The following is a 55469-nucleotide window of genomic DNA, read 5'->3' on the forward strand; positions in this document are numbered from 1 at the left end:
TGCGAAGAAACCGGGATCGACTATGAGATCCGCAGCATGGAAAAACCATCCGACCACGCACCGGTGTGGGCAAAATTCCGCGTGTAATCCATACCATCGCGTTTTCTCCAGAGCATCGCCGCTCTGGAGAGCGGATATATCCTGAGCAAAATCAATAAAATAACGGTAATACATTGTTACGTCCGGGAATTTATTATATCTTCCGCCCACTTTTCGCTTGCGAAAACGCGTCATCGCACATGGTTTACAGGAGTGCCCCTATGAAAAAGAAGTTCGCATAAGGCAGAATACAGGCTACTGATTGTCGCCGCATTATTCTGCGTTCTGACGGGAGCTGTCCATTATTACGGTCTGACTGACCTGATAACTAATTTCCATCATCTACAAGACGCCATCCGTCAGAGCGGTATCTTTGGCTACACGTTATATATCCTGCTTTTTATCGTGGCGGCGCTATGTCTGATCCCCGGCAGTATTCTGGTGATCGTCGGCGGGATCCTCTATGGCCCACTGGTTGGCACCCTTATTTCCCTGGTAGCGGCCACCGTAGCCTCGGCGTTGTCGTTTCTACTGGCCCGCTGGCTTGGCCGCGATCTGCTGCTGAAATATGCCGGTCATACCACCACCTTTCAGGCAATCGAAAAAGGCATTGCCCATAGTGGGATTGACTTTTTGATCCTCACCCGGCTCGTTCCGCTATTTCCATATAATATTCAAAATTATGCTTACGGGTTGACCGCAATCTCTTTCTGGTCGTTTACTTTTACTTCAGCAGTTACCACCTTGCCCGGTATCTTTATCTATACCCTGATGTCGCACGAGCTTGCCCAGGAAGGCATCACCCTGGCATTTATCATTAAACTCAGTGGGGCAGGCATTGCATTATTCGCCCTGGTACAGGCGGCAAAAGCCTGGGCCCGGTGTAAACGTGTCGATCCCTCTGCCCATCGTGAGCAAACAGGTAAATGATGAAGCGAAATAAAGCGTACCTCATAAAGTTTTGCCGGATCGGGCTGATTATACTGCTGCTGTTGGCGCTGATGGCGTGGGTATGGATACCTGCCGTAAGCGACTTTCTCCGGCAAAGCCTGACGGCATTTGCCACGGTTGACCAGCATGCGCTTGAGAATTTCATTCGTTCCTGGGGTACTCAGGCAGCAGTAGTTTCCTTCTTTTTGATGATCTTGCAGGCAATTATCGCCCCGCTTCCGGCCTTCCTGATCACATTTGCGAACGCATCACTGTTCGGCGCATTCTGGGGAGGCGTACTGTCCTGGACCAGTGCCATGGCGGGTGCGACGTTATGCTTTTTTATTGCCCGTATTTTAGGCCGTAGTGCGGTGGAAAAATTGACCGGAAAAACGGTGCTGAAAAATATGGATGCCTTTTTTGAGCGTTACGGCAAACATACTATTCTCGTGTGCCGCCTCCTCCCTTTCGTCCCTTTTGACCCGATAAGCTATGCCGCAGGCCTGACATCGATCCGCTTTCGCCACTTTTTCCTCGCCACCGGCATTGGTCAGTTGCCCGCTACCATCGTCTATTCATGGGCCGGGAGCCTGTTAACCGGAGGCGCATTTTGGTTTGTTACCGGGCTGTTTGTGCTTTTTGCGCTGACCGTGGTTATCCCGGTCGCGCGAAGCCTCTATCTTGAGCGGCAGAGGAAACAGTCCTGAAGCCTGCATTCACTCATTATCAAGGAAATATTATGCGTTACTGCTTATTGTGCCTTGGTTTACTGCTCTTCCCCCTGGCAACTTTTGCGCAGGATGCGAACTGGCAGCAAATCAAAAACGAAGCCCGAGGGCAAACGGTTTGGTTTAACGCCTGGGGAGGCGATAACGCGGTTAACCAGTATCTCGACTGGGTTAGCGGTGAGATGAAAACACATTATGCTATTAACCTGAAAATCGTACGTCTGGCAGATGCAGCCGATGCCGTTAAACGCATTCAAACGGAAGCCGCTTCCGGGCGTAAAACCGGCGGCTCAGTCGATTTGCTGTGGGTTAACGGCGAAAATTTCCGTACGCTAAAAGAGGCTAATCTGCTACAAACGTACTGGGCGCAAACGCTGCCCAACTGGCGCTACGTTGATACCCTGAAGCCTGTGAGCGAAGATTTCTCCATCCCGACTGACGGGGCTGAATCGCCGTGGGGCGGCGCGCAGTTAACCTTTATCGCCAATCGCGATGTTAGCAAACAACCACCACAAACCCCGCAGGCATTACTGGAGTTTGCTAAAGCCTATCCCGGTACGGTGACCTATCCGCGTCCCCCTGATTTTACCGGTACAGCATTTCTCGAACAGTTGTTAATTATGCTCACCACTCAGCCACAAGCGCTGAAAATTGCGCCCGAACCTGCGACGTTTGCCGACGTTACCGCCCCATTGTGGCAGTATCTTGATACATTACATCCCATGTTATGGCGTGAAGGTAAAGACTTTCCTCCCACTCCTGCGCGCATGGATGCACTATTGAATAGCGGATCGCTGCGTTTGTCGTTGACCTTTAATCCCGCGCACGCCGAGCAAAAAGTGGCCAGCGGTGAATTGCCTCAAAACAGCTACAGTTTTGGCTTTTCACAAGGGATGATTGGCAATGTGCATTTTGTCACTATTCCGGCTAACGCACGGGCCAGCGCCGGGGCGCAAGTCGTCGCTAATTTCCTGCTCTCTCCCGAAGCGCAACTGCGTAAGGCCGATCCCACTTACTGGGGCGATCCTTCGGTGCTTGACCCGCAAAAACTACCCGCTGAGCAGCGTGAAGCGCTACTGGCACGGATCCCAAAAGACCTGCCCGCTGTACTTCCTGAACCCCATGCAGCCTGGGTAAACGCACTGGAACAAGAATGGCTACGCCGTTACGGTACGCATTAATCCTGTTGATATGGGGCATCATGGCGGCAATCTATTTGCCGCTAGTGCCCGCTGCTTTCGATCTCATCACACCTGCGCTTACCAGCCTCAACTGGCTGGTGCTTTTTGCCGATCCACAGTTACCGCAGGCACTACTGGCGACGCTGGTTTCCGTTACCCTGGCAGCCACTGTTGCGCTGGTCATTGCACTGCTGGCGCTCCTCGCATTATGGCCCGGCGCGGGCTGGGTTCGTCTGTGTACCCGACTCCCCTGGTTGCTGGCCATTCCACACGTCGCATTTGCCACCAGCGTCCTGTTACTATTTGCTGAGGGCGGTATGTTCTATCGCGCACTGCCCTTTCTTACCCCGCAGACCGACCGCTACGGAATTGGCCTTGGCATTGCGCTGGCGGTTAAAGAGAGCGCCTTTGTATTATGGATCCTTTCCGCTCTGTTGAGCGAAAAACAGCTCTCGCAGCAGGTTATCGTCCTGGACTCACTGGGCTATAGCCGACTGCAATGCCTGAACTGGCTGGTATTACCCTCCATCGCCCCGGCATTAGGTAAAGTTATGCTGGCCGTAGTTGCCTGGTCGTTGTCCGTCGTTGATGTGGCGATAATCCTCGGACCCGGCAATCCGCCGACGCTTGCTGTATTGAGCTGGCAATGGCTCAGTCAGGGAGACAGCGACCAGCAGACGAAAGGTGCGCTTGCCAGTTTTCTGCTGGTGTTGTTACTGGCCATTTTCGCACTGATCGGTTTTCTTTTCTGGCGATGCTGGCAACGAGCAATCCCGGCGATAAGCGGAGTACGTCAACGTTTGTCCTCCTGTTCATCCGGGCGCTCACTGGCACAACTACTACCCGTTAGCGGTGTGTTATGTGCAGGGATTCTGGTATGGGTTGCAGACTTCTCTTCGGTGGTTCCTGAGACACTATTGACCAGCCTGCAGATGGGATTAATCTCCAGTGTACTGGCATTAATAACACTTTTCTTATGGCTGGAATGGGGACCACAAAGTGGGAATAATTGGGTGTGGCTGCCGATTATCCTGCCTGCGCTACCCCTGGTCACCGGGCAATATACGCTGGCTCTACACGCGGACCTGGATGGTCTGTTCCTGACGGTTATCTGGGGGCATCTGCTGTGGGTAACGCCATGGATGCTGTTTGTGCTCAAACCGGCGTGGCAGCGTATTGATCCACGACTGATTTTGATCGCCCAAACTCTTGGCTGGACGCAGTGCCGCATCTTCTTGCAGGTAAAATGCCCGCTGTTATTGCGCCCGGCGCTGATTGCCTTATCAGTAGGATTCTCCGTCAGCATCGCCCAGTATATGCCCACCCTGTGGTTAGGCGCCGGGCGTTTTCCCACGCTCACTACAGAAGCCGTGGCATTGAGCAGCGGCGGTAGCACCGCTATGCTTGCAACACAGGCGTTATGGCAGCTTCTGTTGCCTCTGTTGGTTTTCGCACTGGCGGCATTACTCTCTGCGTGGATTGGCCGCTTACGACAAGGACTCCGTTAATGCTTATCGTGAAAAACGTTTCACTATGTCAGGGTGCGAACGTGCTGCTACAAGCAGTCAATTTCCAGGTTAAGAAAGGTGACATTGTCACTATTATGGGCCCATCGGGCAGCGGCAAGTCGTCGCTGTTTTCATGGATGGTTGGAGCCCTTTCGCCTCAACTTCAGGCGTCTGGCGAACTGTGGCTCAACGATAAACGCATTGATTCACTGCCCACAGCACAACGTCAGATTGGCATCCTGTTCCAGGATGCACTGCTGTTCGACCACTTCAGCGTTGGGCAAAATTTACTGCTGGCATTACCGGCTTCCCTGAAAGGCTCCGCCAGACGCGATGAAGTTGAACACGCTCTTAAACGTGCAGATTTGGCCGGTTTTTTTCACCGCGATCCGGCGTCATTGTCCGGGGGACAGCGCTCGCGTATCGCGCTGCTGCGCGCGCTGCTGGCGCAGCCACAGGCGCTACTACTGGACGAACCGTTCAGTCGCCTGGATACGTCGCTTCGCGACACATTTCGTCAGTGGGTGTTTAACGAAGTTCATCAGCAGGGTATTCCCGTGGTACAGGTTACCCATGACGCGCAGGACGTGCCGCCTGGGGGTTCTGTTTTGCAGATGGTGCAGTGGACGTGAATGTGGCGATATGCTGCGTTAACGCAAGGATTTTACTTAACTGGCGGCACAGAATGTCGTCTTCTTTTTTCAACGTCGGGCTATTCGATGAAACGTGTTTCTCAAATGACCGCGCTGGCACTGGCTTTAGGGCTGGCTTGCGCTTCTTCCTGGGCTGCTGAAACCGCGCAGACGCTCACCTTCAACCAGTTACAGCAAAAACAAGGCGCGGCAATCGATACCCGTCAGAGCGCTTATTATAACGGCTGGCCGCAATCGCTTAATGGCCCTTCTGGACATGAACCTTCCGCCCTGAATTTGTCTGCCGCATGGCTCGACAAGATGAATGATGAGCAACTCTCCGCCTGGGTTCATCAACATCAGTTAAAAACCGATGCCCCGGTTGCACTCTATGGCAACGACACTGATATGCAGGCCGTCAAAAATCGCCTACAAAAGGCCGGCTTTAGCCATATTTCAACGCTCAGCGATGCGCTGCAGGATCCAGCTCGCCTGCAACGCCTGCCGCACTTCGAACAACTGGTCTATCCGCAGTGGCTGCACGACCTTCAACAGGGTAAAGAGGTCACAGCTAAACCGGCTGGCGACTGGAAAGTGATCGAGGCCGCCTGGGGGGCGCCGAAACTCTATCTGCTCAGCCACATCCCGGGAGCCGGATACATTGATACTAACGAAGTCGAAAGCGAACCGCTGTGGAATAAAGTCTCGGACGCTCAGCTAAAAGCGATGCTGGCAAAACATGGAATTCGCCACGACACAACGGTCATTCTGTATGGCCGCGATGTTTACGCCGCAGCACGTGTCGCACAAATCATGCTGTACGCGGGTGTAAAAGACGTTCGCCTGCTCGACGGTGGCTGGCAAACCTGGTCCGATGCAGGATTACCGGTTGAACGCGGTACTGCGCCAACGGTGAAACCAGAACCGAATTTCGGCGTAACGATCCCTGCCCAACCGCAGCTAATGCTGGATATGGAACAGGCGCGTGGCCTGCTGCACCGCCAGGACGCGTCGCTGGTCAGCATCCGCTCGTGGCCAGAGTTTGTCGGCACCACCAGCGGATACAGCTACATTAAGCCAAAAGGTGAGATTGCAGGCGCTCGTTGGGGCCACGCAGGGAGCGACTCCACGCATATGGAAGATTTCCATAACCCAGACGGCACCATGCGTAGCGCGGATGACATCGCCGCAATGTGGAAGCAGTGGAATATCCTGCCGGATCAGCAGGTCTCTTTCTATTGCGGCACCGGCTGGCGCGCCTCTGAGACGTTTATGTATGCCCGCGCGATGGGCTGGAAAAACGTCTCCGTCTATGACGGCGGCTGGTACGAGTGGAGCAGCCATCCGAAAAACCCGGTCGCCAGCGGTGAACGCGGCCCGGAAAGCAGTCAGTAACCTCTCGCTAGCCCTGACGCTGAAGTGACTTCAGCGTCAGGTAGCCACTCCAGATCCGCGTAAAGGTTGTCATCCAGCACAGCGCGCCAAACACCCAGGCCATCACTGCAAAATATCCAGGGAAAAGGCAGCCCAGAACAAACAACATAATTGTCTCAGTGCCTTCGGTCAGTCCACCCAGATAATAAAATGATTTATGTGCATAGCCAGGGTTATCAATCTGGTGTTTCGCTGCCAGTGCCGCAAAGGCCAGGAAACTGCTGCCGGTGCCAATAAAAGCAAATAGCAACCAGCCACCCGCCAGCGCATTTTGCTCCGGTGCCGCCAGAATAAAGCCAAACGGTACTAAGGCGTAAAACAGGAAGTCGAGCGCAATGTCGAGGAATCCCCCCGCATCGGTTAATCCTCTGCGACGCGCCAGCGCCCCATCCAGACCATCAAACAGACGATTGAGCACAATGGCCACCAGCGCGGCCAGATACCAGCCTGATGCCAGAAATGGCAAAGCCAGCACGCCAATAGCGAAACCGACCAGCGTCAGGCCATCCGGCGTGATAGCGGGTGTATCAATAACCCGTACGCACTGGTGCAGAAGTGGTTTTAATCGCGGGTGAAGATGACGGTCAAGCATGCGGGTGTCCTTTCAAATTGTCGCATAATCCTTGTGAGGGTATATCCAGCGCGGCATTGAAGCGCGCCGAGAGATTTTGAAAGGCGATTAGCGCAGTCATTTCGGTAATCGTGTCGTCGGTAAAATACTGCTTCATTTGCGCCTTCAGTCCATCATCAATCTGTGGCGGCGTGGCGGTAACCGCATCCGCATAGGCCAGTGCCACACGCTCTTCTTCGCTGAACAGCGTTGACGCTTGCCAGTCTGCGACCTGCAACACTTTATCCAAGGCGCCACAACGTTCGGCGAGACGTAAACTGTTGGCATCAATGCAAAAAGCGCAGTGGCACGCCTGAGAAACCCGTGTCATCAATAGCGCCCGCATCACCGGCGTTAATCGCGAGCGTTTTCGCTCCAGAAATCCGACAAACAACGCTACCAACCAGAACAGAAACGGCACCCGCCCCCACCATCGCGTGGGATGTAATACATCGCCATAGTGTTTTTTCTGTGTGGCCACAAGCGGTTTTAAACTGGAAGGGATACGCGTTAACGGCTTTACCCACGACTGAGGATCGTTCAACGGTGACTCCTGAATACTTCAGATAAAACAAAGATAGCGATAGTATGTCATCTTCTGATGTTGAATCTTGATGAATATGATGAAAACCCTCGACGTTGTCGCCGCTATTATTGAACATGATGGCAATATTTTACTCGCTCAACGCCCGGAGCATGCCGACCAATCAGGAATGTGGGAGTTTGCCGGCGGTAAGGTTGAGCCAGGAGAAAGCCAACCGCAGGCGCTGATTCGTGAACTGCGGGAGGAGCTGGGTATCGAGGCAGTCATTGGGCAATACGTTGCCAGCCATCAGCGCCAAGTATCAGGCCGGTTGATACATCTGCATGCCTGGTATGTTCCCGCTTATCAGGGCGAACTGAAGGCTCATGAGCATCAGGATTTGGTCTGGTGTACGCCAGAGGACGCGCTGCGTTATCCGCTGGCGCCTGCTGACATTCCGTTGTTGGAGGCGTTTATCCTTTTACGCGACGCCAGACAAGCGGATTCGTGCTGATGGTTTTCTCGTCGCGCTGACACTGTAACAGTACACCATCGGCTTTTATCACCGCCCCTTCTGAGTAATTCTGATCCTGATAAATACAGCACTGATTACAGGGTTGTGCACGTTGTCCGCTGGAGCTAAACACCTCTGGCGGAACATTCACTTGCACATCCGGACGATATAACTGATTTGCCAGTGTCGCGCTGGATAACATCACCAGCACTCCAGCCATAATAAGACGGCGCATACTCTTTCCTTTTAAACTGACATCAATGCTCAGTATAACGGTAGATACCGGCAGAAACTTTAGTCCCTTCCATCATCGTTTTTGGTTATGACCCACGTCGCAATATTAATTTCCTTAGCGGGGTTAATTTTTTCTTGCGTTTCGTCACATGGCTGATGGTATAGTCAAAAACTGCAAAACACTTAACACAAATATCAAAAATATAACCATATCAATACATAAGAGGTTTTTATATCTATGGATCAGACACGTTCTCTGGAGTCATTTCTCAACCATGTACAAAAGCGCGACCCGAATCAAACGGAGTTCGCGCAAGCCGTTCGTGAAGTAATGACCACGCTGTGGCCATTTCTTGAACAAAACCCGCGCTATCGTCAAATGTCATTGCTGGAACGTCTGGTTGAGCCTGAGCGCGTGATTCAGTTCCGCGTAGTCTGGCTGGACGATCGGAATCAGGTACAGGTAAACCGTGCGTGGCGCGTGCAGTTTAGTTCTGCAATTGGTCCTTACAAAGGCGGCATGCGTTTCCATCCGTCGGTAAACCTGTCGATCCTGAAATTCCTCGGCTTCGAGCAGACCTTTAAAAACGCCCTCACCACGCTGCCGATGGGCGGTGGTAAAGGCGGGAGCGATTTCGATCCAAAAGGCAAAAGTGAAGGCGAAGTGATGCGTTTTTGCCAGGCACTGATGACCGAGCTGTTCCGCCACTTAGGGCCAGATACCGACGTGCCTGCGGGCGATATAGGCGTAGGCGGTCGTGAAGTTGGCTTTATGGCCGGGATGATGAAAAAACTGTCCAACAACAGCGCCTGCGTCTTTACCGGTAAAGGTCTCTCCTTTGGCGGCAGCCTGATCCGCCCGGAAGCGACCGGTTACGGTCTGGTGTACTTTACCGAAGCCATGCTTAAACGTCATGGCCTGGGTTTTGAAGGCATGCGTGTCGCCGTCTCGGGTTCCGGTAACGTGGCGCAATTCGCCATTGAAAAAGCGATGGAGTTCGGGGCTCGAGTGGTTACTGCCTCTGACTCCAGCGGCACCGTGGTAGACGAAAGCGGCTTCACCAAAGAAAAACTGGCACGTCTGTGCGCGATCAAAGACAGTCGTGACGGACGCGTGGCGGATTACGCCCGTGAATTTGGTCTGACTTATCTGGAAGGCAAGCAGCCGTGGTCTGTGCCGGTAGATATCGCTCTGCCGTGCGCCACACAGAACGAACTTGATGTCGACGCCGCTCGCGTGCTGATCGCTAACGGTGTGAAAGCCGTCGCTGAAGGCGCAAATATGCCGACCACCATCGAAGCAACCGATCTGTTCCTCGAATCGGGCGTATTATTTGCACCGGGTAAAGCGGCCAACGCTGGCGGTGTGGCGACGTCAGGTCTGGAAATGGCGCAGAACGCTGCGCGTCTTGGCTGGAAAGCAGAGAAAGTTGATGCGCGCCTGCACCACATCATGCTGGATATTCACCATGCCTGCGTCGAGTACGGTGGCGAGAGCAAACAGACCAACTACGTGCGCGGTGCCAACATCGCGGGCTTTGTGAAAGTTGCCGACGCGATGTTGGGTCAGGGTGTTATCTGATCTTGCCCCTTCTGCCTGATGATGCTGAGCTCATCAGGCTTACGCAGTATCTCCGCCCGCCTCAACTGATGGCGGGCTTTTTTTCGCCGAGCGTTTGCGCGGCGCACTCTTTTTCTTCTCACCACCACCCGGAGCGGTAATCCCGCGGAACTGGCGCACCGGCGTACGTTTAGCCTGATCGATAAGCTGATACAACGTCCCTACCAGCGGCTGCATAAAATCCTGATAACGACACTGTTTTTCACTGATTTGTGTCAGAATCGACTCCCAGTGCGCGGTCATATCCGGGCGCGTCGCCATTTCAGGAAGCGAATGGAACAGCGCTTTTCCGGCGTCCGTTGAGTGTATATAACGGCCTTTTTTCACCAAAAATCCGCGCTTAAACAGCAGTTCGATAATCCCGGCGCGCGTGGCTTCCGTTCCTAAACCGTCGGTTGCACGAAGGATCTTTTTCAGATCTTTATCCTGCACAAACCGCGCAATCCCGGTCATCGCCGACAGCAACGTAGCATCGGTAAAGTGGCGCGGCGGCTGGGTTTGGCGTTCAACGACTTCGCCTTTTTCGCACAGCAACTCATCATCTTTTGCCACTACCGGCAGCGGCGTGCCATCGTTGTCTTCATCGCGTTCTTTGTTGCCGAGCAACGTACGCCATCCTGCTTCGGCGAGGAAACGCGCTTTGGCAACAAATTTCCCTTTCGCAATGTCCAGTTCAATGACGCATTTACGGAATACTGCATCTGCGCAGAACTGCATCAGATACTGACGCGCAATCAGGTTATACACCTTCGCTTCGTTGTCATTCAGATTGATGGATGAACTGCGCGCTGTGGGAATAATGGCGTGGTGCGCATCCACCTTTTTATCGTCCCAGCAGCGATTACGCGTATCGGGGTTAACCGCTGGCTGCGGTAACAAATCCGGCGCATGAACGCTGATAGCGTTCATTACCGCATGACGTCCGGCAAAGTGCTCTTCCGGCAGATAGCGGCTATCGGAACGTGGATAGGTAATCAGCTTGTGGGTTTCGTACAGTTTCTGGCAGATATCCAGCACATTTTGCGCACTTAACCCGAAGCGTTTAGCCGCTTCAATCTGCAACGCCGATAACGAAAACGGCAACGGTGCGGATTCTGATTCCCGTTTATCGTTATAGCTGGTGACAATTGCAGGCTGGCCGTTGATACGATTTACCACGTGTTCTGCCAGCGTGCGGTGAAGCAAACGTCCTTCTTCATCCTGATACGGCTCACACGCTTCGCTGGGTTGCCAGATAGCGGTGAACCGCTCATCGGCAGGCGTCACGATATGTGCTTTCACTTCAAAGAAATCTTTTGCGACGAAGTTTTCAATCTCTTCATCACGGCGAACCACCAGTCCGAGAACCGGTGTTTGTACGCGACCAACGGAGAGCACCCCCTGATAGCCCGCGTTACGCCCAAGAATGGTGTAGGCTCGCGTCATATTGATGCCATACAGCCAGTCCGCACGCGCACGCGCCAGCGCCGACACGCATAGCGGGATAAACTCACTGTTAGCGCGCAGGCGGGAAATCGCCCGCTCCACCGCCTGTGGGTTAAGATCGTTGATCAGGCAACGTTGTACCTGCTGACGTTTCTCTGGGGCGAGTTGCAGGTAATCAAGCACTTCATCCACCAGCAGTTGCCCTTCACGATCGGGGTCTCCCGCGTGAATAACTTCACTTGCTTCATGTAAAAAGCGCTTAATCACGTTGAGCTGTTTGGTCACCGAGGGACGCGGCTGTAGCTGCCACTTTTCCGGGACAATCGGCAAGTCGACCAGACTCCAGCGAGCATAGCGACTGTCATAGGCATCTGGCTGCGCCTGTTCAAGCAGATGACCGATGCACCAGGTCACCACTTGCCCATTTCCGCATTCAATAAAACCATCACCTTTGCGATGCGGTTTAGGTAGCACATCTGCAATCGCGCGAGCCAGACTCGGTTTTTCGGCAATAAACAACCGCATCAAGTTAACGGATCTCAACCATGGCGCGACCGCCACGAGCTTCCACCAGTTCACCAATCGCAGTGAGTTCAATACCGAACTGCGCAGCCGCCGCCTTGACTTCGGCTTCGGCCTCCGGCGTTACCGCCAGCAACAAACCACCCGAAGTTTGCGGATCGCACAACAGGTCACGTACCGACTTCGGCATTTCGCCCATCAGATGCCCATAGCTGGCATAATTACGTTGCGTACCACCCGGTACTGCGCCCTGCGCAATGTATTCTTCAACGCCAGGGAGCTTTGGAATGTCCTGATAAACGATCTGCGCCTGGATACCCGCGCCCTGACACATCTCACTCAGATGTCCCAGCAGACCAAAACCGGTCACGTCGGTCATGGCTTTCACGCCCTCAATATCCGCAAACGCTGCACCCGCGACGTTCATGCGACACATCACTTCCGTTGCCAGCCCAATATGTTCAGGCTTGAGCAGCGATTTTTTCTCTGCGGTAGTCAGCACACCAATTCCCAAAGGCTTGGTGAGGAACAGTTTGCATCCCGCCTCGGCGGTGCTGTTTTTCTTCACGCGTTCGGTAGGAACGACGCCTGTAACCGCAAGACCAAAAATCGGCTCCGGAGCATCAATAGAGTGACCGCCCGCCAGGGCAATACCCGCCTGACGACAGGCGAAGCGTCCGCCTTCGGTGACTTCACGGGCAATTTCCGGTGCCAGCTTATCGAGAGGCCAGCCCAGAATAGCGATTGCCATAATCGGTTTGCCGCCCATCGCGAAGATATCGCTGATAGCGTTGGTCGCAGCGATACGGCCAAAATCAAACGGATTATCGACAATCGGCATAAAGAAATCGGTGGTACTGATAACGCTGGTGCCATTTCCCAAATCGTACACTGCCGCATCATCGCGGGTTTCATTACCCACGAGTAAGTTCGGATCGACGAACTTCGCCTGCTCACTGTGCAGGATGGTTTCCAGCACTTTGGGGGAAATTTTACAACCGCAACCGGCTCCGTGGCTGTATTGCGTTAAACGAATAGCTTGCTCGCTCATGGACATCTCCTGTCATTGCAATCCGGATATGGTAGCGCTCATTCCATGATGTGGTAAGAGTGACTGTCTGAATTAGGGTGTCTTTGCTCATAATCCAGACAGTTTTGCTGTTGATATCAGAAATAACGGACGAATGAGGTCGGATCGGCAAGGCTAATCGAGGTGGAAGCTTTTAGCTGCGGTGTACCCAGATAGAGGAAACCAACAATTTTATCCTGTGGTCGACAGTCAAAAGCCTCACGCACTTCCGCGCTTTCCGTTAAGGCACCGCTACGCCAGATCCCGCCAAAGCCTTGTGCAATCGCCGCCATCTGCATAGCCATTACCGCACAACCGGCTGACATTTCCTGCTCCCAGAGAGGAACCTTGCCGTTTTCTTCGCATTTTGCCACTACTGCAATAATTAGCGGTGCACGAAACGGCGCGCTACGCGCTTTTTCTACCGCTTTTTCGTCACCCTGTGCGGCAATCGCACCTTTTTCCAGCGCAACGCTAAAACGCTCGCGACCATCGCCTTCTATCACAAAAAAACGCCATGGCTGCAAAGATTTGTGGTCAGGCGCACGCATCCCCGCCCGCAGAATGTTTTGTAACTGCTCCCCCGTCGGGGCCGGTTCGACAAGGCGAGAAGCGCTACGACGAGTTAAAAGTAATTCGAGTGCATCCATTTGCTTAACTCCAACAATGAAATTTGTTCACAAAATTAACACGTGAGTGGATTTTGTTACAGCACAGGCGGTGATTCCTGCTGACAAGTGCCTGTCGGGTCATTACGATAGCCACATCTTAACGCCTTTCTCCCATCTAACGGGGAGGCGTGTTGTTAATCTGTAGGGAGAATACATGCGAACCCTGTGGCGATTCATTGCCGGATTTTTTAAATGGACGTGGCGATTACTGAATTTCGTCCGTGAATTTGTGCTTAACCTGTTCTTTATCTTTCTGGTGCTGGTTGGCGTCGGTATCTGGATGCAGGTCAGTAGCACTAATACCAGCGAACAGGCCGGACGTGGCGCATTGCTGCTCGATATCTCAGGGGTGATTGTCGACAAGCCCTCAAGTACCAGTCGCTTAAGCGTCATTGGTCGCCAGCTGTTTGGCGCCAGCTCGGATCGTCTACAGGAAAACTCCCTGTTCGACATCGTGAATACCATTCGCCAGGCGAAAGATGACCGCAACATTACCGGCATCGTGATGGATTTGAAAAACTTTGCCGGGGCCGATCAGCCTTCCATGCAGTACATCGGTAAAGCGCTGCGTGAATTCCGCGACAGCGGGAAACCCGTTTTTGCCATCGGCGATAACTTCAGCCAGGGTCAGTATTACCTCGCCAGTTTTGCCAACAAAATTTGGCTCTCCCCACAAGGTTCGGTTGACTTGCACGGCTTTGCTACCAATGGCCTGTATTACAAGTCACTGCTGGATAAGCTGAAAGTCTCCACCCACGTATTCCGTGTCGGGACCTATAAATCCGCCGTTGAGCCGTTTATTCGTGACGATATGTCCCCGGCCGCACGTGAAGCCGACAGCCGCTGGATTGGCGAGTTATGGCAAAACTATCTCGACACCGTTGCGGCCAATCGCCAGATCCCGGCCCTGCAGGTGTTCCCGGGCGCGCAGGCGATGCTGGACGGTCTGACGAAAGTGGATGGCGATACCGCGAAGTATGCCCTCGATAACAAACTTGTCGACGCCCTCGCCTCCAGCGCTGAAGTCGAAAAACTGCTGACTAAACAGTTTGGCTGGAGCAAAGCGGACAAAAATTACCGCGCCGTCAGCTATTACGATTACTCGCTGAAAACCCCGGCTGAGACCGGCGACAGCATAGGCGTGGTCTTCGCCAATGGCGCAATTATGGACGGGGAAGAAACACCAGGGAACGTAGGCGGTGACACCACTGCCGCACAGATCCGTGAAGCACGCCTCGATCCAAAAGTGAAAGCGATTGTTCTGCGCGTTAACAGTCCTGGCGGTAGCGTCAGCGCCTCTGAAGTGATTCGCTCTGAACTGGCTGCAGCTAAGGCTGCGGGTAAACCGGTGGTCGTTTCTATGGGCGGTATGGCGGCTTCAGGGGGTTACTGGATCTCCACACCGGCAAGCTACATTGTGGCAAACCCCAGTACTCTGACTGGTTCAATCGGTATTTTTGGCGTTATCAACACCGTTGAAAATAGCCTGGATTCCATTGGCATCCATACTGATGGCGTTTCAACCTCGCCGCTGGCTGATATTTCTATCACCAAAGCGTTACCGCCAGAAGTCCAGCAGATGATGCAACTGAGCATTGAGAATGGCTATAAGCGCTTTATCACGCTGGTTGCGGATGCACGTAAGACTACGCCAGAGCAGATTGATAAGATTGCTCAGGGCCACGTCTGGACCGGTCAGGATGCGAAAGCTAACGGTCTGGTGGACAGTCTGGGCGACTTTGACGATGCGGTGACAAAAGCGGCAGAGCTTGCCAAACTGAAACAATGGCACATTGAGTATTATCAAGACGAACCGACATTCGTCGATATGGTTATGGACAGTATGTCGGGTTCAGTTCGCGCCATGCTGCCACAAGCCATCCAGGCAATGCTTCCGGCACCGCTGGCCTCTGCTGCCAGTGCGGTAAAAGCCGAAGGCGATAAGCTGGCGGCGTTTAACGATCCGCAGAACCGTTATGCGTTTTGTCTGACCTGCGCCAACGTTCGCTAACTCTTGACCCCTCTTCGGGATGAAGAGGGGTTTTTCTTTGAGACAGAAGAAAAAGTCATGCAGAAGAAATCGATTTACGTTGCCTATACCGGCGGTACTATTGGTATGCAGCGCTCAGAACAAGGTTATATTCCGGTCTCCGGCCATCTTCAGCGCCAGCTGGCATTGATGCCTGAATTCCACCGCCCCGAGATGCCTGATTTCACTATCCACGAATACGTCCCGCTGATGGATTCATCCGATATGACGCCAGAAGACTGGCAGCATATTGCTGAAGACATTAAAACGCACTACGACGATTACGATGGTTTTGTGATCCTTCATGGCACCGACACCATGGCGTTTACTGCCTCAGCGCTCTCTTTTATGCTGGAGAATCTGGGTAAACCGGTAATTGTGACAGGGTCACAAATACCGCTGGCAGAGCTTCGTTCTGACGGACAAATCAATTTGCTGAATGCGCTATACGTCGCAGCGAATTACCCCATCAACGAAGTTACCCTGTTTTTCAACAATCGACTGTTTCGCGGTAACCGTACAACCAAAGCCCATGCCGACGGTTTTGACGCCTTCGCCTCACCAAACCTTGCCCCGTTGCTGGAAGCCGGGATCCATATCCGCCGCCTGGGAACGCCACCAGCGCCACACGGGGCAGGCGAACTGATTGTTCACCCTATCACCCCGCAGCCGATTGGCGTCGTCACTATTTACCCTGGCATTTCCGCTGACGTGGTGCGCAATTTCCTGCGCCAGCCGGTAAAAGCATTAATTCTTCGCTCCTACGGTGTGGGCAATGCGCCGCAAAATAAAGAGTTCCTGAAAGAGCTTGAAGATGCGAGCTCGCGTGGCATTGTGGTGGTTAACCTCACCCAGTGTATGTCCGGCAAGGTGAACATGGGCGGTTACGCAACAGGGAATGCGCTGGCGCATGCCGGGGTTATTGGTGGCGCGGATATGACCGTTGAAGCAACGCTCACCAAGCTGCATTTCTTGCTGAGCCAAGGGCTGGATACGCAGGCCATTCGCACGGCGATGACGCAAAACCTGCGTGGTGAGCTCACGCCGGACGAATAGAGGAGTAAACGATAATGGCCAGAGCATTACTGCTGGTTGACTTACAAAACGACTTTTGTGCAGGCGGTGCTCTCGCCGTCCCTGAGGGAGATAGCACCGTGGATGTCGCCAATCGTCTTATTGACTGGTGTACATCGCGTGGTGACGTGATAGTTGCCAGTCTGGACTGGCACCCGGCAAATCACGGTAGTTTTGCCAGCCAGCATCATGTCACGCCTTACAGTCAGGGGCAACTTGACGGTCTGCCGCAGACATTCTGGCCGGATCACTGTGTTCAGAACACTGAGGGTGCAGCCCTTCATCCGTTGCTGAATCAACACGCAATTAATAAGACCTTTTGTAAGGGCGAGAACCCGCTGGTCGACAGCTACAGCGCGTTTTTTGATAACGGCCGTCGACAGGCAACTGCGCTGAATGCGTGGCTACTGGAGAATCGTATTGCTGAACTCATCATCATGGGCCTGGCAACTGATTATTGCGTTAAATTTACTGTTCTTGATGCGCTGGATCTTGGCTATACCGTCAACATCATTACTGATGGCTGTCGTGGTGTGAACATTCAGCCGCAAGATAGCGCGCATGCTTTTATGGAAATGGCGGCAGCGGGTGCAACGCTGTACACGCTGGCAGACTGGGAAGAAACCCAGCGTTAAACCATGCCTGGTGGCGGAACTTATGTCGTCACCAGGTCCCCTGTTACCTTCCCCTCTCGGCCTTCTCTGGTATCCCCGCGAGACCCGACACATCGCTTTCGCCGCTTCGCCAGCATGGCGTGAACAGCTTCGCATTTTTCCTTTTTTTAAACTGTTAGTCTGCAAGAGCTGTTTTTTTCGCCACCCACTGGCGTGGCGTGTTTGTTTTTTAAATGTCAAAGAGGAACACCGATGAAACTATTGCCTTTGTTGGCAGCATTACCCCTGCTTTGTGCAAGCGTTGTTTCCGCAAACTCCCTGATGTCTGTCGGCTACTTTAACGGCGGTGGCGATGTTACTGCCGGCCCTGGCGGTGATATCAATAAGCTGGATGTCCGCCAGATAACCCATCTCAACTATTCGTTTGGTCTTGTCTACAACAATGAAAAAGACGAAACCAATGACGCCCTGAAAGACGCCAGCAAGCTACACCAGATTTGGCTGTCAGAAAAAGTACAGGCTGATTTGCAAAAAATTCCGGTGCTACGCAAGCAAAACCCAAACCTTAAAGTTCTGCTTTCTGTTGGGGGTTGGGGGGCGCGCGGATTTTCTGGCGCGGCGGCTACGCAGGAATCCCGCACGGTGTTTATTCAGTCTGCACAGGCGATTGTTGAGAAATATGGCCTGGATGGCATCGATCTCGACTGGGAATATCCGGTCAACGGCGCATGGGGGCTGGTCGAAAGCCAACCGGCTGACCGCGATAACTTTACCGCGTTACTGAAAGAGCTACGCGCCACATTTGGCCATAATAAGCTGGTCACTATCGCCGTCGGAGCGAACGCTGAAAGTCCAAAAAGCTGGGTAGATGTGAAAGCGATTGCCCCGTTGCTCGATTATATCAACCTGATGACCTACGACATGGCTTACGGTACTCAGTACTTCAACTCAAACCTGTATGATTCGACCCAGTGGCCAACGGTGGCTGCAGCAGATAAATACAGCGCCGATTTTGTGGTCAATAACTATCTCGCCGCAGGATTAAAACCAGGTCAGATGAATCTCGGGATTGGCTTCTACGGCCGGGTACCAAAACGCGCCATCGAACCTGGTATTGACTGGAGCAAACCTGATGCCCAGAAAAATCCGGCAACCCAGCCCTACTTCGAACCACAACACATTGAGTTGTTCAAATCGTTGGGGGTTGATCTGAGCAAAGATACCTATGTGAAGTACAACGATATCGTGGCTAAGTTAATCAACGATCCACAAAAGCGCTTTAGTCAGCATTGGGATGATGAGGCCAAAGTGCCGTGGTTGTCAGTACAGTCTGCCAACGGTAAAGCACTTTTCGCCCTCTCTTTTGAAAACCCGCGTTCGGTCGCCATCAAAGCGGACTATATCAAGAACAAGGGGTTGGGAGGGGCAATGTTCTGGGAGTACGGCGCAGATGATAAAAATCAGTTAGCGAAGCAGCTGGCCGAGTCGTTAGGGATTAAACACTGATCCCAACGCCTGGCACAATAGGTTATGATTATCACAATCCGCTGCACCAGGCTGCTCTGGTGCGGCTTTTTATTTTCTACAGGAGGCATGAAGCGTTATGGCTTTTATCCCTAAAAATTATGCCCGTCTGGAAGTCGGATACCGGGAAAAGGCACTTAAACTCTTCCCCTGGGTTTGCGGACGCTGTTCCCGTGAGTTTGTCTATTCCAACCTGCGTGAATTGACAGTGCACCATATCGATCACGATCACTCCAATAACCCGGAAGATGGTAGCAACTGGGAGATGTTGTGCCTGTATTGCCACGATCATGAGCATTCCAAATATACGGAAGCGGACCAGTATGGTTCAACGGTGGTTGCGGGTGAAGATGCGCAAAAAGCGGTTGGCGAGGCGAAATATAACCCGTTTGCCGATCTTAAAGCGATGATGAACAAGAAATAACAAATACAGCAGGCCCGGCGTGATGTGCTACCGGGCCTGTGACTCAGGATTTGAACGTCGCAATGGGCTCTGGCGTAATACCAAACTCAACTTTCAGCTGTTGCTTACTCTTCATCACCATCTCACCCTTCGTGTCGATAGTCATATGTTGCGCATCAACATTGTGACGTGCCTGCCATAGCATCACCAACTGCAAACTGTTCTCTTTTTGTTCTGCCGTCAGCGCGACGCCATCCGGCCATTTTCCCAGCTCAACGGCAGTAGATAAGCGCTGATACACTTCCGGCGTCATGCTGTTGATCATCTCATCAAGATTCATGTTAAATCCATTCCCGTAGAATAATTTGCTGAATCGTTTCCTCAGCCTTTGATTTGTTCACCATTTTCATCATCGGTGAAGTTCAAAGACGCCGAATTTACGCAGTAACGTTCCCCGGTAGGTTTTGGACCATCAGGGAAGACATGTCCGAGGTGTGCATCACAGTTTCCGCAGCGGATTTCGATGCGCTGCATACCGTGTGACGTATCTTTTATGTAACGAATGGCCTCTTCGCTAACAGGCTCGTAAAAACTGGGCCAACCGCAGCCGGAATCGTATTTAGTATCTGAACGAAACAGCGGTTTGTCGCAGATCAGGCAATGGTAGACGCCATCACGCTTATTGTGCAGCAAACGCCCGGTAAATGGCGGTTCTGTCCCATGATTTTGCGTCACGTAGAACTGCATTTCGGACAAATTTTTTTTCAGTTCTTCTGGAGAAGGTTGATTAGCCATTTGCTCACATCTCACTTTATCTATACTCACATCGCGAGACAGATTCTAACAAAACATTAACACCGTAGTGCGAACTTTTGTTCTAAACTTGATACTTGCGAAATGGCAGCCTGTTAATCGTGATCACAATCACGTTTTTATCTTGATTGCCCTTTAAAATTCGGGCCGCCGCCCCCATGTGGTTTCAAGCCCAAAGGAAGAGTGAGGCGAGTCAGTTGCGCAAAGCTTAGGCAGCAGATTGATTTGTCGCAATGATTGACACGATTCCGCTTGACGCTGCGTAAGGTTTTTGTAATTTTACAGGCAACCTTTTATTCACTAACAAATAGCTGGTGGAATATATGACTATCAAAGTAGGTATCAACGGTTTTGGCCGTATCGGTCGCATTGTTTTCCGTGCTGCTCAAGAACGCTCTGACATCGAGATCGTTGCAATCAACGACCTGTTAGACGCTGACTACATGGCTTACATGCTGAAATATGACTCCACTCACGGCCGTTTCAACGGTTCCGTTGAAGTGAAAGACGGTCATCTGATCGTAAACGGTAAAAAAATCCGTGTTACCGCTGAACGTGATCCGGCTAACCTGAAATGGGACGAAGTTGGTGTTGACGTAGTAGCTGAAGCTACTGGCCTGTTCCTGACAGACGAAACCGCTCGTAAGCACATCACTGCTGGCGCGAAAAAAGTGGTTCTGACTGGTCCGTCCAAAGATAACACTCCGATGTTTGTTAAAGGCGCTAACTTTGACAAATACGAAGGTCAGGACATCGTTTCTAACGCATCCTGCACCACTAACTGCCTGGCTCCGCTGGCTAAAGTTATCAACGACAACTTCGGCATTATCGAAGGTCTGATGACTACCGTTCACGCAACCACCGCTACTCAGAAAACCGTTGATGGCCCGTCTCACAAAGACTGGCGCGGCGGCCGTGGCGCAGCTCAGAACATCATCCCGTCCTCTACCGGCGCTGCTAAAGCTGTAGGTAAAGTACTGCCAGAACTGAATGGCAAACTGACTGGTATGGCGTTCCGCGTTCCTACTCCGAACGTATCCGTTGTTGACCTGACCGTACGTCTGGAAAAAGCTGCTTCTTACGAAGAAATTAAGAAAGCAATCAAAGCTGCTTCCGAAGGCCCGATGAAAGGCGTTCTGGGTTACACCGAAGACGACGTTGTTTCTACCGATTTCAACGGTGAAGTTTGCACTTCTGTGTTCGATGCTAAAGCTGGTATCGCACTGAACGACAACTTCGTGAAACTGGTATCCTGGTACGACAACGAAACCGGTTACTCCAACAAGGTTCTGGATCTGATTGCTCACATCTCCAAATAAGTTGAGATGAGACAGTAATCTGTAAGAGCGACTCAGGTCGCTCTTTTTTTTGCCTGAAGATATACCCGCCATACTTCAACTTGCAGGTGTGTTGGCTACGTTATCTCCCCCTGTTCGCTTACAACAGTAAGCTCATCGGGATGAATCAGGGGCATTCATGTCCTGGCCGAAGGTTGCCTTCGGTTGTTCAAATTCGTTCCTGACGAATTTGTCGTTCACTTGCCACTTCCTGTAATTCGAATTATTCAGGGTAAAAAAGGATTGCGTAATGATTAATAAAATTTTTGCACTTCCGGTAATCGAGCAAATTACCCCTGTCCTCTCTCGTCGCCAGCTTGATGATCTTGAAATCATTGTTGTCGATCACCCGCAGGTTAAAGCCTCTTTCGCGCTGCAGGGCGCTCATCTCCTCTCCTGGAAACCAAACGGCGAAGAAGAAGTCCTCTGGCTCAGCAACAACACACCGTTTAAGACGGGCGTCGCATTGCGTGGCGGTGTTCCAATTTGCTGGCCGTGGTTCGGTCCGGCTGCCCAGCAGGGTCTACCTTCTCACGGCTTTGCCCGTAACCTGCCCTGGACGCTGAAAGCGCACAATGAAGATGACAACGGCGCTGTTCTGACATTTGAATTGCAAGGCAATGCTGAAACGCGTCAGCTTTGGCCGCATGAGTTTACGCTGTTAGCACGCTTCAAAGTGGGTAAAACCTGTGAGATCGAGCTGGAAGCCCATGGTGAGTTTGAAACCACTTCTGCACTCCACACCTACTTTAATGTAGGAGATATCGCAGCGGTGAAAGTAAGTGGCCTTGGCGACCGCCTGATCGATAAAGTTAACGATGCAAAAGAAGATGTACTGGCTGATGGTATCCAGACGTTCCCGGACCGTACCGATCGTGTGTATCTGAACCCGGAAGCATGCAGCGTCATTCACGATGATTCACTGAACCGCAATATCGACGTTGTGCATCACCACCATCTGAATGTAGTCGGCTGGAACCCAGGCCCGGCGCTGTCTGTCAGCATGGGAGATATGCCGGATGATGGTTACAAAACGTTTGTTTGCGTAGAAACTGCTTACGCCACCGAAACGCAGAAAACAACGGCAGAGAAACCTTCTCGTCTGGCGCAAACTATTCGTGTTGCTAAACGATAAGCGATAATTAATACCGGATGATTGACCGAAAAAGTGTGCGGACAACCATCCGGTAAAATCAGGCCATATCCAACGCAGTTTTACCTTTCGGGGCAGGATATGCCTTATCCAGCAATTTCAGCTCGTCGGCGGACAGCGTAATCGCGAGCGCGGCTGCATTCTGCTCCACATGTGCCACGTTTGCCGCTTTTGGAATCGCCATTACCCCCTGATGACGAATAACCCACGCCAGCAAAATCTGAGCGGCGCTGACATTGCGAGCTCTCGCGATATCGTTAACCACGGTGTTCGTGAGCACATCACTGCGTAAACGCCCTGCCTGGGCCAGCGGGCTGTAGGCCATGACCGGCATCTGCTGTTGCTGACACCAGGGGAGTAAATCATACTCAATACCCCGCGATGCCACATGATACAGCACCTGATTAGTGGCACACTGTTGCCCACCCGTAACCTGCCATAACGCCTGCATGTCATCGTAATCTAGATTAGAGACTCCCCAGCGACGGATTTTCCCCTGCGCAATCAATGTTTCCATTGCACTCACGGTCTCTTCAAATGAGTAATCCCCCATCCAGTGCAATAAATAGAGATCCAGATAGTCAGTGTTCAGCCGACGCAGACTCCCTTCACAGGCCGCAATCATTTTTTGGCCGCCCGCATTCCATGGGTAAACTTTTGACACTAAAAACGCATGTTCGCGTCGCCCCGTCAATGCCTCGCCAACGATTTCTTCCGCTGCACCATCAGCGTACATTTCGGCCGTATCAATAAGCTGTAAACCAAGATCCAGCCCTGCCCGCAGCGCATTTACTTCATCACGACGGCGGCTGGCATTCTCGCCCATATACCATGTACCCTGCCCGATAGCTGGAAGCGCAATCTGCTGAGCAAAAATCACCTGCTTGTTTGTCATCACACCCTCCTGTGTTTATGCACCACAGTAAAGCAAAACAACGCGGGTGTGTCCTGTAATGGTGCACAAATTGCACCATCATAGTTTGGACTGATTTTTACGCGGATCATGAGTGACAAGATGTCTGCAGCCAGATACAGAATATGCGTTAATAGTGTGATTCACGCGCAGTGAATAAAAGACAACTTTCCTCGTTTAAAAATAAGTATCGGAGCTTACCCATGGTGATAAAACAAAAAGCCCGCATTTCTGCGGGCTTCCATGTAATCATCTGTTCTTCATTTAGTGAAATCAGAATTTATAAGTAATACCGGTTGAGATCAGACCCGTCCAGGATTTGTCCACCATCGGGCTGTCGGTAATTTCATCAGACAGACGGGTATAACGCGCAGTGGCGTACATGCTCCAGTCGCCAAGGAAATTGTAGTTTGCGCTTAATTCAAGGTACGGGTTCCAGCTGCTGTTAGGATCGTAGCTGCGCAAACCACTGCGGGAAGATTCGTGACGCGATACACCGTAGTAGTAATCGTTCTGGTTTTCGCTGTTCCACTCAACACCAATACCTGGTGTCAGCGTCAGACCACCGTTGGTGTAACGGTACAACCACGCCAGATCCCATACGATACCATTACTGTTGTCCAGCGTGTCTCCCGCCAGGCTGGTGCGCAGGAAACCATATTGCGTATTGTGAACGTAAGACAGACCAGCCATCATGGTGCTCTTACGCTTATCAAGGCTGCGCAGGCGGCTGTCATCGCTGTCGCCCGGCTTAAAGTACATTGGCGACCAGTACGCCATGACTGATAATTTATCTGTGTTGTCATTCCACAGGTAGTAGCCACCGCCCAGACCACGGAACCAGAAGTTCTCGCTTTCGTAGGTCACGACAGGAACGGGATAAACGTCAGTATCATAATCTTTGTAGGGGTGTTCAACCACACCAACGCCTGCGCCCAGCGTCAGGTTGCTTTCTGCTTGCGCAACAGAGGAAGTGGCGATAAGCACGCCAAGTGCCAGAAGTTTGAGTTTGGTCACAATCCATAATTCCTTATTCAAATGTATAGCAACAGAAGTGTAACCGTCATTACGTTACAGCCCAACTATTTTACGTATTAGCCACGTAATGTAACCCCCTAATTTCTCTGCGAGTGATGACATTTTGCTTGCAGAACGATGAATACCGCATGAATCCAACCCTATTTCTTTACATTAGATGTGCTTTTTTTGCTGATGAGTTATTGATATGCCATTGAAATTCGTTTGCGCACACAGGCAAGTTTTGCAAATGCCATCTACGCTTAATTTTAGAAGGTGTATCACCGAATACGTTGATCTCCTGACCACCAAAATGGCATGAGAGTTGCTTATTTCTTCAGCAGCGACGTCGTTCAGTTTACCTCTTCAGGGGCCTCTACTATTCATATGAACGGCTCTTAACATGTGCTAAAAAACGAAAGGACGGCATACCATGAATATATTCGATCACTATCGCCAGCGTTATGAAGCTGCCAAGGACGAAGAGTTCACGCTGCAGGAGTTTCTTACCACTTGTCGGCAAGATCGCAGTGCTTATGCCAACGCGGCAGAGCGGCTATTAATGGCTATTGGTGAGCCTGTCATGGTCGATACTGCCCATGAACCTCGACTTTCTCGACTCTTTTCTAACCGGGTGATCGCTCGTTATCCCGCGTTTGAAGAGTTTTACGGCATGGAAGACGCGATTGAACAGATTGTCTCTTATCTGAAACACGCGGCTCAGGGGCTGGAAGAGAAGAAACAGATTTTGTATCTGTTGGGGCCTGTTGGGGGTGGGAAATCGTCTCTTGCCGAGCGGCTGAAATCGCTGATGCAAAGAGTACCGATTTATGTCCTGAGTGCTAACGGCGAGCGGAGTCCGGTCAACGACCATCCGTTATGCCTGTTTAATCCACAGGAAGATGCCCAGATCCTGGAAAAAGAGTATGGGATCCCGCGTCGCTATCTCGGTACGATCATGTCGCCATGGGCGGCAAAACGTTTACATGATTTCGGCGGGGACATTACTAAATTCCGCGTCGTCAAAGTCTGGCCGTCTATTCTGGAGCAAATTGCTATCGCCAAAACAGAACCTGGCGACGAAAATAACCAGGATATCTCCGCCCTGGTCGGGAAAGTGGATATTCGTAAACTCGAACACCACGCCCAAAACGATCCTGATGCCTACGGTTACTCAGGCGCACTGTGCCGTTCTAACCAGGGGATCATGGAATTCGTTGAGATGTTTAAAGCACCGATTAAAGTGCTGCATCCTCTGTTGACCGCGACTCAGGAAGGAAACTACAACGGCACAGAAGGTATCTCTGCCCTGCCGTTTAACGGCATCATTCTTGCGCACTCGAACGAATCCGAATGGGTAACGTTCCGCAATAACAAGAATAACGAAGCCTTCCTCGACCGTGTTTACATTGTGAAGGTACCGTATTGCTTACGCATTTCCGAAGAGATCAAGATCTACGAGAAATTGCTTAACCACAGTGAGTTGACCCACGCTCCTTGCGCACCGGGTACGCTGGAAACGCTCTCTCGCTTTACTATTCTTTCGCGCCTGAAAGAACCGGAAAACTCGAGCATTTACTCGAAGATGCGTGTTTACGATGGCGAAAGTCTGAAAGATACCGATCCAAAAGCGAAATCCTACCAGGAATATCGGGATTACGCCGGGGTTGATGAGGGCATGAACGGCCTGTCCACGCGTTTTGCGTTTAAGATCCTCTCCCGCGTGTTTAACTTTGACCACGCCGAAGTGGCGGCCAACCCGGTACACCTGTTCTATGTTCTTGAACAGCAAATCGAGCGCGAACAGTTCCCGCAGGAGCAGTCAGAACGTTATCTGGAGTTCCTGAAAGGCTATCTGATCCCGAAATACGCCGAATTTATTGGCAAAGAGATCCAGACGGCTTATCTGGAATCCTATTCCGAATACGGGCAGAACATTTTTGACCGTTATGTCACCTATGCGGACTTCTGGATTCAGGATCAAGAGTATCGCGATCCGGATACTGGCCAACTGTTTGACCGAGAGTCGCTCAACTCAGAGCTGGAGAAAATTGAGAAGCCAGCAGGCATCAGTAACCCGAAAGATTTCCGTAACGAGATCGTCAACTTCGTTCTGCGCGCCAGAGCGAATAACAGCGGTCGCAATCCAAACTGGACCAGTTACGAAAAACTGCGCACGGTTATCGAGAAAAAAATGTTCTCGAATACCGAGGAACTGCTGCCGGTCATTTCCTTTAACGCTAAAACCTCGACTGACGAGCAGAAAAAGCACGACGATTTTGTCGACCGTATGATGGAAAAAGGCTACACGCGTAAACAGGTGCGTTTATTGTGCGAATGGTATTTGCGCGTGCGTAAATCATCGTGATGCAAATGCCCGGTGGTGCCTGCACTTACCGGGCCTACAAAAACATGCAGCGTAGGCCGGACGCGCGTAAGCGACTTCCGGCACTATGCACACTGCGAAAAGTTGGCAGCACGGGAGGAGCTTATGACCTGGTTTATTGACCGGCGTCTTAACGGCAAAAACAAGAGCACGGTTAACCGCCAGCGCTTCTTACGCCGTTATAAATCGCAAATTAAGCAGTCTATCTCCGAGGCCATTAACAAGCGTTCGGTGACTGATGTCGATAGTGGCGAATCTGTCTCTATCCCGACCGATGATATTAGCGAACCGATGTTTCATCAGGGGCGCGGGGGGCTGCGCCATCGTGTACATCCGGGTAACGACCATTTTGTCCAGAATGACCGTATTGAACGTCCTCAGGGCGGCGGCGGTGGTTCTGGCAGCGGACAAGGCCAGGCCAGCCAGGATGGAGAGGGCCAGGATGAGTTCGTGTTTCAGATTTCTAAAGATGAGTATCTGGATCTGCTCTTTGAGGATTTGGCCCTCCCTAATCTGAAGCAAAATCAGCAGCGTCAGTTAACGGAGTACAAAACGCATCGTGCAGGTTTTACCTCTAATGGTGTGCCAGCCAACATCAGCGTGGTGCGATCCCTGCAAAACTCACTGGCGCGCCGTACGGCAATGACAGCGGGTAAACGTCGGGAGTTACACGCCCTTGAAGCCGATCTGGAGACCATCACCAAAAGTGAACCCGTTCAGCTGCTGGAAGAAGAACGATTACGTAAAGAGATTGCCGAACTACGGGCAAAAATCGAACGCGTACCGTTTATCGATACCTTTGATTTACGTTACAAGAATTATGAAAAACGCCCCGATCCCTCCAGCCAGGCGGTTATGTTCTGCCTGATGGATGTCTCCGGTTCAATGGACCAGTCGACAAAAGATATGGCAAAGCGTTTTTATATTCTGCTGTATCTTTTTTTAAGCCGGACTTACAAGAACGTAGAAGTGGTCTATATTCGCCACCACACTCAGGCGAAAGAGGTAGATGAGCACGAGTTCTTCTACTCTCAGGAAACCGGGGGGACGATTGTCTCCAGCGCCCTAAAATTGATGGATGAAGTGGTGAAAGACCGCTACGATCCTGCCCAATGGAATATCTACGCGGCGCAGGCATCGGATGGAGATAACTGGGCTGATGATTCGCCGCTGTGTCATGAGATTCTGGCGAAAAAACTGCTGCCGGTGGTGCGATATTATAGCTATATCGAAATCACCCGTCGTGCGCACCAAACCTTATGGCGTGAGTACGAACATTTGCAATCGACCTTTGAAAACTTTGCTATGCAGCATATTCGTGACCAGGATGATATTTACCCGGTATTCCGCGAGTTGTTCCATAAGCAGAGTACCACCAGCAATAATTAGATATCGCTAACAGGCCAGAACATACGTTCTGGCCTGTTTTTATTTTCCCTTCACCGAACAGCAAGCGATATAATTTAATTGATGCCGCTGGGATTTAAAAAAGCGAAACATTTTAAGGAACCGACGCCGATTTTCATGCGTACGTAAGCCGTTAAATGCAATTTTGAGTGCGCCACCTAACCCCTCATCACGAATTAATCCGCGAGGCGACATTAGCGACATTTCGCCATTTTTCTGCATAACATGCTCAAACCCGGCATTCAGGAAGAGTTCACTCCAGCCCTGTCGGGTCATCGGGCTTACGTTTGACTTCACCACCTGCATTAGCTGACTTTGATCGCCCTCACCCAGTTTTTGGCTGGTGAACATAATATCGTGAGTTAATAACCGTCCCCCGGGTTTCAGCACCCGATGGTATTCCGCAATCAGCTTCGCCTTGGCTTTGTCGGCATACATTGTCAACATGGCTTCGTTAATCACAACGTCAAAACTGTTATCAGCAAAAGGGAGAGTGCTCGCGTTAGCAGCCATTACATGGATGTGATTTTCCAGCCCATGAACAGCCACATTACTTCTCGCTCTGGCGAGCGCGTCCTTATCCATATCAATGGCATAAACCGTACAGCCAAAGCGCTGAACCAGCTCTATCGCCGTCGTCGCCATATTGCATGCCACCTCAAGCACCTGGCAATCAGGCGTCAGTTGTGACTGGTTGAACAACCAGTCAGTTGCTTCAATTCCGCCTGGGCGTAGACGGGTTTTACCCAGGCTGGCTAAAAATGTATGGCCCGCTTTTTCAGTCGTGCTCATTTGCCTGTCTCCTTCTTCATAAGTTGCATTATAAATACAACATTAAGATTCAAAGGTGAAGTGTGCGAATGATTTTTATTACAAAATAGACCTCTGCGACAATTCCCATACCGTTAGAGCGGACGTATAGCGTGTGATAGACTGAAGTATCTGACTTACAGGGCTGTAAATCATTATGAAATTGCAACATAAAGCGCTCAGGCACTTTATCTCCGTAAGCGTTATTGTTCTGACATCGACCTTTCTGGTTTACGAACTTGTTGCCAGCGATCGGGCAATGAGCGCGTATATGCGGTATATCATTGAGAAAGCAGATTCATCATTTCTCTATGATAAGTATACAAATCAGAGCATCGCAGCCCATCTTATGCGCCGTTTTTCATCCCCCAAAGAGAGTATTTCACCCGAGCAACGAAAAGCGCTGTGCAACGCTTTCGAGAGCGTTAACGGCACGCATGGACTCAACCTCACCAACCATAACTATCTTCCATTACGCGGTACATTGCAGACCCATTCCGGTAATTGCGTCGAACAACTTGATGACATATTCCTGCTGCCAGCCTTCGACCAGGCGGTAAATGTGAATCGTGAGCTGGTCGATTACGGTCAGGGGTTAGGAACGCTGGAATACAAGTTTCGTTATTACATTGACCTAAAAAATAATTACATCTATTTCTACAATCTCGTTAACTCACTCCAGTTCACCATGAACCATTGGTCCTTTTTGCAAAAAGGCACCCTGGGAATTAATCAGAATGATATTGACGATGTATTTACTGGCCGAACCGTCATTTCCAGTATTTACGAAGATGACCTTACGCAAGAAAAAGTCATGAGCTTTTTAACGCCAGTCTATTCAGACGGCAAACTAAAAGGCGTGGTCATGGTGGATGTGAACAAAGAGAATTTGAAACATATTTTTTATACCAACGATCGTCCTCTTGTATGGCGTTATCTTAACGTCACCCTGTCTGATATCAGCTCGGGAAAGGAGATTATCGTTAACCAAAGCGAGAGCAATCTGTTTCAGTATGTGCATTATATCAATGACATACCCGGTGGAATACGCATCACGTTATCGCTTGATTTCATGTACTTTATTGTCTCGTCATGGAAGATATTCGCCTTTTATCTGTTGGCAACGGTACTTCTGTTGAATATGGTCAGGATGCATTTCCGTTTGTATCACAACGTAACTCGCGAAAATATCAGTGACGCGATGACCGGTCTCTATAACCGCAAAATTTTAACCCCTACACTTGAACAGCGGTTGCAGCAACTGGTCAATGCAGGAACACTGGTGACATTTATCGCTATTGATTGCGACAAACTGAAAACAATTAATGACACGTTGGGGCACCAGGAAGGCGATCGCGTTATCACCATTCTGGCAAAAGCTATTCAGTCATCTATTCGCAAAAGTGACTATGCGATTCGCCTCGGTGGGGACGAGTTCTGTATTATTCTCATCGATTACGCCACCGAACTTACACCTCGCCTGCTGGAACGCATTAGCCATAACTTACAAATTATTGCGCCGGATAAATCAGTCAGCTTTTCCGCAGGGATATACAATATGCAACCAAACGACACCATTAATGATGCCTATAAAGCATCTGATGCTCAACTCTATCTTAATAAACAGAAAAAACACCTTCGTTCGTGAAAATTTTTCTGCGCAGGATTTTTATCGTTGTACCAGGAGTAAGAAATGACGGAAGTGAATAAAGGTAATGAGACCCATCAACGTTTGATTTCATTGTTGTCAGAGCAAGGCGCCACGTACCGCGTAATCAGCCATGAAGCAGTCGGCAAGTGCGAAGCCGTGTCAGAGATCCGCGGCACTGCGCTGGGTCAGGGGGCAAAAGCTCTGGTATGCAAAGTGAAAGGCAATGGCGTCAATCAGCATGTGCTGGCTATTCTGTCCGCTGACCAACAGGCTGACCTGAGTCAGCTAGCCAGCCATCTCGGCGGTTTAAGAGCTTCTCTTGCCAGCCCGGCAGAAGTGGATGAGCTAACAGGTTGTGTGTTTGGCGCCATCCCCCCCTTCAGTTTCCATCCTAATCTCAAGCTGGTCGCCGATCCGCTTTTATTCGAGCGCTTTAATGAGATTGCGTTTAATGCCGGGATGCTGGAAAAATCGGTCATCATGGATACTAAAGATTATTTGCGCATAGCCCGACCAGAATTAGTCCAGTTCCGCCGCGCACAATAGCCAGAAATAGTGACCGGTTTATCGGCATAAAAACGCGATCTTATGCGTTCGCCTAAAAATTGTCTTTATCAATAAAAAAAGCCTGTTCCGTCACGCGTTTGCGCGTACAGTAAGCAGGCTTATCTTTTTTTTTGGCAAGGAAACTACGATGTTTGATGTCACTCTGCTGATCCTGCTCGGACTGGCAGCTCTGGGCTTTGTCAGCCATAACACCACTGTCGCCGTTTCAATTCTGGTGCTGATTATAGTCCGTGTTACGCCTCTGAATACCTTCTTCCCGTGGATTGAAAAACAGGGCCTGACCGTCGGGATTATCATTCTGACCATCGGCGTGATGGCGCCAATCGCCAGCGGTACGCTCCCCCCTTCCACGCTCATCCATTCATTTGTGAACTGGAAGTCGCTGGTGGCCATTGCTATCGGCGTATTTGTTTCCTGGCTTGGTGGGCGCGGTGTCACGCTGATGGGTAATCAGCCGCAGCTGGTCGCCGGCCTGCTGGTGGGAACTGTGCTGGGCGTGGCTTTATTTCGCGGCGTACCGGTTGGACCACTCATTGCGGCGGGTCTGGTCTCGTTGATTGTTGGGAAGCAGTAGTCAACCCTGTCAGATAACGGCCTGGCGTCTGGCCCAGGCCTTTTTTGAACATGGTGATAAATGCGGTAGTCGAATCGTAACCCAGCATCTGAGCGACCTGCTGTACGTTTCGCCCCTCTATCAACGCCTGTAATGCCAGGATCAGCTGTAGCTGGTGACGCCAGCGACGAAAACTCAGCCCAGTCTCTTTGACCACCAGCCGGGCAAGATTACGTTCACTCATAGCAAATACACTGGCCCACTGGCCCAGGGTTTGCCATTGCGCTGGCTCCTGCGCCATCGTCGCCACCATCTTACGAATTTTTGGGTGGTCGGATACCGGCAACTGCATTTGCTCCTGCGGTTGCTGCGGTAGCTCATCAAATAATACCTGCGTAAGACGTTGTGTTGACGGATCCAGCCGCTGAGCATCGGTTTTCGACGCCAGCGAGAGAATGAGTTCCCGACACAATGGCGCAATTTTCAGCGTGCAGCAGCGTTCCGGCATCACCACTGCATTCGGTTCAATAAACAGAAAGCATAAGCCGGCACCAACAGTAACGTGATTACTGTGTGGAATTTCACCAGGGATCCAAACCGCATACTGAGGAGGAACCATCCACATGGCATTTTCCACTTCACACGTAATCGCGCCGTGCAACGCCAGAATCAACTGACCCTTTCGGTGCTGATGCAGTGGGCTAAAGAGTTCGTCTTCCCGGGCCTGAATACAAAAAGCCACAGCGGCGTCGTGATACAGGTCGGGTTGATATCCATCCAGCCTCAGTCCCAACATAATAATGTCCGATTTTAGCGATAAACTGTCATTTTAGCTTGATTCATCCATCATGTAAAAACGGTAAGGTATCGCCTCGCCTGACGACATGAGAAAACAATGACACATTACTCTTCCCCCCACGGCAAACAGGGTGCTTTGCTTATCGCGGGTATCCTGATGATCGCAACCACGCTACGCGTGACCTTTACCGGCGTAGCCCCACTGCTGGATGCTATCCGGGCTGATTACGGGTTAACCACCGCCCAGACAGGACTCCTGACAACACTTCCCCTTCTCGCTTTTGCGCTGGTTTCGCCTCTGGCTGCGGCCGTTGCACGTCGATGGGGAATTGAACGCAGCTTATTTGCCGCCATGCTGCTGATTTGCGCAGGTATTGGTATACGATCTTTATCCTCACCACTGTTCCTTTTTGGCGGAACCACCCTCATTGGCTGCGGAATAGCATTAGGAAACGTTCTGCTACCAGGGCTAATCAAGCGCGATTTTTCGCAGCATGTAGCGAAACTCACCGGCGCATACTCACTGACGATGGGCGCAGCGGCAGCAATTGGTTCAGCAATCGTGGTACCACTGGCGCTTAACGGATTCGGCTGGCGTGGCGCGTTGTTGATGTTAATGGCCTTTCCTCTGCTGGCTCTGTTTATCTGGCTGCCGCAGTGGCGCCAGAAAGCCCATGCCACGATGAGTAACTCACGTGCGCTGCATTCCCGCGCTATCTGGCGCTCCCGTCTTGCCTGGCAGGTTACTCTGTTTCTGGGGATCAACTCACTTATCTATTACGTGGTAATTGGCTGGTTACCCGCCATTTTGATTAGCCATGGCTACAGTGAAGCGCAGGCCGGATCGCTGCACGGTTTACTGCAATTAGCCACCGCCGCGCCGGGAATACTGATCCCCCTGATCCTGTACAGATTTAAAGATCAGCGGGCCATCGCCGCCCTGGTCGCCCTAATGTGCGCTATCGGTGCTGCTGGTTTCTGGTTGATGCCCGACCGGGCGGTGCTATGGACCCTTCTGTTTGGCTTTGGGTCAGGGGCATCGATGATTCTGGGATTAACTTTCATCGGCCTGCGTGCAAGTTCAGCACATCAGGCTGCTGCCTTATCCGGCATGGCGCAATCTGTCGGGTATTTACTGGCCGCATGCGGACCGCCCCTGATGGGCAAAATTCACGACCTCAACGGTAACTGGCAAATACCGTTGATTGGCGTCGCCCTGTTAGCAACAGTGATGGCTGTGTTTGGATTTTGTGCCGGTAGCAATCGGGAGATAGCTACCTCATAACGCAGCGGGCAGGTTAATGGTAAACCTGCCCTCCTTTTACTCGCGAGCCGCGCGCAGCATCGCCTGGACAAGTGGAACCGGTTTTCCCACCAGCGCTCCGCGTTCATGCTGAAAAAGCGTGCCAACATAAAAAGGATGCGTCACTAACTCAATAGCACGAATATCACCGGCTTCATCCCAGCCCGTCACACGAAAATCACCTCGTTCAAGCTCGACGGCAAATGCCTGAGATACGCCATAATTGCAGTGATATCCCTCAGAGATAATATCTTGTCCGTAGGCTTTTGCGATCAGCGTATTTGCCCGCAGTTCAATATTGTCGGTCTTTTCAACCAGTGAGCAAGCTAACGGTGCGATCACCATGCGACCTTCAGTATCGGTTTCTGCATGGGCGGCATCGCTCCAGCCCAAAACGTTACGGGCATACTCGATAATAGCATGCTGAAAACCGCCGCAGGTTCCAAGAAAAGGGATGCTGTTTTCACGAGCGTAGCGAATCGCAATCAACGCGCCTTCAGGGTGTTTGTACGGGCTACCGGGTACGACCCAGATAGCATCATAGCCGACCAGATCTTCGCTACTACTGATATCAGCGGTAGTTAACCAGTCATAATCAGCCATCAATTCGAGAACAGCGGCAGCATCATCGATTGCAAGGGGAATAGCCTGATGTGCCACAATTTCAGGACTGTAATCGCCCACCAGCGCAATACGAAGCGTATCTTTCACAGGAGACATTTCCATAAGAAATTCCTTATGTCAGAGCAATAAGGGACAACATAAGGAGCCTCAGCCTACTGATTTTTTGTTGTTATCACAATCCCTTAAATTGGGAGTGTGCATATTCAAAATGCTATAATGCTCACGTTTTAGTGATCTTATCTGACCGTAACAAACAGCCAGAAAATGACAAGCGCGGTTTCTTAACAGACTGTATTGCGTAGAGGGAAACAGATGAATATTCAGTGTAAACGCGTCTATGATCCGGCAGAAAAGAGTGATGGCTATCGAGTTCTGGTGGATAAATTGTGGCCGCGCGGGATAAAAAAAACCGATCTGGCCTTCAACGAGTGGAATAAACTTCTCACTCCATCATCAGACTTACGTAAAGCGTTCCACGCAGAGTTGATTGATTTTGAACACTTTTCCGAGCAATACCGCGCAGAACTCGCCCGGCAACAGCAGGAAGGCCAGCGACTCGCTGCGATTGCGCGTCAGCAACCCTTAACCCTGCTGTATGCAGCAAAAAACACGCAGCAAAACCACGCGCTCGTCCTTGCTGAGTGGCTACGTCAATGGTGACTGGCCATCACTGCCCGGCAGTCGGATGATCCCTGCGCCAGAGCGCCCATTCATCAATGACTTCCCCGCCGGGTAATTTACAGTCAGACCGTACTCCTTGCGGAGTCTGAACTGCAATCAGCGAGCCGCCTTTTTGTTCGCAGTACACAGAAGCAGGATTTGCCATGCCAATTTTCGGTGGGGTTGGCGCTTCAGGCTGCGTTTTACATCCAGCCAGTACCAGAATACCTGCCAATACGATAAACCCGGATTTCATGTTAACTCCTGTTCAGAATGTTATCCCGGCAGATTACCCCTACTTCCAGTCCATCTCCATGTTTTACTGAACTGTTTCAATCTGATGTTTACATTATGACCAGTGTGGCATGTTTCATCTTTCACAGTGATGTTTTATCATGCAGACCAATATCGCCCTTATCAGTACCCAGGAGTACTTAGATCTCATGTCGGACATGATCCTCGCCCGAGTCTCACAATCTTTAGCCACTGAGCAGTCTGTTGAGAGTCTGGTTCGGCAACTTCTGGAAATGCTGGAAGTGGTGACTGACATGGAATCGACCTATTTAACTAAAGTCGATTTAGATGCCCGCCTGCAGCATATTCTGTATGCGCGTAACAGCAAGCAGATGCAGATCCCCGAAGGGCTATCCGTGCCGTGGGATGAAACATTGTGCAAACGTGCTATAGAAGAAAACTGCCTGTACAGCGATAACGTGCCAGCACGCTGGCCTGACTGTAGCGCAGCTCGGGCTCTGGAGATCACCACTTTTTTGAGCACCCCGGTTCATCTGCCGGATGGCACGTTCTACGGTACGCTTTGCGCCACCAGCCGACAACAGCAGACGCTAAGCCAACGTGGTGAACAAGTGCTGCATCTGTTTGCCGGTCTTATCGCCCAGTCTATTCAAAAAGAATCACTGGTTGCTCAGCTGCGTGAAGCAAACGCCGCGCTGATTGCGCACTCCTATACTGACGCATTAACCGGGTTACCTAATCGTCGGGCTATTTTTGAAAATATGGAAACCCTCTTTTCACTTGCCCGTCATCTGAAACACAAGGTTGTCGTTGCCTATATCGATTTAGATGATTTCAAACTCATCAATGACCGGTTTGGACATGAAGTTGGCGATCAGTTTCTGATCCAGATCGGTCGACGCTTGCGTCTTGGATGTTGTGAGAATGATATTCTCGGTCGGCTTGGCGGTGACGAGTTTTTGGTTGCCGGGATGTCACAAGAAGATGAAATAGAACAACGTGACCGTCTGCAGAGAGTGAAGGATCATTTACGACAGCAAATTTGCGGCGACTACCATTTGGGGAATATCCAGCTGTTCTATCCTGGTGCCAGCCTGGGCGTTGTGGAAATAGACCCACAGGAGACCGACGTGAACTGCGCGCTGCACATTGCAGACGGCGCAATGTACCAGGATAAAAAGCGTCAGGATAAAACCACTTTTGTCACGCATTAAGCCCTGCTATTCTGGCTCATCTTTAAATAACTCTGGCAGATAAGAGCATGCGACTCGGTATTATATTCCCCATTATCATTTTCATTTCCGCGGTCGTTTTCTTATCCTGGTTTTTTATTGGCGGCTATGCTGCACCGGGAGCATCTTGATGAAAAAAACAACGCTCATTATGATTGGGGTAGCCATTATTGTGGTGCTGGGGACGGAACTGGGCTGGTGGTAACACAGAATAAAGGCCACCGATATGTGGCCTTTGTTGTCTGTTTCTTAACCTAGCTTTTGATTTTTCTGTAGATAAACAAAACAACGATCGCACCGATAACCGCAACGACAAAACTACCAAAGTTGAAGCCATCAACTTTACCAAAACCGAAGAGTGTACTGATCCACCCACCAACAACAGCACCGATAATCCCTAAGATAATGGTCATAAAGAACCCGCCGCCATCTTTACCCGGCATAATCCATTTTGCCAAAATCCCAGCGATAAGACCGAAAATAATCCATGAAATAATACCCATTTGTTTTCCTCACTTATGTTTTTACGTGAACGATTTACTCGCCGTATAAAAGCATAGCATAGACCTGAAAAATTAAAATTTGTGATCTTAGTCACTTTTGATTTTCATCTTTTTCTTATGTTTCACCGGTTTAAACAGTCAGATCCACTGTTTTTTATCTGACGTTTATCGTCATTAATGTCGAATCGACTGTCATTTTCATCCAGTTTTCGGAGCCAGCCCTTGCCGTAACTGCGTTTTCACTTATGGCACACTTTATGCTTATACAGCCCGTCGCTACGACAAATCGTAGTCCGCGATGCAATCGCGTGGCTTCGTCTACAATTCGCGCTATTTCAGCTTTTAACAGGTCTGTTATTGATGAAAAAAATCACCAGTGTTTGCCCATACTGTGGGGCCGGGTGCAAGCTCAAGCTTGTTGTTGAAAATAACAAAATCATCCGCGCCGAAGCCGCAGAGGGTGTAACAAATCAAAATCAGTTATGCCTGAAAGGCTACTATGGTTGGGATTTCCTTAACGACACTCGCCTTCTGACCCCCCGTCTGACTCGCCCGATGATCCGCTATGAAAAAGGTGGAAAATTCACGCCCGTTAGTTGGGATGAAGCCATTCGTTACACCGCCAAACGCTTATCCGAAATCAAAAACGCCTATGGTCCCCGCGCCATTATGACAACGGGCTCTTCCCGTGGTACCGGGAATGAAACCAATTATGTGATGCAAAAATTCGCCCGCGGCGTGCTCCATACCAACAATGTCGATTGCTGTGCCCGCGTCTGCCACGGCCCTTCCGTCGCCGGCCTGCAAGAAACGTTAGGCAATGGTGCAATGAGTAACTCCATCAGCGACATTGAAAACTCCAAATGCCTGCTCATCTTTGGTTATAACTGCGCAGATTCTCACCCGATTGTGGCCCGCAGGGTTATCAAAGCGCGTCAGAATGGCGCTAAAATTATTGTGTGCGACCCTCGCCGTATTGAAACAGCACGTATTGCAGACCAGCATCTTCAATTGAAAAACGGCTGTAATATGGCGCTGGTAAATGCCTTCGGCCATGTTCTCATTGAAGAGCAACTTTACGATCGTGAGTATGTGCAAAAACATGCTGAGGGTCTGGAAACTTACTGGGAAACCGTTAAGGATTATGCCCCGGAATCCGTTGAGCACTTAACTGGCGTTCCTGCACAACAGGTGCGTCAGGCGATGCGCACATTTGCATCAGCCCCTTCTGCCACCGTCATGTGGGGGATGGGAGTGACGCAATTTGGGCAGGCCGTTGACGTTGTACGTGGACTATCATCCCTGGCGCTACTGACCGGGAACCTGGGACGTCCTAATGTTGGCGTCGGTCCGGTACGTGGACAAAATAACGTCCAGGGCGCGTGTGACATGGGGGTTCTGCCTAACCAGTTCCCGGGTTACCAGGACGTGACCGATTTTGCAGTAAGGGAGAAATTTGCCAAAGCATGGGGTATTGACGTCAATCTGATGGATGACAAGGTCGGTACACGAATCACTGAAGTCCCACACCTGGCAATAGAAGGCAAAGTCAAAGCCTACTACATCATGGGGGAAGATCCGCTGCAGACCGAAGCCGATTTGGGTCTGGTTCGCGAAGGGTTCAACGCACTCGATTTTGTCGTTGTGCAGGATATCTTTATGACCAAGACGGCGGAAATGGCTGACGTTATTTTGCCTGCTACCTCATGGGGTGAACATGGTGGTGTTTTCACTTGTGCCGACCGTGGCTTCCAGCGTTTTGAAAAAGCCATAGAACCAGGCGGAGATGTGAAACGCGACTGGGAAATTATCAGTCTGCTGGCTAGCGAAATGGGCTATCCAATGCACTATCAAAATAACCAGCAAATCTGGGATGAGATGCGCGAACTGTGCCCATTGTTCTACGGTGTTACCTACGAAAAAATGGGCGATATGGGACACGTCCAGTGGCCTTGCCCGGATCTCGATCATCCAGGCACCCCCTATCTGTACGAAAACAGCCAGTTTGATACCGCCAACGGCAAAGGCAAACTGTTTGCCGCACATTGGCGGGCGCCGGCAGAAGTCCCTGATGAAAAATATCCGATGGTGTTATGTACCGTGCGAGAAGTCGGGCATTATTCCTGTCGTTCTATGACAGGTAACTGCGCGGCACTTCAAGCGCTGGCAGATGAGCCTGGCTATGTACAGATCAATGCCAGTGACGCAGAAAAACACGGGATCCGTCATCGCGATCTGGTATGGGTCAGTTCTCGTCGCGGGAAAGTGATCAGCCGGGCGGATGTCTCAGAGCGCATCAATCGCGGAACGGTTTATATGACCTATCAATGGTGGATTGGCGCATGTAACGAGCTGACGCAGGATAACCTGGATCCTATCTCTAAAACGCCGGAAACCAAATATTGTGCGGTGAATATTGAACACATTGCCGATCAAAGTTGGGCGGAGAACTACGCAGCGCAATCGTACAGCGAAATGAAGTCACGTCTGTGCGAAGCCATTGAGTAAGCGGTAGTAAAACCAGCCTGAGTCTTACTTTCCGGACTCAGGCTGCATGTCCTGTCACTCGGCCAGTTGCGCTTTGCCTACGTGAACAGACGCATACTCTTCCTGCTTATCACGGTGCATAAAGCCGAAGTTAATAAAAAATAGCCCCACCATAAACGGCATTTCATACAGTTCTTCAATAAGATCGCCATAATGCGCATTGTGCAGGAATAGCGGTGCCAGCAGACGATGGTGCTCCACGGTGTCGGAAATCAAAAACGCACATACCGTAATCACCAGCAACCAGATCGGCAGCGGTTCCTCACGAAAGCGTCGCGCGATTTCCTGACGTAAGCGTTTCGAGATCAGTACGGGTAGTATAATCATGGCGATTAGAACCACAGAGATGGCGCGGAATACAAGCTTTGGATATTCAGGAAAGTAGTCACGTCCCCAACTGGTACTTCTTCCCAGCAATACTAACCACCACACCGTCGCCCATAACCAAAATTGCTTCCCACCTTCAGGACGGGATAAGGGCCGAATGTACAGTGCGGTAAATACAGCACCAAACAGCAACCATAACGCTTGCCCGTTCTCAATGCTTCGGACAACAAGGCCGTTAAGCAGAGGCAGATTCCAGTTTGCGGTGAACGGGATCGCCACGACAATCAGTCCAAGAATGATTGAAGGTAATGTAAGTCGGGTATCAAATTTCATAAGCGCAGTGTTCATTTCAGTGTCTGGCTTACGATCATAACCCTTGTGAATAGTTGGCTATTAGCAATGAATGCGTATTTCTTAAGGTTTTCTTAATGTTGTTTCATAAATAACCAATGATGGAACTGGTTAATTTATAAAGACAAAAAGCCGCAACACGCTCTCATAACGCGTTGCGGCTTTACAGAAAGGACCACAAAATTAACCAGTAACAGTATGTGTAATGTTACCAGCCACAGACTTCATGCTCATTTTCGGTATCGTATGAACGTACGGTATTCACCAGGTCTTTGACGACTTCAGCTGCCACATCTGGGATCAGCAACGTCATCGGTGTCTCAGTTTCATAATCAACAGAAACGCCATTGCTGTTGTTAGTGACGGTGACGGTATAGGTTGCTTTACCCATGATTTACTCCTTACCGGTACGCACGACTTTTCGTTGATTAGCACTCTCCATCAGGACTTCAGGCGCAACAAAAAAATCGATATTAAAATAGGTGTCGTCGGTCATTACTTCGATGTTGTGCCATTTTTCCGGCGGAAAAACGCCAAACTGACCGGCTTCAATAATCATCACTTCTTCTGGCTCCGGGCTGTGCTCATCCGCGAATCCGAGATATTTGACCGCCCCCTGCATAACCGAAAGTCGAGGATATACCCCGGCACGGGTTCCCTTATCAAGGTGGCGTTCGAAAATTCCGGCAGGCGCGGTCTCTTTGTTCCAGAACGGAGTTGAACGTGTATGGATATGATTCTGTGGAATTTGAAGCATTTTTCTTCCCTTTTCCAGTCGACAACCAGCGACCTTTATTGAATCGCTGCTGTGAACAGGGTACGCCTCAAAATATATATTTAAAATACCATTTATTGGTTACTGCGGGTTTTCACAATTAATAAGCAGGAGCGGGGAATTTTGAAAGCCCGCCGCCAACAGCGGGCCAGTGGCATTATGACTGAAGCGTAGCCAGACGCGCAGCAAAACCGACAAAAATCAAACCGATAAGAGAGTTGCCAATCTTAGCCAGTTTTTTCTTCGTGCGAATATATTGCGTTACAAACGCGCCAGAGAAAATAAGGAAGCTCAGATAGAAAAAGCTCACTATCTCAAGCGTGATGGCCAAAATAAAAAATGACAGCCCTGAGTGCGGCGCATTGACATCAATAAACTGCACGAAAAACGAAACATAAAACAATATCGCTTTAGGGTTTGTCAGGCTCAGAATTAATGCACGCTTGAAAATCGCGCCAAACGGAACTTCTTCCGCCGCCGCATTACCATTTTTCGATTTCAATGTTGCATAGAGGATCTTTGCGCCGAGATACAGCAGATAAAAAGCACCGAGATAACGGACGATATTAAACAAAACAGGCGTTGTTTTGATCAGTGCAGCGACACCTGCATAAGCCAAAAACATCAACACAGCATCGCCGATAAACACACCGCTTGCTGCAAGATATCCCCCCTTTACTCCTCGTCCGACGCTGTTCTTCAGCACAAATATCGTATTGGGTCCCGGCACCAGCACGATAAAAATAGCACCGACCAGATACGTCCAGTAATTCAGAACTCCATACTCTGCGAACACGTTAACCTCTTCCTGAAAAAACACATGCACTTACTGCGAGACAATATGCTAACGAATGCGCCGTGCGATGGAAAGGAATGGTTGAGAATAATGCTCTCTGTTGCAGCTATATTGCAGCATTATTTTTCTCGTTCCAGATTTGCAACGATGAAACTCATTTTTGCGCCTACCCAATACCCAGCTCAGCCACTAATGTTTATCCATAACTCAAGCCTTCCGAGGCGCCCTTTCATCACCTGGAGAAAGAAAAATGACTATTGCTTATAAACGTCTTGATAAAGATCAGGCTGCCGTACTGCTGGTTGATCACCAAACGGGTTTGCTGTCTCTGGTTCGTGACATAGATCCAGACAAATTCAAAAACAACGTACTGGCTTTGGCCGATCTGGCGAAATACTTCAAGCTACCCACCATTCTGACCACCAGCTTTGAAACAGGCCCTAACGGGCCACTGGTACCCGAGCTGAAGGCGCTGTTCCCTGAAGCCCCTTACATCGCTCGTCCAGGGCAGATTAACGCCTGGGATAATGAAGATTTTGTCAAAGCGATTAAAGCGACGGGCAAAAAGCAGTTGATCATTGCCGGGGTTGTAACGGAAGTGTGCGTTGCGTTTCCTGCGCTGTCCGCAATTGAAGCGGGATTTGATGTATTTGTGGTCACTGACGCGTCTGGCACGTTTAATCCTTTGACCCGTGACTCCGCATGGAATCGTATGTCTTCCGCGGGCGTCCAGCTGATGACCTGGTTCGGTCTGGCCTGTGAACTACACCGCGACTGGCGTAATGATATTGAAGGGTTGGGAACACTGTTCTCCAACCATATTCCTGACTACCGCAACCTCATGACCAGCTATACCACGCTGACATCCGAAAAATAATTCGCAAGTGACACTTTTTATACAAAACCCGCCATTGTCGGCGGGTTTAAATAAATGGTCGTCGCGCAAATTAGTGATGCAGCATCTCGTCAACGACCTCTGCTGCTTTAAGCTGATATGGATAATACGTCGGCCAGTTGTCCATCTCTTCAAGCAAAGCCGCCTGTGAGGTATTACCGGTAAATATGTGGAAATGGCTCGACTTGCGCGGTGCGATAATATGATCGCTGAACTGAACATACTTTGGTGCTTTACTGCCGGCATCTTTGCATTCAAACAGGTAGCGAACGCCTTTCTTACCTGACTGATAAGTCAATATTTTATATCCGGCATAATCATACTTGCACGATTCAACCTGATTACCGGTATGAAATTCCATCACCCCATCCTCAATGCCGATGGTGTCCACATTGGTTACATAACCTTTACGGTAATAGGCTTTAATCTCATCCGCCGTTTTGCTTTTGTCCTTCTCCGCTTTCTTTTTGAATACCGGATCAAGTTCACCGCTTACCAGATATGGGTATACAGACTGCCACATGCCATCCCAGTCGCTCAGCGACCTGTCTTTGACATTTTTATCATCGAAAACACCTTCTGACGCTTTTTGCTCTATTTCTGTCATCGGTGCACCGTGGGAATGGTGACCATGAGCTAGAACCTGACCACTGGCTAAAAGCATCCCCAGAACGACTGCCAGTTTTTCAAAACGAATAGCCAAAATTTCACCCTCAAAATGTTTGTGAGTGAATTGTTATAATATAACATCACAACATAATCAACACTGATGTTATAAATTCAACCTTGCTGGTGGGCGATTTTCCAGCGGCTGTCAAAATGGGCCTGATACTGTGCCACAACGGCAGGCTCTCCCCTGATAACCAGAACATTCTCAGAATTCTCAAACTCTGCAGATTTGGCAAAATTGAAAGATCCGGTCTCCAGCGTATCACCATCAATAATCATCACTTTGTCGTGCTGTATGTGGTAATGACCGTCCAGTTGAACATCAATCCCATTGGCAGTGGCAAAGGCGATAGCTTTCTGACTGACCTTGCCCTGGTTGCGTTTTTTATCAACCACGGCCCGCACCACTACGCCTCGTTTTTCCGCATTCACCAGCGCCTTTACAATGTCTGCTGACTGGAAGGAATAAGCCATCATATCGATGGTGTGTTCTGCATGGTTAATTGAATCCAGTACTAATGCCCGAGCAGAGCCTTCCGGAGAAAAACCCACCTGTATCGAGGCATTAGCCAGCGGGATCACTGACCCAAATAAAATGGCAACAGCAATAATATGTTTCATATGCACTTTCATGTATTACCGGGAGAAGAAGAAACGCCGAAGCAAACCCGACGGCTAATTCAGATTAAGGTGGATGTCGGACAGAGTAACGCCTGGGGGCAAATCTGAGCAAGCAATGCCTGCTGATGGCTGATCACAAGCATGCCTAATGGGCGGCGCTGGCATTCCTCAAGGAGCAACATCCATATATCTCTTTGAATGGAAGGATCGAGCTGGGCAGTGATTTCATCTGCGATCAGAAAACGCGTACGCGGATCGAGCGCACGGAGTATTGCAATACGGGCCAGTTCACCGCCTGAAAGCTGCCCGGGCCGGCGGGTTAGCCATTCAGGGTTGATATGCAGACGGGCAAGCATGTCAGCATCTGGCTGCCACGCATCTCGTACCGCATCACCGGTGCTTCGCCAGGGGTTAAAAGTTAGCTCAGGGTGTTGTGGGACAAGTTGCACCGGGCAATATTGATGAGTTGGCAACGGTGAATCATCCACCAGTACTTCGCCTGATGTCGGTTTTTGCCAGCCAGCGAGAACGCGTCCCAGCGTTGTTTTCCCAGTCCCGCTGGGCGCGCAAATTCCCATGCGTTCCCCGGCAACAAGCGAGAAGTTCAGGTTTTGCCACAGCACTTTCCCTCCCTGGCGAATCACAACATCACGACAGCACAGCATTCAGCTCTCCAAAAAGTTGATTTTGTTCAGGTAATGCTTTCCATTGTCGCTGCAAATGTTCACTAATATCACCTCGCAGAAGCTGTTCCCGGCTCACGTTATCCGATACCCGCCCCTGATGCAGCGCGACAATCCGGTCGGCATGTCGCGCTGCCAGCGTAAGATCGTGTGTCACCCATAAAACGCCACGTCCTTGCTCGCAAAGATCACGCAACTGCTCAAGCAACTGATTCGCCAACGGGGCATCAAGCCAGGCGGTAATTTCGTCAGCAAGGATATAACGAGCCTGACTGAGCGACGCGTGACACGCCAGGACTCGTTTCGCCATCCCGCCGGAAAGCTGGCGCGGAAACGCTTCCAGCACGCTTGACTCAAGTTCGCTACGCTGGAGCAAATGCTCTATTTCCTCCGTTTTCCATGCCTGACCGGAGAGCTGACTTACCCTTTTCAGATGTTTTTTAACAGTCAGCAGCGGATTAAGCGCCTGCACACCTTGTGGCACATAGCTGAAGGTATTACCGCGAAGCGCCCGGATCTCATTGCGCTCCAGCTTCTTACCATCCAGAGTAATGGTCCCCTGAAAGCGCAAGTTTTCCGGCAAAAGATCAAGCAGGCATTGTAACAGCAGGCTCTTACCTTCTCCGCTTCCTCCGACTAACGCCACCATCTGACCAGGGGCAACATCAAAAGAGATATCTTGCAGCAGCGATGACCAATTTCTCGCGCCGTACCAGCGATAACGAGCCACCTCCAGCGAGGCCTGCTTCAAACTCAACATGCATTACCCCTTAGCCACAAACGATGCACTGCCCTGGCGAACTGGTCAAATAACATCACCAGGCTGAACAACATGAGCCCCGGAAACAACACCAACCACCAGTTACCATGACTGATAAACCGCAGGGCGTCCGCCAGCAACAAACCCAGTGAAGGTTCATGCGGTGCCAGCCCAAACCCCAGGAAGCTCAGCGCCGCGCTATGTAACACCGCATGAGGGAACATCAGCAGCGTGCCTGTCAACCATTGAGGCAATAACGCCGGGAAATAGTGATGGCGCCAACAGTAAAAATGACCGTGTCCCAACCGCCAGGTCAGTGTCAGGTAGTCACTATGTGCAACGCGTTCCGCTTCAGCACGCAGGATCAATGCCAGACGCGGCCAGTGGGTTAGCGCAACCGCCATAATCACCCCGCTTTTTCCACCGCCCAGCGTAAAACAAATCAGGATCAGCAACAGCAGATGCGGCATCGACAACATAGCATCGGTTATTAACCGCATAAGAACATCCAAACGCGGATGCAAACGCGAAACGGCAGCCATCAACAAGGCAATCAAACCGCTGCACAACGCTGCGCCAATCCCAATTTGCAGGCTGGTTAACGCCCCCTGAAAACATCGAAGCCATAAATCACGCCCAAGATTATCCGTACCAAACCAGTGCAGCGCATCCGGAGGCAAGTGCCGGGCAAGAAGATTGACGTTTACTGGATTATCCAGCGAAACTGAGCCATACACGGCAATAAATAATAAACAGCCTACGGACAGCAAAAGACGAATTAACGTTGGTGTCGGGTTATAGAGCATCAGGACGCTCCAGTGCACGATTCAGAAAATGGACAAGCCAGGTTGAAACGGAGTTGCCGATGAACACCAGCACGGTACTAAACAAGACGATCCCCATTAGCAACGGCACATCACCACGTAATCCGGCATCAATCGTAGCCTGACCCAGTCCGGGATAAGCAAAGACTTTTTCAGCCAGTAATGCGCCGCCAAACAGTTCGCCGAGCGAAGCAAATTGCAGGCACAGCGCAGGCGTAATGGCATGACGCAGTACCTGGTGGCGTAAAAGCGACCATCCTCTGTCCCCCTGAGAACGGGCAAAACGGACAAATTCACTTTTCATCACGCTGGCGATACTTTCTCGCGTGTGGAGCGTAATCTGCCCCAGTCCCAGCAAGCTGAGGGCACATACGGGAAGCACCAGATGACGAAGACGTTCAGCAAACGTCGCCATTTCACCATTATTGCCCGGCTCCCATGCGCAGCAGACGGGCAACACAGGCCAGTGCACCGCGAATACTGCCAGCAATAGCATGCCGATCCAAAAGGTCGGTAAGGAAGAAAGCAGATAACTGAGTCGGCAAATAGCTCGGTCTGGCCAGCGGTTCAGGAAACGTCCGGCGACAAATCCCATTGCTGTTCCCAGCAAACCTGACATCAACCATGCCCCGCCAAGCAGTGCAAAGGACGTCGTAAAACGCTCTTTGATCACGCTGGCTACCGGCGCATTAAACAACATGGAATAGCCGAGATCGCCCTGTAGCACGCGCAAAAACCAGTGTCCAAAGCGCTCCCACAGCGGCTGATCCAGCCCCCAGCGAGCGGCAATTCGCCCATATTGCTCGGGTGGAACGTGCAGGAGATCGTTGCCAATGTAGGCACGAATGGGATCGACCGGTGAAAAGCTGAGTAAGATGAAGGTGCCAGCAGCTACCAGCACCAACAAAACGGCCAACCGAAGAACATACGCCAAAGCAAACTTCATTAACGGCAGGTCCAGGTCCATTCATCAAGATTATTGAGTAGTGACCAGCTACCGTGAATTTCCGGAGCACCAGAGCCTAAGTCAATGCACGGATTTGCCAGATAGGTGTGCTGAATATTTAGCAACCATGCCCATGCAGCATCGCCCTGTACGCCAGCGCCGTGTTTCCCATCCCACTCCACCTGTTGCCAGAAAGGTAACGCATGCTGCCAGTCCGGGGCATCAATGGCCTGTTTGAGATGTTGCTCCACCACAGGGTTACTGTAGTAACCGGGATTGTAATACTCCACACCCGCAGCCTGCCCGCTGTAATGATGGAAAAGCTCCATCGGATCCAGGCTCCCCCATCCAAATAGCGTCGGGTTAGCATGCATATTGCGCTCAACGGTTTCCCAACTTCCTGATTGCAGGGATACTGCAATACCGACAGGTTCCAGCATTGAACGAACGGCTTCAGCGAGATCCCGACGAGTACTGTCGCCACTCGTATACCATAAGGTCAGACGGGCTTCTTTGCCGTCTTTCACGCGTACACCATCTTTACCCACTTTCCAGCCGGACTCTTCCAGGATAGTCCGTGCTTTTTCACTGTCGCCATCTTTGAAAGTGACGGATTTGCTCTGCCATGGAAGCCCCTGAACCGCGCTAAAAGCAGGGATAGCGTGCCCTTCCATAACCTGATCAGCTAATTGCTGCCGATTGATGGCGTAGTTAATGGCCCGTCTGATAGCAACATCGGCCGTGATATCGTTACCGACAGGATAGCCATTGGCATCTTTTTTACCTGCCGGAACCATTGGGAACACAATTCCCCGGTTTTCTACACTGTTGCGAACCCAGAGTTTGAGATCCTTCTGCTGTGGTGCTACGGCCATCGATGGCGCTATACGTACCAGGCCCAGTTGACCACTACGCGCGGCTGCGTAAGCGTTGTCTTCATCCAGGAAAACAAATACCAGCCGATTAAAATCATTTTTCTTGCCAACATACCAGGGGTTAGCCTCCACGATCAGTTGCTGCCCCGGCTGAAAACTCACCAGCCGATACGGGCCTGCACCAATCGGGTTTTTGGCGAATGTTTTTTCGTCATACAGTTTTGCCGGCACAATACCTAAAGAACCGAGTACGTTGACAAAGGTACTCTGCGGGCTACGAAGCGTAATTTCCACCGTGCGACTGTCGAGAAGCCGGGCATGGGTGAAATTACCCATGTCAATTTTCCCACCGCTTTGAGCTGCTTTGTTATAGGTAAACACCACATCTTCAGCCGTTAGCGCTGAACCATCGGAGAATTTAAGATCAGGTTTTAGCGTTAACGTCCAGGTTTTACCATCGGCACTGGTCACCACTTTCTCTGCCAGCAGGTTACCCCAGCTCATATCTGCATTTTGTTTTAATAGTGGTGCATGCAGAAGAAGATAACTGCCGTGGCTCCAGCCCAGCATCGGGTCAAACCCTTCCGTTGGTTCGGATCCAATAGCCAGCTTTAATGTCTGACCGTCGACCGCCTTTTGCGCAGCGATAAGTGGTGAGGTAAATGCGAGAGTCAATGCGCACGTAAGCAGCGCCAGCTTGCCTTTAATCATTATCTTATCCAGATTTTGTGTTTTTTTATGCCACACAACAACCCGCTGTCGTTGGGCGACTTCCTGGGGAAAGGATTATGGCGGACAGTATCGACGAAAAAAATGATACAGCGCAGAAAAGTATGACGATTTTAAAAAAACATCATACGACTTTCTAATATTCAGCAAGCGACATGACATTCTTTGCTGAAAGCATGTTTTAACAACATCTGATTTATTCAATTCGATATTAAATTAATGTCAATAATTACAAAGATAACTACTGGCTGATTTTGTCGTCCTTTCTGACTCGAATTTATGACAATTTATGTATATTTATTCAAGAAAGACACCAGAAGTGACAATTTATGTAAATTAATAATGATAATTATTTGTATTATCATTACCATCATTTATCTTACTTCCTTCTAATTTTTAACAAAGGAAGTTTGACTATGCGTTTAAAGCCCGTTGCTTCTGTCGTTCTGTCCTGTATTGGATTCAGCTGTACTAATGCCTTCGCAGAAGACGTTATGGTCGTGACCGCTTCCGGTTACGAAAAAAAGATCACCAACGCTGCTGCCAGCGTTTCCGTTATTTCACAGCAAGAATTACAAACCAATAAATATAATGACTTAGGCGAAGCCCTGCGCTCAGTTGAAGGGGTAGATGTTGAAAGCAGTACCGGTAAAACCGGTGGTCTGGAGATTAGTATCCGTGGTATGCCCGCCAGCTATACCCTGATTTTGATAGACGGTATTCGTCAAAACGGAAGCAGCGACGTTACACCAAACGGCTTCTCTGCCATGAACACCAGCTTTATGCCGCCACTGGCGGCGATTGATCATATTGAAGTGATCCGCGGTCCCATGTCTACGCTTTACGGCTCTGACGCAATTGGTGGTGTTGTTAATATCATTACCAAAAAAAGCACCGATAAATGGAGTACTTCCATCAATACCGGCGTGAACCTGCAAGAAAGTAATAAATGGGGTAACAGCACTGTCGCCAACTTTTGGTCAAGCGGTCCTTTAATCGCAGGCGTCCTGGATATGCAGGTTCGCGGCAGCACGACTCAACGGCAAGGCTCAAGCATCACTTCCCTGAGCGATACATCTTCGACACGTGTGCCCTACCCAACTGAATCTGAAAACTACAATATCGGTACTCGACTGGACTGGAAAACCAGCGAAAACAATACACTCTGGATGGATCTTGACTCAGCCAGACAGCGTTACGATAACGTTGACGGACAGCTTGGTAGCCTGACCGGGGGTTATGACAAGACGCTGCGCTATGAGCGTAACAAAGTGACCCTCGGCCACGATACCGCATTAACATTCGGAACCTGGAAGTCATCCCTGGGCTGGAATGAAACCGAGAATAAAGGCCGACAACTGGTCTCTTCCGCGCTCACACCAGAAAATGCTGGCCGGGCCGGTGATGCCCGTGAACTGAAAAATACCAACGTCATTCTGGACTCTCTGCTGCTGACACCATTAGGTGATTCGCACCTCTTAACCCTCGGGGGAGAATACTGGGATGCGCGTATGAAAGACGGTGTTGTTTTGGCCAATACTGGCGAAACATTCCACCAGAAAACATGGGCTGCCTACGCTGAAGATGAGTGGCACATTCTCGACTCACTGGCATTAACCGCAGGGACACGCTACGAACATAACGATGTCTTTGGCGGTCATCTCAGCCCTCGCGCCTACCTGGTCTGGGATGTATCTGAAGAATGGACGTTGAAAGGCGGCGTCACGACAGGATATAAAGCCCCGTCACTCAGCCAATTACACAATGGTATCAGTGGTGTTACCGCCCAGGGAACCGTCAATACGGTCGGCAACCCGGACCTTAAGCCCGAAGAGAGCACCAGCTATGAAACCGGACTGTATTATGAAAACGATACGGGACTGAACGCCAACATTACCGGCTTCTATACCGAATATAAGAATAAAATTGTCTCGTACTCTATTGATGATTATACCAATAGCTACACCAACAGCGGCAAAGCAAGAACTGATGGTGTTGAATTCGCCAGCACCTTCCCTCTTTGGTCGGACGTGCTGAGTTTATCCCTCAACTACACCTACACTCAGAGCAAACAAAAAGATGGCGATAATAAAGGCGCGCCATTGAGCTATACACCTAAACATATGGCTAACGCACGTTTGAACTGGCAGGCTACGGAAGATATGAATGCCTGGCTGAGCGCACGTTATCGTGGTAAAGCCCCACGTTTTACCGAGAATTACGACAATCTCAGCGCGGTACAAAAGAAAGTATATGACGACAAAGGCGCTAATTTAAAAGCCTGGACCGTTCTGGACATGGGACTGTCCTATAAACTGACCAAAGAACTGACGCTGAATACGGCAGTTAATAACGTACTGGATAAAGACTTTAGCGACGTCACACTGTATCAGGTAGGCCGCAATAGTACCTACGCGGGTGATTACTTCCAGACAGCGCAATCCACGACCGGCTATGTGATACCTGGCCGTAACTACTGGGTTTCATTAAACTATCAGTTCTAATTTTTGACAATTTATCATCCCGGGCTATTACTTATAGCCCGGACTCAACTGGAAAATAATGTTAACTTAGCATAATACCGTATCAGATTTACGAGCCATCTGCGCTCACTAAGTAATTCATAAGAATATAACGAGCATCCTGCCGCTTATGTTGATCAATTAATGGCACAAGCCTTCTGAAATGTTCACTTGCACAGTGTTCGTCGAGTGCTGCATGGTCCGGCCATTCTTCGATAAAAATAAAGTGTCCCGGATCCTTTTCATCAATATACAAATCATAAGAAATGCAGAGAGTTTCTTTTTTCGTTGCCGATACCAGCTCACGATACAGAGGGATAACGATATCAACACACTCAACTTTTATGAAATCTTCGGCAATAACTTTTAACATTCGAACCTCCAGGCTAAATCTGACTACACACTATGTGTGAAAGAACCGTTTGAAACAAGATGGACTGACCTGGCGGTTGAACTGATAGGATAAAATTCACTGCAGTTTTTCATGGACAAAAAAGCATCACATCTTATGGATGATGATGCTTTTGATAATGTTGAATTGCTTTGGGGAACTAGATCAATTTAATCTTAATATCATAACTTTCAAGACCCGTCATTTTCTCACGAGCAATAAACTGAATGTCAGAAACTTCTTTTCCTGTCTTTTTTTTGAGTTCAGCTATTTTCTTTGTGATAAATTCAGATATATCTGTTTCAGTTTTACGTTTCAAATCTTCGACGTTCACTATGCACCTCTTCTGGTCTGTAACGGCATCAACGCGCCAGTAGGTATGATTCAGTATAACTATACTCTAAATAAATCGAGTTGCAGGAAGACAGCCAGCGAGACGATCTCGGGGACCTGACTCCGGTAAGTGATCCGGATGGACAAGCACAGCCAGCATATATGCAACCTGAAGTACGACGAGTATATGCAACCGTTGATATCTATAGACTATTCAGTAAGAAGATTCAATAACCACAGAGTTACTGTCTATTAGTTAGACAAGAATTGTTCATAGATGAAACAACAGCAGAAGAGTTTATACAACTTGGTAGTAAAAACGCCCGACAGCCATTACAACAACTTCGATGCAGCCTCAAGAATCTCATCAGAACTAACATCACGATCAGAGGCAACATAGACCACTTTATGATCTCCTGTTAGTGAAGGGAAGCCAGCTGACATCACGGTTAGGTGAGCTTTCTCACCATTTGGATACTCACGTAATATTGTGGTTATGCCTTCCATCAATGACACAGTAACCGCTGGTTCTGTGTTAAAAAAAACTATCACTTTTTTCATAACCGCACCATGATGATCCTGACTGGAACACCTTTTAACAGGTTGAAAAAAAGGCCCCATAAAGGAGCCCAATAAAATTATTTCCTGAAATCCAATGGAGCCTGGCCGGAACGAATGTACAGTGCAATATTATCAAATGTAATCATTGTAGATTTGCAAAAAATACATTTTGCCCCGAAAGGATTTCTGTCAGTAACATCGAAAGTCGATGTTCTGTATTGAGAACCATGACAACATGGACACCGGAAGTGAATATGATTAGTAATAACAGTTACCTTAAAGTGTCACGACATTAACTGCCGATGGGCCTTTGGGTCCCTGTTCCACACCAAACTCGACTTCCTGATTTTCATTCAGAGTTTTAAAATCGGTTCCCTGAATGGCAGAAAAATGGACAAACACATCTTTACTACCGTCTTTAGGAGTAATGAATCCAAATCCTTTCTCAGGATTGAACCACTTAACTAAACCAGTCATTTTATTAGACATCACTATTACCTTTTTGAGTAAGCCCTTAGGCAGAATGGTCCGAAAAAAATTTATCAGAAAAAACCAAAAGGATTCTTAAGAGGTGAAAGTGAAGAGAAATACTTCAATAACTACTTCAGATAATTTTGTATCAAACCGCACAACCATTAACGCATGGTTAACCAAACATCGCAAGCTTTAGTTTCATCCTGACTCATTACTTCTTCCAACACACAGAAGAACAAGTGAAGTTTCCCAATAAAAAGAGGATGAAATTTATTGTAAGCCGCTGCAAATCATACAGTAAATTTGGCTGATAATCTTATATCAAAATATTAAAGCCCTATTAGTGAAAGAAAGAAAATGCTGTCATCGATCAACGTCATTATCTGGGGGGATTTTGCGCCAAGGGTTCTCCGATGGCGCAGGAGGCTCAGGTTGTACAAACCGGAGATTGAAATCTTAAAGAATGATGAATCTGCGAGATAGCGGTTCTGAGTATAAAAATGACTGTCTTACTTATACCAGCAGCGTCCACCATTATCTGCCTGACTCGCATCCGGCAGTTCCTCGCAATCAGGAAGAGTTACACCGTGTCTCGTAACCATACGATATCCATCAGAACTGGTGTAATCGTCGTTCTGATGTTCATGATGGTGATGTTCCTTACGCTCCTGGTCACGCTTTGCATCTGCATAACGTTGTGCGAAGTCCGCAGAACAGCCAGACAATAAAGTTGTGAATACAATAAATGTGATTAACTTTTTCATGTGTTGTGTCTCTTTTATTATAAATTAGCGAACAACTACCGATGCAACAGCATCATCCTGCCCCCAAACCAGAGTCGCATAACGGTCATCCTTACGATATTTACTACCGTCCTGAGAGATACGTGTCCACCCATCAGACTCCATTACATCAACAGCTTCCCCACGAAAGGATCCCACAACCATCTGATTTAAATGCGCGCGGATTACATCCGGAGAATTATATCCTCCGTGACGACGAGCATTTCGCTCATTCTGCTCTGCAGTTTTGTGAATATTACAAGTGGTACCTGCATTCATTTCAGTACAACCGGAACGCTCAAGCTGAGCGCGGTATTGAGCATTAATAGCTAAAGCCGGTGATGTATGAATTACAGCAACAATAGCCACAGCAATTAACTTCTTCATAATATTACCTCTTAAATATTTTCAGCGGTATCAAAGCCCGCACGATATGCTTCAAGTTTTCTGTCAGCACAAACTATTTCATCTGATATTGGACGCCCTTTAATCCCGGCCCTTTCTCAATGGAAGCTCTTCATTCAGTAACCTGAAACACTCTGGCAATATAGACATTAACTCCGTAAAAAATAACAACTTCACAATGGTAAACCGCATATTTTACTTTCATTCATAAGTCGAATTTAACATCTTAATAAATATAGACTTCTGACTCACGATGGAATCAATGTTGACATTTATTTGCATGACGGTAGATTACTAACGACAAAAACATGGCATTTAGTTTATCTTAAACATGCTATTAACACGCAAACCAAATGCATCTTTGCTGTATTAATAAATATCACCATGCATATCAGATATGCAAACAGTTTTTACAACCCACCCCTTAATGGGATTATTCTGACTGCGAGTATTGCGCATGAAATAATGTAGACATTCATTTGAAAAGCACCTGCTCTAAATACCGCCCGATACAGAACGTTGCAAAAATATATATTTAAGCTACCAGTTTATTAATCAATATATAACAAAACATTGTAATTGAAGTTATTTCAATAATATTTCACATATAAAAGTTGGATGTTGATAACCTCATCATCGTGCAGACCATAAACGATAAGGATAGACAGGCAAAAAAAAAACGGGAACCGTTCGGTTCCCGTTCTCCCACAACCCAGAATCTGGATTACATGTTTTCGATGATCACGTCGCCAAACTCTGAATATTCCAGCGGGTTAGCACCGCCCATCAGACGTTCGAAATCATAACTTACGGTTTTGGCGTTGATTGCGTCTTCCATTAATGGAATTTCTTTTGGAAGATAGCAGTTTTTATCTATTTGTCATCATTAATATATCTGGCTAGATATGTTTTTTATACAAATTTATGAAATTAAAA

At 49.7% G+C, this 55469-nt stretch carries 61 protein-coding genes and 2 pseudogenes (1 of these 63 only partly in view); 29 read left to right on the plus strand and 34 right to left on the minus strand.

Annotated elements, in window-relative coordinates:
* The 7 genes from xthA to OGX98_RS09580 form a co-directional block, all read left to right on the plus strand.
* Window positions 1-87, plus strand: partial view of an exodeoxyribonuclease III gene (xthA, locus tag OGX98_RS09550; RefSeq protein WP_045442034.1) — the end only. 720 nt of this gene lie to the left of the window's left edge; 87 of the gene's 807 nt are visible here — the last part of the coding sequence; the start codon falls outside the window, past its left edge; its stop codon occupies window positions 85-87.
* 210 nt (window positions 88-297) lie between these two features.
* Window positions 298-969: a TVP38/TMEM64 family protein gene (locus OGX98_RS09555; RefSeq protein ID WP_190284575.1), complete on the plus strand. Its 672-nt coding sequence runs from the start codon at window positions 298-300 to the stop codon at window positions 967-969.
* Window positions 966-1676 carry a TVP38/TMEM64 family protein gene (locus tag OGX98_RS09560; RefSeq protein WP_284096421.1) on the plus strand — a complete coding sequence of 237 codons (711 nt, stop codon included), beginning with the start codon at window positions 966-968 and terminating at the stop codon, window positions 1674-1676. Before OGX98_RS09555 ends, OGX98_RS09560 begins: the two co-directional genes overlap by 4 nt.
* A 32-nt stretch (window positions 1677-1708) precedes the next feature.
* On the plus strand, window positions 1709-2878 hold the full coding sequence (locus OGX98_RS09565) for an ABC transporter substrate-binding protein (protein WP_286595200.1): 1170 nt from the start codon (window positions 1709-1711) through the stop codon (window positions 2876-2878).
* Window positions 2851-4386 carry an ABC transporter permease family protein gene (locus OGX98_RS09570; protein ID WP_286595201.1) on the plus strand — a complete coding sequence of 512 codons (1536 nt, stop codon included), beginning with the start codon at window positions 2851-2853 and terminating at the stop codon, window positions 4384-4386. The genes OGX98_RS09565 and OGX98_RS09570 overlap by 28 nt, the downstream gene beginning before the upstream one ends.
* Window positions 4386-5018 (plus strand): ATP-binding cassette domain-containing protein, encoded by a 633-nt coding sequence (locus OGX98_RS09575; RefSeq protein ID WP_284096424.1) that lies wholly within the window; start codon window positions 4386-4388, stop codon window positions 5016-5018. Before OGX98_RS09570 ends, OGX98_RS09575 begins: the two co-directional genes overlap by 1 nt.
* 87 nt (window positions 5019-5105) lie before the next feature.
* Window positions 5106-6413, plus strand: a complete 1308-nt coding sequence (locus tag OGX98_RS09580) for a sulfurtransferase (protein ID WP_048222712.1) — start codon at window positions 5106-5108, stop codon at window positions 6411-6413.
* Between the two features lie 7 nt (window positions 6414-6420).
* Here the strand turns inward: OGX98_RS09580 and OGX98_RS09585 are convergent, their stop codons facing one another.
* Window positions 6421-7044, minus strand: coding sequence for a CDP-alcohol phosphatidyltransferase family protein (locus OGX98_RS09585; protein ID WP_045442017.1), 624 nt, complete (start codon window positions 7042-7044; stop codon window positions 6421-6423).
* The gene (locus OGX98_RS09590) at window positions 7037-7606 is read right to left on the minus strand and encodes a carboxymuconolactone decarboxylase family protein (RefSeq protein ID WP_045442014.1); all 570 of its coding nucleotides are present in this window, start codon (window positions 7604-7606) and stop codon (window positions 7037-7039) included. Before OGX98_RS09590 ends, OGX98_RS09585 begins: the two co-directional genes overlap by 8 nt.
* A gap of 76 nt (window positions 7607-7682) precedes the next feature.
* Here OGX98_RS09590 and OGX98_RS09595 point away from each other — a divergent pair, with 76 nt between their 5' ends.
* Window positions 7683-8099 carry a pyrimidine (deoxy)nucleoside triphosphate diphosphatase gene (locus OGX98_RS09595; protein WP_286595259.1) on the plus strand — a complete coding sequence of 139 codons (417 nt, stop codon included), beginning with the start codon at window positions 7683-7685 and terminating at the stop codon, window positions 8097-8099.
* Here OGX98_RS09595 and OGX98_RS09600 read toward each other — a convergent pair.
* Complete coding sequence (locus tag OGX98_RS09600) at window positions 8059-8334, minus strand: YnjH family protein (RefSeq protein ID WP_045442011.1); 276 nt, start codon at window positions 8332-8334, stop codon at window positions 8059-8061. The two genes, OGX98_RS09595 and OGX98_RS09600, sit on opposite strands and share 41 nt — an antisense overlap.
* A 237-nt stretch (window positions 8335-8571) precedes the next feature.
* Between OGX98_RS09600 and gdhA the strand changes: the two genes are divergently transcribed.
* Entirely contained in the window at window positions 8572-9915 is a 1344-nt protein-coding gene (gdhA, locus tag OGX98_RS09605; RefSeq protein WP_045442009.1) for an NADP-specific glutamate dehydrogenase, read from the plus strand.
* A gap of 39 nt (window positions 9916-9954) precedes the next feature.
* On the opposite strand, the gene topB is transcribed toward gdhA, so the two are convergent.
* The 3 genes from topB to OGX98_RS09620 all read right to left on the minus strand — a co-directional run bounded on the left by topB (window position 9955) and on the right by OGX98_RS09620 (window position 13620).
* The gene (topB, locus tag OGX98_RS09610) at window positions 9955-11904 is read right to left on the minus strand and encodes a DNA topoisomerase III (RefSeq protein ID WP_045442006.1); all 1950 of its coding nucleotides are present in this window, start codon (window positions 11902-11904) and stop codon (window positions 9955-9957) included.
* A 4-nt stretch (window positions 11905-11908) separates the two neighbouring features.
* Window positions 11909-12952 carry a selenide, water dikinase SelD gene (gene selD, locus OGX98_RS09615; protein WP_045442004.1) on the minus strand — a complete coding sequence of 348 codons (1044 nt, stop codon included), beginning with the start codon at window positions 12950-12952 and terminating at the stop codon, window positions 11909-11911.
* 116 nt (window positions 12953-13068) lie between these two features.
* Complete coding sequence (locus OGX98_RS09620) at window positions 13069-13620, minus strand: NAD(P)H nitroreductase (protein ID WP_048221610.1); 552 nt, start codon at window positions 13618-13620, stop codon at window positions 13069-13071.
* 175 nt (window positions 13621-13795) lie between these two features.
* Between OGX98_RS09620 and sppA the strand changes: the two genes are divergently transcribed.
* From sppA to yajD, 5 genes are all read left to right on the plus strand, one after another.
* The gene (sppA, locus tag OGX98_RS09625) at window positions 13796-15652 is read left to right on the plus strand and encodes a signal peptide peptidase SppA (protein ID WP_284096429.1); all 1857 of its coding nucleotides are present in this window, start codon (window positions 13796-13798) and stop codon (window positions 15650-15652) included.
* Between the two features lie 57 nt (window positions 15653-15709).
* Window positions 15710-16726: an asparaginase gene (gene ansA, locus OGX98_RS09630; protein WP_286595205.1), complete on the plus strand. Its 1017-nt coding sequence runs from the start codon at window positions 15710-15712 to the stop codon at window positions 16724-16726.
* A 14-nt stretch (window positions 16727-16740) separates the two neighbouring features.
* Window positions 16741-17379, plus strand: a complete 639-nt coding sequence (gene pncA, locus OGX98_RS09635) for a bifunctional nicotinamidase/pyrazinamidase (RefSeq protein ID WP_502873562.1) — start codon at window positions 16741-16743, stop codon at window positions 17377-17379.
* Window positions 17380-17610: 231 nt separating this feature from the next.
* Window positions 17611-18864: a chitinase ChiD gene (gene chiD, locus OGX98_RS09640; protein ID WP_286595207.1), complete on the plus strand. Its 1254-nt coding sequence runs from the start codon at window positions 17611-17613 to the stop codon at window positions 18862-18864.
* Window positions 18865-18961: 97 nt separating this feature from the next.
* Entirely contained in the window at window positions 18962-19306 is a 345-nt protein-coding gene (yajD, locus tag OGX98_RS09645) for an HNH nuclease YajD (protein ID WP_003832478.1), read from the plus strand.
* Between the two features lie 43 nt (window positions 19307-19349).
* Here yajD and OGX98_RS09650 read toward each other — a convergent pair whose 3' ends face one another.
* Both OGX98_RS09650 and msrB read right to left on the minus strand, forming a co-directional pair.
* The gene (locus tag OGX98_RS09650) at window positions 19350-19625 is read right to left on the minus strand and encodes a YeaC family protein (protein WP_045441989.1); all 276 of its coding nucleotides are present in this window, start codon (window positions 19623-19625) and stop codon (window positions 19350-19352) included.
* Between the two features lie 41 nt (window positions 19626-19666).
* On the minus strand, window positions 19667-20080 hold the full coding sequence (msrB, locus tag OGX98_RS09655) for a peptide-methionine (R)-S-oxide reductase MsrB (protein WP_045441986.1): 414 nt from the start codon (window positions 20078-20080) through the stop codon (window positions 19667-19669).
* 341 nt (window positions 20081-20421) lie between these two features.
* Between msrB and gapA the strand changes: the two genes are divergently transcribed.
* Entirely contained in the window at window positions 20422-21417 is a 996-nt protein-coding gene (gapA, locus tag OGX98_RS09660) for a glyceraldehyde-3-phosphate dehydrogenase (RefSeq protein ID WP_045441983.1), read from the plus strand.
* 268 nt (window positions 21418-21685) lie between these two features.
* Complete coding sequence (locus OGX98_RS09665; protein WP_048221615.1) at window positions 21686-22570, plus strand: D-hexose-6-phosphate mutarotase; 885 nt, start codon at window positions 21686-21688, stop codon at window positions 22568-22570.
* Window positions 22571-22628: 58 nt separating this feature from the next.
* Here the strand turns inward: OGX98_RS09665 and OGX98_RS09670 are convergent, their stop codons facing one another.
* Window positions 22629-23483, minus strand: coding sequence for an aldo/keto reductase (locus OGX98_RS09670; RefSeq protein ID WP_045441977.1), 855 nt, complete (start codon window positions 23481-23483; stop codon window positions 22629-22631).
* A 291-nt stretch (window positions 23484-23774) separates the two neighbouring features.
* Window positions 23775-24518 (minus strand): MipA/OmpV family protein, encoded by a 744-nt coding sequence (locus tag OGX98_RS09675; protein WP_045441974.1) that lies wholly within the window; start codon window positions 24516-24518, stop codon window positions 23775-23777.
* 433 nt (window positions 24519-24951) lie between these two features.
* Between OGX98_RS09675 and yeaG the strand changes: the two genes are divergently transcribed.
* A complete protein-coding gene (gene yeaG / locus OGX98_RS09680; RefSeq protein ID WP_045441971.1) occupies window positions 24952-26886 on the plus strand; it encodes a protein kinase YeaG in 1935 nt (644 codons plus the stop codon).
* A 123-nt stretch (window positions 26887-27009) separates the two neighbouring features.
* Window positions 27010-28293 carry a YeaH/YhbH family protein gene (locus tag OGX98_RS09685; RefSeq protein WP_045441968.1) on the plus strand — a complete coding sequence of 428 codons (1284 nt, stop codon included), beginning with the start codon at window positions 27010-27012 and terminating at the stop codon, window positions 28291-28293.
* Between the two features lie 39 nt (window positions 28294-28332).
* Here the strand turns inward: OGX98_RS09685 and OGX98_RS09690 are convergent, their stop codons facing one another.
* Window positions 28333-29103 carry a class I SAM-dependent methyltransferase gene (locus tag OGX98_RS09690; RefSeq protein WP_045441965.1) on the minus strand — a complete coding sequence of 257 codons (771 nt, stop codon included), beginning with the start codon at window positions 29101-29103 and terminating at the stop codon, window positions 28333-28335.
* A gap of 175 nt (window positions 29104-29278) precedes the next feature.
* On the opposite strand from OGX98_RS09690, the gene dgcJ reads away from it, so the two are divergent.
* The 3 genes from dgcJ (at window position 29279) to OGX98_RS09705 (ending at window position 31913) form a co-directional block, all read left to right on the plus strand.
* On the plus strand, window positions 29279-30769 hold the full coding sequence (gene dgcJ / locus OGX98_RS09695) for a diguanylate cyclase DgcJ (RefSeq protein WP_045441963.1): 1491 nt from the start codon (window positions 29279-29281) through the stop codon (window positions 30767-30769).
* A gap of 45 nt (window positions 30770-30814) precedes the next feature.
* Window positions 30815-31318, plus strand: a complete 504-nt coding sequence (locus tag OGX98_RS09700; RefSeq protein ID WP_045441960.1) for a YbaK/prolyl-tRNA synthetase associated domain-containing protein — start codon at window positions 30815-30817, stop codon at window positions 31316-31318.
* A gap of 148 nt (window positions 31319-31466) precedes the next feature.
* A complete protein-coding gene (locus tag OGX98_RS09705) occupies window positions 31467-31913 on the plus strand; it encodes a DUF441 domain-containing protein (protein WP_045441958.1) in 447 nt (148 codons plus the stop codon).
* Here the strand turns inward: OGX98_RS09705 and OGX98_RS09710 are convergent.
* Window positions 31842-32688, minus strand: a pseudogene (locus OGX98_RS09710) (AraC family transcriptional regulator). The gene OGX98_RS09705 and the pseudogene OGX98_RS09710 overlap by 72 nt on opposite strands.
* A gap of 99 nt (window positions 32689-32787) precedes the next feature.
* Between OGX98_RS09710 and OGX98_RS09715 the strand changes: the two are divergent.
* A complete protein-coding gene (locus OGX98_RS09715) occupies window positions 32788-33975 on the plus strand; it encodes a CynX/NimT family MFS transporter (RefSeq protein WP_045441954.1) in 1188 nt (395 codons plus the stop codon).
* A 36-nt stretch (window positions 33976-34011) separates the two neighbouring features.
* Here the strand turns inward: OGX98_RS09715 and OGX98_RS09720 are convergent, their stop codons facing one another.
* On the minus strand, window positions 34012-34719 hold the full coding sequence (locus OGX98_RS09720; RefSeq protein ID WP_286595214.1) for a CTP synthase C-terminal region-related (seleno)protein: 708 nt from the start codon (window positions 34717-34719) through the stop codon (window positions 34012-34014).
* A gap of 210 nt (window positions 34720-34929) precedes the next feature.
* On the opposite strand from OGX98_RS09720, the gene OGX98_RS09725 reads away from it, so the two are divergent.
* Window positions 34930-35277, plus strand: a complete 348-nt coding sequence (locus OGX98_RS09725; protein WP_225760821.1) for a DUF488 domain-containing protein — start codon at window positions 34930-34932, stop codon at window positions 35275-35277.
* 7 nt (window positions 35278-35284) lie between these two features.
* Here OGX98_RS09725 and OGX98_RS09730 read toward each other — a convergent pair whose 3' ends face one another.
* Window positions 35285-35533 carry a putative hemolysin gene (locus OGX98_RS09730; protein WP_045441944.1) on the minus strand — a complete coding sequence of 83 codons (249 nt, stop codon included), beginning with the start codon at window positions 35531-35533 and terminating at the stop codon, window positions 35285-35287.
* Window positions 35534-35720: 187 nt separating this feature from the next.
* On the opposite strand from OGX98_RS09730, the gene OGX98_RS09735 reads away from it, so the two are divergent.
* Genes OGX98_RS09735 through yoaJ form a run of 3 tightly spaced genes read left to right on the plus strand, consistent with a single transcriptional unit; the run spans window position 35721 to window position 36969 of the window.
* Complete coding sequence (locus OGX98_RS09735) at window positions 35721-36746, plus strand: sensor domain-containing diguanylate cyclase (protein ID WP_045441941.1); 1026 nt, start codon at window positions 35721-35723, stop codon at window positions 36744-36746.
* Window positions 36747-36793: 47 nt separating this feature from the next.
* On the plus strand, window positions 36794-36895 hold the full coding sequence (locus OGX98_RS09740) for a YoaK family small membrane protein (RefSeq protein WP_144243066.1): 102 nt from the start codon (window positions 36794-36796) through the stop codon (window positions 36893-36895).
* Window positions 36895-36969 (plus strand): protein YoaJ, encoded by a 75-nt coding sequence (gene yoaJ, locus OGX98_RS09745; RefSeq protein WP_099530266.1) that lies wholly within the window; start codon window positions 36895-36897, stop codon window positions 36967-36969. The genes OGX98_RS09740 and yoaJ overlap by 1 nt, the downstream gene beginning before the upstream one ends.
* Window positions 36970-37018: 49 nt before the next feature.
* On the opposite strand, the gene OGX98_RS09750 is transcribed toward yoaJ, so the two are convergent.
* Window positions 37019-37267, minus strand: a complete 249-nt coding sequence (locus tag OGX98_RS09750; RefSeq protein WP_045441938.1) for a GlsB/YeaQ/YmgE family stress response membrane protein — start codon at window positions 37265-37267, stop codon at window positions 37019-37021.
* A gap of 360 nt (window positions 37268-37627) precedes the next feature.
* Between OGX98_RS09750 and fdhF the strand changes: the two genes are divergently transcribed.
* Window positions 37628-39775 carry a formate dehydrogenase subunit alpha gene (fdhF, locus tag OGX98_RS09755; protein ID WP_045441935.1) on the plus strand — a complete coding sequence of 716 codons (2148 nt, stop codon included), beginning with the start codon at window positions 37628-37630 and terminating at the stop codon, window positions 39773-39775.
* 54 nt (window positions 39776-39829) lie between these two features.
* Here the strand turns inward: fdhF and OGX98_RS09760 are convergent, their stop codons facing one another.
* The 4 genes from OGX98_RS09760 to leuE form a co-directional block, all read right to left on the minus strand.
* Window positions 39830-40474 carry a hypothetical protein gene (locus OGX98_RS09760; protein ID WP_045441932.1) on the minus strand — a complete coding sequence of 215 codons (645 nt, stop codon included), beginning with the start codon at window positions 40472-40474 and terminating at the stop codon, window positions 39830-39832.
* Between the two features lie 226 nt (window positions 40475-40700).
* Complete coding sequence (locus tag OGX98_RS09765; protein ID WP_045441929.1) at window positions 40701-40883, minus strand: DUF1869 domain-containing protein; 183 nt, start codon at window positions 40881-40883, stop codon at window positions 40701-40703.
* A 3-nt stretch (window positions 40884-40886) separates the two neighbouring features.
* The gene (gene yeaR, locus OGX98_RS09770) at window positions 40887-41249 is read right to left on the minus strand and encodes a DUF1971 domain-containing protein YeaR (RefSeq protein ID WP_045441926.1); all 363 of its coding nucleotides are present in this window, start codon (window positions 41247-41249) and stop codon (window positions 40887-40889) included.
* A 175-nt stretch (window positions 41250-41424) separates the two neighbouring features.
* Window positions 41425-42063, minus strand: a complete 639-nt coding sequence (leuE, locus tag OGX98_RS09775) for a leucine efflux protein LeuE (RefSeq protein ID WP_045441923.1) — start codon at window positions 42061-42063, stop codon at window positions 41425-41427.
* Between the two features lie 250 nt (window positions 42064-42313).
* Between leuE and ycaC the strand changes: the two genes are divergently transcribed.
* Window positions 42314-42940, plus strand: coding sequence for an isochorismate family cysteine hydrolase YcaC (gene ycaC / locus OGX98_RS09780; RefSeq protein ID WP_045441920.1), 627 nt, complete (start codon window positions 42314-42316; stop codon window positions 42938-42940).
* 70 nt (window positions 42941-43010) lie between these two features.
* Here the strand turns inward: ycaC and zinT are convergent, their stop codons facing one another.
* The 7 genes from zinT to OGX98_RS09815 all read right to left on the minus strand — a co-directional run bounded on the left by zinT (window position 43011) and on the right by OGX98_RS09815 (window position 49047).
* Entirely contained in the window at window positions 43011-43655 is a 645-nt protein-coding gene (gene zinT, locus OGX98_RS09785; protein ID WP_370637140.1) for a metal-binding protein ZinT, read from the minus strand.
* A gap of 83 nt (window positions 43656-43738) precedes the next feature.
* Complete coding sequence (locus OGX98_RS09790) at window positions 43739-44248, minus strand: phospholipase D family nuclease (protein WP_286595218.1); 510 nt, start codon at window positions 44246-44248, stop codon at window positions 43739-43741.
* Window positions 44249-44307: 59 nt separating this feature from the next.
* Window positions 44308-44913, minus strand: coding sequence for an ATP-binding cassette domain-containing protein (locus tag OGX98_RS09795; protein ID WP_045441915.1), 606 nt, complete (start codon window positions 44911-44913; stop codon window positions 44308-44310).
* On the minus strand, window positions 44897-45691 hold the full coding sequence (locus OGX98_RS09800; protein WP_286595220.1) for an ATP-binding cassette domain-containing protein: 795 nt from the start codon (window positions 45689-45691) through the stop codon (window positions 44897-44899). The genes OGX98_RS09795 and OGX98_RS09800 overlap by 17 nt, the downstream gene beginning before the upstream one ends.
* Complete coding sequence (locus OGX98_RS09805) at window positions 45685-46497, minus strand: ABC transporter permease (RefSeq protein WP_045441909.1); 813 nt, start codon at window positions 46495-46497, stop codon at window positions 45685-45687. Before OGX98_RS09805 ends, OGX98_RS09800 begins: the two co-directional genes overlap by 7 nt.
* A complete protein-coding gene (locus OGX98_RS09810) occupies window positions 46487-47461 on the minus strand; it encodes an ABC transporter permease (protein ID WP_045441907.1) in 975 nt (324 codons plus the stop codon). Before OGX98_RS09810 ends, OGX98_RS09805 begins: the two co-directional genes overlap by 11 nt.
* Complete coding sequence (locus OGX98_RS09815) at window positions 47461-49047, minus strand: ABC transporter substrate-binding protein (RefSeq protein ID WP_225760815.1); 1587 nt, start codon at window positions 49045-49047, stop codon at window positions 47461-47463. The genes OGX98_RS09810 and OGX98_RS09815 overlap by 1 nt, the downstream gene beginning before the upstream one ends.
* Window positions 49048-49481: 434 nt before the next feature.
* Here OGX98_RS09815 and OGX98_RS09820 point away from each other — a divergent pair, with 434 nt between their 5' ends.
* Window positions 49482-51569: a TonB-dependent receptor gene (locus OGX98_RS09820; RefSeq protein WP_048221626.1), complete on the plus strand. Its 2088-nt coding sequence runs from the start codon at window positions 49482-49484 to the stop codon at window positions 51567-51569.
* 88 nt (window positions 51570-51657) lie between these two features.
* Here the strand turns inward: OGX98_RS09820 and OGX98_RS09825 are convergent, their stop codons facing one another.
* From OGX98_RS09825 to OGX98_RS24055, 8 genes and pseudogenes are all read right to left on the minus strand, one after another.
* The gene (locus OGX98_RS09825; protein WP_200011538.1) at window positions 51658-51960 is read right to left on the minus strand and encodes a putative quinol monooxygenase; all 303 of its coding nucleotides are present in this window, start codon (window positions 51958-51960) and stop codon (window positions 51658-51660) included.
* 178 nt (window positions 51961-52138) lie between these two features.
* Entirely contained in the window at window positions 52139-52312 is a 174-nt protein-coding gene (locus tag OGX98_RS09830; protein ID WP_045441900.1) for a GnsA/GnsB family addiction module toxin, read from the minus strand.
* A gap of 332 nt (window positions 52313-52644) precedes the next feature.
* Complete coding sequence (locus OGX98_RS09835; RefSeq protein WP_045441897.1) at window positions 52645-52872, minus strand: hypothetical protein; 228 nt, start codon at window positions 52870-52872, stop codon at window positions 52645-52647.
* A gap of 77 nt (window positions 52873-52949) precedes the next feature.
* A complete protein-coding gene (gene ymcF, locus OGX98_RS09840; RefSeq protein WP_071829076.1) occupies window positions 52950-53138 on the minus strand; it encodes a cold shock small protein YmcF in 189 nt (62 codons plus the stop codon).
* Between the two features lie 10 nt (window positions 53139-53148).
* Window positions 53149-53361, minus strand: a complete 213-nt coding sequence (cspE, locus tag OGX98_RS09845) for a transcription antiterminator/RNA stability regulator CspE (RefSeq protein WP_045441895.1) — start codon at window positions 53359-53361, stop codon at window positions 53149-53151.
* 494 nt (window positions 53362-53855) lie between these two features.
* Complete coding sequence (locus tag OGX98_RS09850; RefSeq protein ID WP_045441892.1) at window positions 53856-54110, minus strand: membrane lipoprotein lipid attachment site-containing protein; 255 nt, start codon at window positions 54108-54110, stop codon at window positions 53856-53858.
* A 24-nt stretch (window positions 54111-54134) separates the two neighbouring features.
* Window positions 54135-54515, minus strand: a complete 381-nt coding sequence (locus OGX98_RS09855; RefSeq protein ID WP_045441890.1) for a hypothetical protein — start codon at window positions 54513-54515, stop codon at window positions 54135-54137.
* 742 nt (window positions 54516-55257) lie between these two features.
* Window positions 55258-55371 (minus strand): annotated as a pseudogene (locus OGX98_RS24055) (hypothetical protein); the annotation flags it as partial.
* Window positions 55372-55469: the final 98 nt, after the last annotated feature.

The sequence above is a fragment of the Citrobacter sp. Cm046 genome, from assembly GCF_030333065.1.
Lineage (GTDB): Bacteria > Pseudomonadota > Gammaproteobacteria > Enterobacterales > Enterobacteriaceae > Citrobacter > Citrobacter murliniae.

What these genes read in the sequence shown, in the direction of transcription:
- OGX98_RS09560 (WP_284096421.1), top strand. Translation starts at nt 966, where the DNA reads ATGATGAAGCGAAATAAAGCGTACCTCATAAAGTTTTGCCGGATCGGG.
- OGX98_RS09565 (WP_286595200.1), top strand. Translation starts at nt 1,709, where the DNA reads ATGCGTTACTGCTTATTGTGCCTTGGTTTACTGCTCTTCCCCCTGGCA.
- OGX98_RS09570 (WP_286595201.1), top strand. Translation starts at nt 2,851, where the DNA reads ATGGCTACGCCGTTACGGTACGCATTAATCCTGTTGATATGGGGCATC.
- OGX98_RS09575 (WP_284096424.1), top strand. Translation starts at nt 4,386, where the DNA reads ATGCTTATCGTGAAAAACGTTTCACTATGTCAGGGTGCGAACGTGCTG.
- OGX98_RS09580 (WP_048222712.1), top strand. Translation starts at nt 5,106, where the DNA reads ATGAAACGTGTTTCTCAAATGACCGCGCTGGCACTGGCTTTAGGGCTG.
- OGX98_RS09585 (WP_045442017.1), bottom strand. Translation starts at nt 7,044, where the DNA reads ATGCTTGACCGTCATCTTCACCCGCGATTAAAACCACTTCTGCACCAG.
- OGX98_RS09595 (WP_286595259.1), top strand. Translation starts at nt 7,683, where the DNA reads ATGATGAAAACCCTCGACGTTGTCGCCGCTATTATTGAACATGATGGC.
- OGX98_RS09600 (WP_045442011.1), bottom strand. Translation starts at nt 8,334, where the DNA reads ATGCGCCGTCTTATTATGGCTGGAGTGCTGGTGATGTTATCCAGCGCG.
- gdhA (WP_045442009.1), top strand. Translation starts at nt 8,572, where the DNA reads ATGGATCAGACACGTTCTCTGGAGTCATTTCTCAACCATGTACAAAAG.
- topB (WP_045442006.1), bottom strand. Translation starts at nt 11,904, where the DNA reads ATGCGGTTGTTTATTGCCGAAAAACCGAGTCTGGCTCGCGCGATTGCA.
- selD (WP_045442004.1), bottom strand. Translation starts at nt 12,952, where the DNA reads ATGAGCGAGCAAGCTATTCGTTTAACGCAATACAGCCACGGAGCCGGT.
- OGX98_RS09620 (WP_048221610.1), bottom strand. Translation starts at nt 13,620, where the DNA reads ATGGATGCACTCGAATTACTTTTAACTCGTCGTAGCGCTTCTCGCCTT.
- sppA (WP_284096429.1), top strand. Translation starts at nt 13,796, where the DNA reads ATGCGAACCCTGTGGCGATTCATTGCCGGATTTTTTAAATGGACGTGG.
- ansA (WP_286595205.1), top strand. Translation starts at nt 15,710, where the DNA reads ATGCAGAAGAAATCGATTTACGTTGCCTATACCGGCGGTACTATTGGT.
- pncA (WP_502873562.1), top strand. Translation starts at nt 16,741, where the DNA reads ATGGCCAGAGCATTACTGCTGGTTGACTTACAAAACGACTTTTGTGCA.
- chiD (WP_286595207.1), top strand. Translation starts at nt 17,611, where the DNA reads ATGAAACTATTGCCTTTGTTGGCAGCATTACCCCTGCTTTGTGCAAGC.
- yajD (WP_003832478.1), top strand. Translation starts at nt 18,962, where the DNA reads ATGGCTTTTATCCCTAAAAATTATGCCCGTCTGGAAGTCGGATACCGG.
- OGX98_RS09650 (WP_045441989.1), bottom strand. Translation starts at nt 19,625, where the DNA reads ATGAATCTTGATGAGATGATCAACAGCATGACGCCGGAAGTGTATCAG.
- msrB (WP_045441986.1), bottom strand. Translation starts at nt 20,080, where the DNA reads ATGGCTAATCAACCTTCTCCAGAAGAACTGAAAAAAAATTTGTCCGAA.
- gapA (WP_045441983.1), top strand. Translation starts at nt 20,422, where the DNA reads ATGACTATCAAAGTAGGTATCAACGGTTTTGGCCGTATCGGTCGCATT.
- OGX98_RS09665 (WP_048221615.1), top strand. Translation starts at nt 21,686, where the DNA reads ATGATTAATAAAATTTTTGCACTTCCGGTAATCGAGCAAATTACCCCT.
- OGX98_RS09670 (WP_045441977.1), bottom strand. Translation starts at nt 23,483, where the DNA reads ATGACAAACAAGCAGGTGATTTTTGCTCAGCAGATTGCGCTTCCAGCT.
- yeaG (WP_045441971.1), top strand. Translation starts at nt 24,952, where the DNA reads ATGAATATATTCGATCACTATCGCCAGCGTTATGAAGCTGCCAAGGAC.
- OGX98_RS09685 (WP_045441968.1), top strand. Translation starts at nt 27,010, where the DNA reads ATGACCTGGTTTATTGACCGGCGTCTTAACGGCAAAAACAAGAGCACG.
- OGX98_RS09690 (WP_045441965.1), bottom strand. Translation starts at nt 29,103, where the DNA reads ATGAGCACGACTGAAAAAGCGGGCCATACATTTTTAGCCAGCCTGGGT.
- dgcJ (WP_045441963.1), top strand. Translation starts at nt 29,279, where the DNA reads ATGAAATTGCAACATAAAGCGCTCAGGCACTTTATCTCCGTAAGCGTT.
- OGX98_RS09700 (WP_045441960.1), top strand. Translation starts at nt 30,815, where the DNA reads ATGACGGAAGTGAATAAAGGTAATGAGACCCATCAACGTTTGATTTCA.
- OGX98_RS09705 (WP_045441958.1), top strand. Translation starts at nt 31,467, where the DNA reads ATGTTTGATGTCACTCTGCTGATCCTGCTCGGACTGGCAGCTCTGGGC.
- OGX98_RS09715 (WP_045441954.1), top strand. Translation starts at nt 32,788, where the DNA reads ATGACACATTACTCTTCCCCCCACGGCAAACAGGGTGCTTTGCTTATC.
- OGX98_RS09720 (WP_286595214.1), bottom strand. Translation starts at nt 34,719, where the DNA reads ATGGAAATGTCTCCTGTGAAAGATACGCTTCGTATTGCGCTGGTGGGC.
- OGX98_RS09725 (WP_225760821.1), top strand. Translation starts at nt 34,930, where the DNA reads ATGAATATTCAGTGTAAACGCGTCTATGATCCGGCAGAAAAGAGTGAT.
- OGX98_RS09730 (WP_045441944.1), bottom strand. Translation starts at nt 35,533, where the DNA reads ATGAAATCCGGGTTTATCGTATTGGCAGGTATTCTGGTACTGGCTGGA.
- OGX98_RS09735 (WP_045441941.1), top strand. Translation starts at nt 35,721, where the DNA reads ATGTCGGACATGATCCTCGCCCGAGTCTCACAATCTTTAGCCACTGAG.
- OGX98_RS09740 (WP_144243066.1), top strand. Translation starts at nt 36,794, where the DNA reads ATGCGACTCGGTATTATATTCCCCATTATCATTTTCATTTCCGCGGTC.
- OGX98_RS09750 (WP_045441938.1), bottom strand. Translation starts at nt 37,267, where the DNA reads ATGGGTATTATTTCATGGATTATTTTCGGTCTTATCGCTGGGATTTTG.
- fdhF (WP_045441935.1), top strand. Translation starts at nt 37,628, where the DNA reads ATGAAAAAAATCACCAGTGTTTGCCCATACTGTGGGGCCGGGTGCAAG.
- OGX98_RS09760 (WP_045441932.1), bottom strand. Translation starts at nt 40,474, where the DNA reads ATGAAATTTGATACCCGACTTACATTACCTTCAATCATTCTTGGACTG.
- OGX98_RS09765 (WP_045441929.1), bottom strand. Translation starts at nt 40,883, where the DNA reads ATGGGTAAAGCAACCTATACCGTCACCGTCACTAACAACAGCAATGGC.
- yeaR (WP_045441926.1), bottom strand. Translation starts at nt 41,249, where the DNA reads ATGCTTCAAATTCCACAGAATCATATCCATACACGTTCAACTCCGTTC.
- ycaC (WP_045441920.1), top strand. Translation starts at nt 42,314, where the DNA reads ATGACTATTGCTTATAAACGTCTTGATAAAGATCAGGCTGCCGTACTG.
- OGX98_RS09790 (WP_286595218.1), bottom strand. Translation starts at nt 44,248, where the DNA reads ATGAAACATATTATTGCTGTTGCCATTTTATTTGGGTCAGTGATCCCG.
- OGX98_RS09795 (WP_045441915.1), bottom strand. Translation starts at nt 44,913, where the DNA reads ATGCTGTGCTGTCGTGATGTTGTGATTCGCCAGGGAGGGAAAGTGCTG.
- OGX98_RS09800 (WP_286595220.1), bottom strand. Translation starts at nt 45,691, where the DNA reads ATGTTGAGTTTGAAGCAGGCCTCGCTGGAGGTGGCTCGTTATCGCTGG.
- OGX98_RS09805 (WP_045441909.1), bottom strand. Translation starts at nt 46,497, where the DNA reads ATGCTCTATAACCCGACACCAACGTTAATTCGTCTTTTGCTGTCCGTA.
- OGX98_RS09810 (WP_045441907.1), bottom strand. Translation starts at nt 47,461, where the DNA reads ATGAAGTTTGCTTTGGCGTATGTTCTTCGGTTGGCCGTTTTGTTGGTG.
- OGX98_RS09815 (WP_225760815.1), bottom strand. Translation starts at nt 49,047, where the DNA reads ATGATTAAAGGCAAGCTGGCGCTGCTTACGTGCGCATTGACTCTCGCA.
- OGX98_RS09820 (WP_048221626.1), top strand. Translation starts at nt 49,482, where the DNA reads ATGCGTTTAAAGCCCGTTGCTTCTGTCGTTCTGTCCTGTATTGGATTC.
- OGX98_RS09825 (WP_200011538.1), bottom strand. Translation starts at nt 51,960, where the DNA reads ATGTTAAAAGTTATTGCCGAAGATTTCATAAAAGTTGAGTGTGTTGAT.
- OGX98_RS09835 (WP_045441897.1), bottom strand. Translation starts at nt 52,872, where the DNA reads ATGAAAAAAGTGATAGTTTTTTTTAACACAGAACCAGCGGTTACTGTG.
- cspE (WP_045441895.1), bottom strand. Translation starts at nt 53,361, where the DNA reads ATGTCTAATAAAATGACTGGTTTAGTTAAGTGGTTCAATCCTGAGAAA.
- OGX98_RS09850 (WP_045441892.1), bottom strand. Translation starts at nt 54,110, where the DNA reads ATGAAAAAGTTAATCACATTTATTGTATTCACAACTTTATTGTCTGGC.
- OGX98_RS09855 (WP_045441890.1), bottom strand. Translation starts at nt 54,515, where the DNA reads ATGAAGAAGTTAATTGCTGTGGCTATTGTTGCTGTAATTCATACATCA.